At 35.1% G+C, this 51,751-nt stretch carries 47 protein-coding genes (1 of these 47 only partly in view); 28 read left to right on the top strand and 19 right to left on the bottom strand.

The genetic code is table 11. From position 1 onward, the window contains the following. Window positions 1-342: 342 nt before the first annotated feature. Both NTX22_08635 and NTX22_08630 read right to left on the bottom strand, forming a co-directional pair. Window positions 343-1,269, bottom strand: coding sequence for a hypothetical protein (locus NTX22_08635; protein ID MCX6150573.1), 927 nt, complete (start codon window positions 1,267-1,269; stop codon window positions 343-345). Between the two features lie 323 nt (window positions 1,270-1,592). Next, window positions 1,593-1,988 (bottom strand): response regulator, encoded by a 396-nt coding sequence (locus NTX22_08630; GenBank protein MCX6150572.1) that lies wholly within the window; start codon window positions 1,986-1,988, stop codon window positions 1,593-1,595. A gap of 213 nt (window positions 1,989-2,201) precedes the next feature. Here NTX22_08630 and ccsA point away from each other — a divergent pair, with 213 nt between their 5' ends. From ccsA to NTX22_08555, 15 genes are all read left to right on the top strand, one after another. Next, window positions 2,202-3,026 carry a cytochrome c biogenesis protein CcsA gene (ccsA, locus tag NTX22_08625; protein MCX6150571.1) on the top strand — a complete coding sequence of 275 codons (825 nt, stop codon included), beginning with the start codon at window positions 2,202-2,204 and terminating at the stop codon, window positions 3,024-3,026. 39 nt (window positions 3,027-3,065) lie between these two features. Beyond that, the gene (gene hemA / locus NTX22_08620) at window positions 3,066-4,346 is read left to right on the top strand and encodes a glutamyl-tRNA reductase (GenBank protein MCX6150570.1); all 1,281 of its coding nucleotides are present in this window, start codon (window positions 3,066-3,068) and stop codon (window positions 4,344-4,346) included. 10 nt (window positions 4,347-4,356) lie between these two features. Then, window positions 4,357-5,298: a hydroxymethylbilane synthase gene (gene hemC, locus NTX22_08615; protein ID MCX6150569.1), complete on the top strand. Its 942-nt coding sequence runs from the start codon at window positions 4,357-4,359 to the stop codon at window positions 5,296-5,298. Then, the gene (locus NTX22_08610) at window positions 5,295-6,719 is read left to right on the top strand and encodes a uroporphyrinogen-III synthase (protein ID MCX6150568.1); all 1,425 of its coding nucleotides are present in this window, start codon (window positions 5,295-5,297) and stop codon (window positions 6,717-6,719) included. Before hemC ends, NTX22_08610 begins: the two co-directional genes overlap by 4 nt. Window positions 6,720-6,802: 83 nt before the next feature. Continuing rightward, complete coding sequence (hemE, locus tag NTX22_08605) at window positions 6,803-7,849, top strand: uroporphyrinogen decarboxylase (protein ID MCX6150567.1); 1,047 nt, start codon at window positions 6,803-6,805, stop codon at window positions 7,847-7,849. Between the two features lie 20 nt (window positions 7,850-7,869). Further along, window positions 7,870-8,181, top strand: a complete 312-nt coding sequence (locus tag NTX22_08600) for a GxxExxY protein (protein ID MCX6150566.1) — start codon at window positions 7,870-7,872, stop codon at window positions 8,179-8,181. Window positions 8,182-8,297: 116 nt separating this feature from the next. Further along, on the top strand, window positions 8,298-9,674 hold the full coding sequence (gene hemN, locus NTX22_08595; protein MCX6150565.1) for an oxygen-independent coproporphyrinogen III oxidase: 1,377 nt from the start codon (window positions 8,298-8,300) through the stop codon (window positions 9,672-9,674). Between the two features lie 74 nt (window positions 9,675-9,748). Continuing rightward, window positions 9,749-10,708, top strand: coding sequence for a ferrochelatase (gene hemH, locus NTX22_08590; protein ID MCX6150564.1), 960 nt, complete (start codon window positions 9,749-9,751; stop codon window positions 10,706-10,708). Beyond that, a complete protein-coding gene (locus NTX22_08585; GenBank protein MCX6150563.1) occupies window positions 10,705-12,816 on the top strand; it encodes a M3 family metallopeptidase in 2,112 nt (703 codons plus the stop codon). Before hemH ends, NTX22_08585 begins: the two co-directional genes overlap by 4 nt. Window positions 12,817-12,957: 141 nt before the next feature. Next, the gene (gene hemG, locus NTX22_08580) at window positions 12,958-14,331 is read left to right on the top strand and encodes a protoporphyrinogen oxidase (GenBank protein MCX6150562.1); all 1,374 of its coding nucleotides are present in this window, start codon (window positions 12,958-12,960) and stop codon (window positions 14,329-14,331) included. A gap of 22 nt (window positions 14,332-14,353) precedes the next feature. Continuing rightward, window positions 14,354-14,737: a four helix bundle protein gene (locus NTX22_08575; GenBank protein ID MCX6150561.1), complete on the top strand. Its 384-nt coding sequence runs from the start codon at window positions 14,354-14,356 to the stop codon at window positions 14,735-14,737. 48 nt (window positions 14,738-14,785) lie between these two features. Beyond that, window positions 14,786-15,769 carry a porphobilinogen synthase gene (hemB, locus tag NTX22_08570; GenBank protein ID MCX6150560.1) on the top strand — a complete coding sequence of 328 codons (984 nt, stop codon included), beginning with the start codon at window positions 14,786-14,788 and terminating at the stop codon, window positions 15,767-15,769. Window positions 15,770-15,872: 103 nt separating this feature from the next. Next, window positions 15,873-17,186, top strand: a complete 1,314-nt coding sequence (locus NTX22_08565; GenBank protein MCX6150559.1) for an MFS transporter — start codon at window positions 15,873-15,875, stop codon at window positions 17,184-17,186. A 74-nt stretch (window positions 17,187-17,260) separates the two neighbouring features. Beyond that, entirely contained in the window at window positions 17,261-18,550 is a 1,290-nt protein-coding gene (gene hemL, locus NTX22_08560) for a glutamate-1-semialdehyde 2,1-aminomutase (GenBank protein MCX6150558.1), read from the top strand. 111 nt (window positions 18,551-18,661) lie between these two features. Next, complete coding sequence (locus tag NTX22_08555) at window positions 18,662-19,981, top strand: T9SS type A sorting domain-containing protein (protein MCX6150557.1); 1,320 nt, start codon at window positions 18,662-18,664, stop codon at window positions 19,979-19,981. 91 nt (window positions 19,982-20,072) lie between these two features. Here NTX22_08555 and NTX22_08550 read toward each other — a convergent pair whose 3' ends face one another. From NTX22_08550 to NTX22_08500, 11 genes are all read right to left on the bottom strand, one after another. Beyond that, window positions 20,073-21,554 carry a DUF2817 domain-containing protein gene (locus NTX22_08550; GenBank protein MCX6150556.1) on the bottom strand — a complete coding sequence of 494 codons (1,482 nt, stop codon included), beginning with the start codon at window positions 21,552-21,554 and terminating at the stop codon, window positions 20,073-20,075. Between the two features lie 12 nt (window positions 21,555-21,566). Further along, on the bottom strand, window positions 21,567-23,615 hold the full coding sequence (locus NTX22_08545) for a Type 1 glutamine amidotransferase-like domain-containing protein (GenBank protein MCX6150555.1): 2,049 nt from the start codon (window positions 23,613-23,615) through the stop codon (window positions 21,567-21,569). A gap of 45 nt (window positions 23,616-23,660) precedes the next feature. Beyond that, a complete protein-coding gene (locus NTX22_08540) occupies window positions 23,661-24,656 on the bottom strand; it encodes a PorV/PorQ family protein (protein MCX6150554.1) in 996 nt (331 codons plus the stop codon). Between the two features lie 102 nt (window positions 24,657-24,758). After that, a complete protein-coding gene (locus NTX22_08535; protein MCX6150553.1) occupies window positions 24,759-27,536 on the bottom strand; it encodes a hypothetical protein in 2,778 nt (925 codons plus the stop codon). A gap of 176 nt (window positions 27,537-27,712) precedes the next feature. Continuing rightward, window positions 27,713-30,187, bottom strand: coding sequence for a TonB-dependent receptor (locus NTX22_08530; protein ID MCX6150552.1), 2,475 nt, complete (start codon window positions 30,185-30,187; stop codon window positions 27,713-27,715). A 76-nt stretch (window positions 30,188-30,263) separates the two neighbouring features. Further along, a complete protein-coding gene (locus tag NTX22_08525) occupies window positions 30,264-31,121 on the bottom strand; it encodes a MurR/RpiR family transcriptional regulator (GenBank protein ID MCX6150551.1) in 858 nt (285 codons plus the stop codon). 118 nt (window positions 31,122-31,239) lie between these two features. Continuing rightward, window positions 31,240-32,352: a T9SS type A sorting domain-containing protein gene (locus NTX22_08520; GenBank protein ID MCX6150550.1), complete on the bottom strand. Its 1,113-nt coding sequence runs from the start codon at window positions 32,350-32,352 to the stop codon at window positions 31,240-31,242. Window positions 32,353-32,383: 31 nt separating this feature from the next. Continuing rightward, window positions 32,384-33,772 carry a TIGR00366 family protein gene (locus NTX22_08515; protein MCX6150549.1) on the bottom strand — a complete coding sequence of 463 codons (1,389 nt, stop codon included), beginning with the start codon at window positions 33,770-33,772 and terminating at the stop codon, window positions 32,384-32,386. Then, a complete protein-coding gene (locus tag NTX22_08510) occupies window positions 33,772-34,641 on the bottom strand; it encodes a cyanophycinase (GenBank protein MCX6150548.1) in 870 nt (289 codons plus the stop codon). The genes NTX22_08515 and NTX22_08510 overlap by 1 nt, the downstream gene beginning before the upstream one ends. Next, window positions 34,638-35,747: a M20/M25/M40 family metallo-hydrolase gene (locus NTX22_08505; GenBank protein MCX6150547.1), complete on the bottom strand. Its 1,110-nt coding sequence runs from the start codon at window positions 35,745-35,747 to the stop codon at window positions 34,638-34,640. Before NTX22_08505 ends, NTX22_08510 begins: the two co-directional genes overlap by 4 nt. Before the next feature lie 117 nt (window positions 35,748-35,864). After that, complete coding sequence (locus NTX22_08500; GenBank protein MCX6150546.1) at window positions 35,865-37,331, bottom strand: aminotransferase class I/II-fold pyridoxal phosphate-dependent enzyme; 1,467 nt, start codon at window positions 37,329-37,331, stop codon at window positions 35,865-35,867. A 159-nt stretch (window positions 37,332-37,490) separates the two neighbouring features. Here NTX22_08500 and NTX22_08495 point away from each other — a divergent pair, with 159 nt between their 5' ends. From NTX22_08495 to NTX22_08480, 4 genes are all read left to right on the top strand, one after another. Next, window positions 37,491-37,940, top strand: coding sequence for a septal ring lytic transglycosylase RlpA family protein (locus tag NTX22_08495; GenBank protein MCX6150545.1), 450 nt, complete (start codon window positions 37,491-37,493; stop codon window positions 37,938-37,940). Between the two features lie 176 nt (window positions 37,941-38,116). Then, complete coding sequence (locus tag NTX22_08490) at window positions 38,117-38,344, top strand: DUF6132 family protein (GenBank protein MCX6150544.1); 228 nt, start codon at window positions 38,117-38,119, stop codon at window positions 38,342-38,344. Beyond that, a complete protein-coding gene (locus tag NTX22_08485; protein MCX6150543.1) occupies window positions 38,322-38,537 on the top strand; it encodes a DUF1858 domain-containing protein in 216 nt (71 codons plus the stop codon). The genes NTX22_08490 and NTX22_08485 overlap by 23 nt, the downstream gene beginning before the upstream one ends. 119 nt (window positions 38,538-38,656) lie before the next feature. Then, window positions 38,657-39,304, top strand: a complete 648-nt coding sequence (locus NTX22_08480) for a redoxin domain-containing protein (GenBank protein ID MCX6150542.1) — start codon at window positions 38,657-38,659, stop codon at window positions 39,302-39,304. A 100-nt stretch (window positions 39,305-39,404) separates the two neighbouring features. On the opposite strand, the gene NTX22_08475 is transcribed toward NTX22_08480, so the two are convergent. From NTX22_08475 to NTX22_08460, 4 genes are all read right to left on the bottom strand, one after another. Next, the gene (locus NTX22_08475; GenBank protein MCX6150541.1) at window positions 39,405-39,755 is read right to left on the bottom strand and encodes a DUF971 domain-containing protein; all 351 of its coding nucleotides are present in this window, start codon (window positions 39,753-39,755) and stop codon (window positions 39,405-39,407) included. 125 nt (window positions 39,756-39,880) lie between these two features. Then, complete coding sequence (locus NTX22_08470) at window positions 39,881-40,750, bottom strand: prohibitin family protein (protein ID MCX6150540.1); 870 nt, start codon at window positions 40,748-40,750, stop codon at window positions 39,881-39,883. 132 nt (window positions 40,751-40,882) lie between these two features. After that, entirely contained in the window at window positions 40,883-42,187 is a 1,305-nt protein-coding gene (locus tag NTX22_08465; GenBank protein ID MCX6150539.1) for a thymidine phosphorylase, read from the bottom strand. Between the two features lie 260 nt (window positions 42,188-42,447). Further along, the gene (locus NTX22_08460) at window positions 42,448-43,320 is read right to left on the bottom strand and encodes a Dam family site-specific DNA-(adenine-N6)-methyltransferase (protein ID MCX6150538.1); all 873 of its coding nucleotides are present in this window, start codon (window positions 43,318-43,320) and stop codon (window positions 42,448-42,450) included. 88 nt (window positions 43,321-43,408) lie between these two features. Here NTX22_08460 and NTX22_08455 point away from each other — a divergent pair, with 88 nt between their 5' ends. From NTX22_08455 to NTX22_08415, 9 genes are all read left to right on the top strand, one after another. Further along, on the top strand, window positions 43,409-43,657 hold the full coding sequence (locus NTX22_08455; protein ID MCX6150537.1) for a helix-turn-helix transcriptional regulator: 249 nt from the start codon (window positions 43,409-43,411) through the stop codon (window positions 43,655-43,657). Further along, window positions 43,647-44,495 (top strand): hypothetical protein, encoded by an 849-nt coding sequence (locus NTX22_08450; protein ID MCX6150536.1) that lies wholly within the window; start codon window positions 43,647-43,649, stop codon window positions 44,493-44,495. Before NTX22_08455 ends, NTX22_08450 begins: the two co-directional genes overlap by 11 nt. A gap of 203 nt (window positions 44,496-44,698) precedes the next feature. Further along, a complete protein-coding gene (gene pepT, locus NTX22_08445) occupies window positions 44,699-45,949 on the top strand; it encodes a peptidase T (protein MCX6150535.1) in 1,251 nt (416 codons plus the stop codon). Window positions 45,950-46,194: 245 nt separating this feature from the next. Then, the gene (locus NTX22_08440) at window positions 46,195-47,040 is read left to right on the top strand and encodes a cation diffusion facilitator family transporter (protein MCX6150534.1); all 846 of its coding nucleotides are present in this window, start codon (window positions 46,195-46,197) and stop codon (window positions 47,038-47,040) included. Window positions 47,041-47,161: 121 nt separating this feature from the next. Beyond that, on the top strand, window positions 47,162-47,866 hold the full coding sequence (gene bla / locus NTX22_08435; GenBank protein ID MCX6150533.1) for a subclass B1 metallo-beta-lactamase: 705 nt from the start codon (window positions 47,162-47,164) through the stop codon (window positions 47,864-47,866). A 103-nt stretch (window positions 47,867-47,969) separates the two neighbouring features. After that, entirely contained in the window at window positions 47,970-48,212 is a 243-nt protein-coding gene (locus NTX22_08430) for a hypothetical protein (GenBank protein MCX6150532.1), read from the top strand. Further along, complete coding sequence (locus NTX22_08425) at window positions 48,205-48,483, top strand: type II toxin-antitoxin system RelE/ParE family toxin (protein ID MCX6150531.1); 279 nt, start codon at window positions 48,205-48,207, stop codon at window positions 48,481-48,483. The genes NTX22_08430 and NTX22_08425 overlap by 8 nt, the downstream gene beginning before the upstream one ends. Window positions 48,484-48,755: 272 nt before the next feature. Continuing rightward, the gene (locus NTX22_08420) at window positions 48,756-49,697 is read left to right on the top strand and encodes a class A beta-lactamase-related serine hydrolase (GenBank protein ID MCX6150530.1); all 942 of its coding nucleotides are present in this window, start codon (window positions 48,756-48,758) and stop codon (window positions 49,695-49,697) included. Between the two features lie 235 nt (window positions 49,698-49,932). Beyond that, window positions 49,933-50,070 (top strand): hypothetical protein, encoded by a 138-nt coding sequence (locus NTX22_08415; protein MCX6150529.1) that lies wholly within the window; start codon window positions 49,933-49,935, stop codon window positions 50,068-50,070. 437 nt (window positions 50,071-50,507) lie between these two features. Here NTX22_08415 and NTX22_08410 read toward each other — a convergent pair whose 3' ends face one another. Both NTX22_08410 and NTX22_08405 read right to left on the bottom strand, forming a co-directional pair. Then, window positions 50,508-50,957, bottom strand: a complete 450-nt coding sequence (locus tag NTX22_08410; GenBank protein MCX6150528.1) for a MarR family transcriptional regulator — start codon at window positions 50,955-50,957, stop codon at window positions 50,508-50,510. 34 nt (window positions 50,958-50,991) lie between these two features. Then, on the bottom strand, window positions 50,992-51,751 hold the 3' portion of the coding sequence (locus NTX22_08405) for a VOC family protein (GenBank protein ID MCX6150527.1). 134 nt of this gene lie beyond the right edge of the window; the window shows 760 of its 894 coding nt (coding positions 135-894); the start codon falls outside the window, past its right edge — the gene reads right to left on this strand; its stop codon occupies window positions 50,992-50,994.

The following is a 51,751-nucleotide window of genomic DNA, read 5'->3' as shown; positions in this document are numbered from 1 at the left end:
TTGGTTATCCAAACTAGATGATATTTTATATCGTATACTGTATGTGATGACTTTCTGTAATTTTCCATTGAGCGAATTTACTAAAGTCTTCGCCTAAAGGCGAGGGTTTTTGCCCGCCAATCCCAGTAAGGGACAATAAATACCAAACAGCAAATGCAAAACACCAAACGAAGATTTGAGATTTGTATAAGCGGTAGTTTTAATTTTTCTTTTTGAAAATTGGATTTTATTTGAACTTTAGGATTTGTAATTTGGTATTTTTTTGTTCGGTTCTGGTGATTAAAACAAATCCCGCCATAAAGCGGGACCTGTTTGGGGATAGGATTATGTTAAGGAAATTTTTTAGAATGTAAAAGTCACGCCAAATCTCCAGGTGTCAAGAGTCAAAGGTTCAGCGCTGTCAAAGGGCCAGTTCATTTTTTCTCTTCTTAACTGGTAAATGCCGTAGCTAACACCACTCTTTAACAACAAATTAATAATTGGTCCGGCAGCAGGAGTTTCTTCCATAATTTCTCGAACAAATAAATCTGTTGCACCAAGCCCAGCCCATTCAATTATCATACTTCCAAGGTGCTTCCAGAATAAGTGGCGTGGAAATACAAGTGTTCTTTCATATCCAGCATTAATTGAGACTAAAGGAATAGGTTGAAATCTTATCCCAGCTTCTGTAGATGTACCAAAACGGAAAGTGTCATTGAAATATTTTAAATATGCTAGATCCTTATGAATATTTAGACATTCTACTCCTTGCCAACGATCTAAATCATTTAACTTCAGTCTGGACCAAACAAATGAATTTGTAGTGTAAGGGATTATTGCGCTTCTTCCAAATTGATAACCATAACCTTCAAGCCATCCAACTCCAATCCTCCAGACGTTTCCGTCTAATTTTTTTCCGTCGATAGAAGAATTGGACAAATCTTTTGTGAAGTTTGCTAATGATAGAAATCTATGCCGGTATTTGATTATATAGCCATCATATTCTTTCATCGTGCTGTACCCCAATCTAACATCAACGGCTCCCGGCTTAATAAAATCGCTGCTTAATGATTTAATTTCTACATTTGATAATCCATAAGATGCTTCTATTGTTGGGCGTCCGTGGAATTCAAAATCCATCCATTCTGAATCTTTACTATCACTTTCAAAATTCCAATCATCGTTATCCCATGTTTCTTCCGTATTGGTGGAGTCTTCTTCCTGCGCAAAACCGGTTTTAGTAAAGCAAAGAGTTATTAAGAATAAAACGGCAAGTAAATATTTGTACATTTTTTCTCCTGTTTGTTAAAAGTCAGCTATGAAATAGGCAAACATAATACCAACAATAATTTCCATGTTTTTTTTAACTTTCAAAACTTTAGACGACAAGAAAGGCTGAATTGTTACATTTATGTATAAAATTTATCATTCTTAATTAATTGAAAACAAGTTTAAGGAGATTCTTAAAGATTTGTAAAAACACGACTGTCCAAAAAGAAGTCCAATATAGTTTTCTTTTGTAAACAGCATATGAAAAGTAATTTGCTAATTAATATTAAGTTTATTTGTAATTAGAAAGTAAATTTTTATTGGAAAAATCCTGTAAAATAGATTTAATGTACATCCGATTTTTCTTCAAGTGTTTTCACCAAACTTTCCATCAGCACATCATTCTGAACTGGTTTGGTTAGAAAAACATCAACCCCGGCATTGTAAGCATTATCTTTATCTTTTTGAAATGCATGAGCAGAAAGTCCAACGATAGGCAGGTTTTTATAATCAGGAAGCTTCCTTAATTCGCGTGTAAGCTGTAAGCCATCTTTTTTTCCACGGAGGGAAATATCCATTAAAATAATATCAAACTTTTCATTATTCAATTTCGCGTAAAATGTTTCTTCAGAGTCACAAATATGAACTTCGAATTTACGTTTTAAGAAAATCTGTAAAAATTTTTGATTCTCAAAGTCGTCTTCCACAACTAACAATTTTGGTTTTGACTGTTCTTCCATCGTTTTTTCCTCACAAAATAAATTCTCGGTGTCAATTCTCGACAAGTAATTTTCTAACACAAATTTAAGCTAATTACCATTCTACTTCAAATAGAAATTGAATTTATTTAATCAATAAATTGTTGCTACACTAAAATGACCGGTGGGTCTATGTTAGGATTGATAATCCAAGGTTGTTTCTGTAACTTTAGTAAAGTTAATTAGCAAGGGAATATGTACTCAACAGTAAAAATATTAAACATTATTCTGCCAATTTTGTACGCCACTACCTTTTCGGTTTATTTATACGACTTCTTATTAGGCACAAAACGGTTAGCAAACGCAAAAAGAATTTTCCTTTTTGCAACTTTAATCTTTCATACATTCTATTTACTAACAAGAACAATCGAGTTTAACCACCCGCCAATTACAAATGTTTTTGAAATTTTTACTATTCTGGCTTTCTCTCTCAGTTGCTCATATTTTATACTCGAGTTATTTACAGATGTTCGGGGAACCGGTTTATTTATAATTATTTTTTCGATTCTTTTTCAGCTTATCTCTTCTGTATTTATTCAGGATTTAACCGAAGTTAAAGAAGTTTTGCGCAACAGGCTGCTTGGTTTGCATGTAATAAGCGCACTTCTGGGGTATTCCGGAGTTACTATTTCTGCCGTTTATGGATTGCTTTATCTAATCCTTTATAAAAAAATAAAATTAAATAAGTTTGGATTAATCTTTGAGCGGTTACCAAGTTTGGAGATTATGGAGGAGCTTAGTTACTACGCTGCGGTAATTGGGTTTGTTCTTCTTTCGGTTGCAATTACTATTGGAATTATCTGGCTACCAACTGCGTTCCCAAACTTTACTTATCTGGATCCAAAATTGGTTGGCACTGCTCTTATTTGGTTAATGTACGGTATAGGAATAGCGAGCAAAGTTGTGGGTAAATTAAAAGGAAAGAAAGTAATTGTTTTTTCTATAGTTGGATTTTTGATCGCAATTTTTTCCACCATTTTAACAAATTTTTTGGCAAAGAGTTTTCACTCGTTTTATTAAAAAGTAGTATGGATTAGTAATCTACATTACAAAATTATTATGAATTTATTAGCAGTAAGCATAAATCATCGCACAGCACCAGTTGAATTAAGAGAAGCTCTTCATCTTAACGTGGAAGAGATAAAGGAATTTCTAAAAGAATTAAAGGGAAATCTTTTTAACGAAGGATTTATTATTTCTACCTGTAACAGAACGGAAGTTTACGGACTTCCGATTAATCCACAAACAAACTTTAAAGATTTACAGAAATTTCTAATTGAACGGAAACCCGTTGGTTCCTTAACACAAGAAAATTTCCAGAATTTTTTTTCGTGCGGTGCAGTAAATCATTTATTTAAAGTCGCTGGCGGTATTGATTCTCTTTTGGTAGGTGATAATCAAATTCTTGGGCAAGTAAAAGAATCTTTCCAGCTTTCTGAAGATTTTGACTTTGCTGGATTTTTATTAAGAAGGATTTTTGATTCGGCAATACACGTTGGCAAACGCGCTAAGACAGAAACTGAAATAAGCGATGGCGCAATAACCGTTAGTTATGCTGCCGTTCAATTAATAGAAAAGATTTTTTCGCATCTGAATAAAAAATCAGCTCTTGTAATTGGAACGGGTGAAACTGGTGAATTAGCAGCTAAACATTTACGCGATAAAGGAATCAAAAATCTTGCTGTAACAAACAGAACTTTATCCAAAGCAGAAAAACTTGCTGATGAAATTCATGCAAAGATTCTTCCATTCCAGTATTTCAGAGAGTACTTGCAGGATTATGATATTATAATTAGCGCAACAAGTTCCCCGGACTTAATGTTAAGCTACGATGATGTGCAGGCTGCAATGAAAAGAAAAAATTTTAGTGCAACAATCCTGATGGATATTGCTGTTCCCCGCGATATTGATCCACGTGTTAGATCAATCGAAAATGCTTTTTATCATGATATTGATTCTCTAAAAATAATCGTCGATCAAAACATGAAAAAGCGGCAGGGGGAAATTCCAAAAGTCCAGCAAATTATTATGGAAGAACTTGTGGCTCTTTTCGGTTGGTATAATTCTTTAGAAGTTACACCAACAATTGTTACGCTTAGGCAATTATTCGAAGATGTTCGCGCTGAAGAAGTGGAAAAACAACGGAACAGATTAAAGGAAGAAGACATTGAAAAAGTTGAAATGATTACAAAGAGAATTATTAATAAATTATTGCATCAGCCAACTATTGAATTAAAAAAGCTTTCGGAAACGGGTATAAATACACAGGAAACCGCTGCAGTTATCACTGCAATCAGAAATATTTTTGGATTGAATGGAAGTAACAATCGCGAAAAGTAAAAGGAGAAACTTGAAAACAAAAATCATCCTTGGCTCCCGTGGGAGCGAACTTGCAATGTGGCAATCGCTTTTTGTTAAAAAGGAAATAGAAAAGAAAAACAAAAATATAATTGTTGAGATAATTAACATCAGAACCACCGGTGATAAAATTCTTGATGTTGCTTTATCTAAAATTGGCGACAAGGGTTTGTTCACAAAAGAATTAGAAGTTGCTTTGTTAAATAAATCGATTGATTTTGCTGTGCACAGCCTAAAAGATCTTCAAACAGAAATTCCTCCTGGATTGAAATTATCCGCTGTAACAGAACGCCATCCGGTTGAGGATGTTCTTATTGCAAGAAAAAAAGGAGTTACGATCACCGATTTGAAAGAAGGCGCAATAGTTGCAACTGGTTCCTTAAGAAGAAGAGCACAACTTCTACATCTTCGCCCGGATATAAAAATTGTAGAGTTGAGAGGAAACGTTCCAACCAGAATAAATAAGTTTTTAGAATCGGATTGGGATGCTATAATCCTGGCGCGTGCGGGAATTGAAAGATTAGGATTGAAAAAACATATTTCTTCTATTATCTCTACAAAAGAAATTCTTCCTGCTGTTGGACAAGGAGCGCTTGGAATTGAAATTCATATAGATAATAATTTTGTAAACGAAGTTCTTCAATCTATACACCACCAGGAAACATTTATAGCAACCAAAGCTGAGCGGTCTTTATTGAAAGCCCTGAAAGGAGGTTGCCAGGTTCCGATAGGCGCATATGCGCAAGTAAAATCAAACGGACTTTATCTTGACGGATTAGTTGGTTCAATTGATGGAGTAATTACTTTTAGAAAAGAAATAAAAGGGACGAAAAAGGAACCGGAAAAATTAGGGAAGCTCCTGGCAAAAGACCTGGTAAAAGCTGGTGCCGGAAAAGTATTAAATGAAATTTATAAAACAGCCAGAGCTAAATGAATTATTCTATCAGCCAAAACTTTGATGTAAGAATGACTACTAAAAATAAAATTGAAATAAAAAAGAATGACAAGCTTGAGAGAATAATTGATGCAGCCTCAAAGCTTTTTTCAGAAAACAACTTTCATAAAGTAATGATGGGAGATGTTGCCAAATCAGCTTCAATAGCAAAAGGAACGCTTTACAACTACTTTAACTCAAAAGAAGATTTATACTTCTCAATTATGCTAATGCGTATGGAGAAATTAATTAATTCACTGAGAGAAAAAATTTCCAGAGAAACAAACGCAATTGATTCGCTCTACAATTTCATCATTCATAATTATATGTTTATGATGAAATATGACTGCTTCTTTATGATGCTCCGGCGGGATACTTTAAAAGCATCCAACAAGATTTGCAGCAAATTAAAGATTAAAACCAATGAACTACGTGAAGTACTAAACGAAATAATTGAAAACGGAAAGAAAGAAAATGTTTTTAGCCTAACCAATTCCAGCCTTGCTGTTGATACTATAATCGGCGGAATTTATGGAGCAGTTGAACGCGGAATTGAACATAAAATACCGAGAAACAAACTTAGCGGGGAAAGAGAAAATCTTTTTGAGATACTGCTGCGAAGTTTAATATCAGAAAAGTCAAAACATGTTTTACCACTAATTGGAAAGACAATTGTTACAACCGGCAGTAAATATGATTCGAATGATTCTCTCAAATTCCAAAAACTGGGTGCAAAAGTAATTACTTTCCCAACACTTGAAATTACACCGGTAGATGATTGGACTGCATTTGATTCAATCATAAAAGACTTTTCAAAAATTGATTTTATAATTTTTACATCAGCAAATTCAGTAAAATATTTTTCTGCACGATGCAAAGAGTTAGATACAACTTTAAACTTTGAAAAAATCACTACATTTGCAGTTGGAAAGAAAACTGCAAACGCCTGCGAAAAAAATAAAATTATAGTTGATATCATTCCTGAAGAATTTAGCAGTGCTGGAATTATTGATGCCTTAGCTAATCTTCGCATTAAAGATAAAAACATTTTCCTTCCAGGTTCTGAAATTGCCCGAAATGAATTACCAGAAAAGCTAAAGGAAAAAGGTGCGAACGTTATAACTGCATCAATATATAAAGTGGGAATTCCAGCAAAGGAATCCCTTGATAAAAAACTTGCTTTGTTAAAGTCTGCGGAACCGGACTTGTTTGTATTTACAAGCCCATCTACTTTCAATAATTTCCTGGATATTTTAAATATCACTGAACCTAAAAAATATTTTAATGGTTATGATATTGCGGCTATAGGTCCAACAACTAAGAGAGAAATTGAAAGACATAATGTTACGGTTAAGATTATTCCACAAGAACACACGCTGGATGGACTAGTTGATTCAATCGTGAAGTACTACACTTCATAAAATTTTTGCAGTGGTTGAATTGCGAAACAGCAATTTAACAATTAAGTGATTATATAAATTTAGATTTTTATTGGAGAAATAATTTGAAACTGAAAAACGATTTATTCCTAAGAGCCTGCAAACAAAAACCTGTTGAAAGAACACCAATATGGATTATGCGTCAGGCAGGAAGATACTTGCCCGAGTATAGAGCAATCCGGGAAAAAGCCGATTTTTTAACAATGGTTAAAACACCGGAACTTGCCGCTGAAGTTACAATTCAACCTGTGGATATTATTGGAGTTGATGCAGCAATTCTTTTTTCTGATATACTTGTTATTCCGGATGCAATGGGAATGCATTTGGAAATGCACGAAGGCAAAGGACCGGAATTCTCCTATCCAATTAGAAACGAATATGATGTTGATAAGCTGAAAGAAATTGATCCCACAAAAGATCTTAAATATGTTCTTGATGCTGTTGCGTTAACCAAAAAGGAATTAAATGATCGCGTTCCTTTGATTGGTTTCAGCGGCTCCCCCTGGACACTTATGACCTATATGGTTGAAGGAAAAGGATCGAAGAATTTTTCTTTTGTTAAGCAATTAATTTATAATAATCCGGAATTAGCGCATACAATTTTGGAAAAACTTTCCGTTGCTGTTGCAGATTATCTTTCAGCAAAAATTGAAGCCGGTGTTAATGCTGTTCAGATTTTCGATACCTGGGGTGGGATTCTTTCTCAAACCGATTTCGAAGAGTTTTCTCTTCAATATATTTCCAGAGTGATAGACAACATTAAACGAAAGAACGAGCCGGTGATAGTTTTTGCAAAGGGAGTTCATTATAAATTAAGTAAGCTGGCAAAATGTGGTGCTGATGTTTTAGGTTTGGATTGGACGATGGATTTAGATAAAACAAGAACTGCTATTGGTGAAAAGGTTTCACTACAAGGAAACCTTGATCCCTGCGTTCTTTATGCCCCGGAAGATAAAATAAAGGAAGAAGTAATCAGAATACTCGAATCGTATGGCAAAGGAAGCGGGCATATTTTTAATTTAGGTCATGGCCTTCTTCCAGACACTGATCCAGAAAAAGTAAAAGCGTTAGTTGGATTTGTAAAAGAAGAAAGCAAAATCTTTCACCACTGAGACACAAAGACACAGAGTAAATGAAGAAGGAACAAATTAATAGACTTAGCGGAATTATTCTTGATTGCGCAATTGAAGTTCACAGGAATTTAGGTCCTGGTTTATTGGAAAGTGTTTATGAAGTTTGTTTGTGTAAGGAGCTTACTCAAAGAGGTTTACATTTTAACAGACAATTATTTTTACCTGTAAATTATAAAGGGGAACTGCTGGATGCTGATTATAGAATAGACATCCTTGTTGAAGATGAAATTATTATAGAAATAAAATCTGCCGAAGTTTTATTACCGGTATATGAAGCTCAATTATTAACTTACTTACGCTTAGCGGATTAAAGATTAGGATTATTGATCAACTTTAATGTACCAAAATTAGTTGAAGGTTTTAAAAGAATGATAAACGGATATTTTGATTAACTCTGTGTCTCTGTGTTGAAGAAAGGAATAATTTTATGTTTAATATTGATTTAGAAAAAATAAGAAAGTACGATCGCCCTGGTCCAAGATACACAAGCTATCCTACTGCTCCGCAGTTTAATGAAACATTTAAGCATGAGCAGTATCTTGATGAGATTGTAAAAACAAATTATGGAGAAAATCTTCCAGATATTTCTCTTTACTATCATCTTCCTTACTGCGATACTCTCTGCTATTTCTGCGGCTGCAATATGATTATTACCCGTAACCGCGACAGAGTTAGTGAATATATAAATTACCTGAAGAAAGAAATTGATATGGTGCGAACCTACATTCTGGCAGATAGGAAAGTTGCACAACTGCATTGGGGCGGTGGAACACCAACTCACTTAAATCCGGATGAAATAACAGAATTAATAACATATATAAATCAAAATTTTGAGTTCTCTAAAAATGCTGAAGAAGGATGCGAGATAGATCCACGCGGATTAACAAGAGACCACCTGGCTGCATTGCGTAATGGTGGCTTTAATAGAATAAGTATGGGCGTTCAGGATTTTAATGATAAAGTTCAAAAAGCAACCAACAGAATCCAGCCCGAAGATATTACCCGGCAAACTGTACAATGGGTTAGAGAGCTTGGATTCCAAAGTATAAATCTCGATTTAATTTATGGATTACCTTTTCAATCAGTTTCTACATTTGCAGAAACGGTGGATAAGATAATTAATATTTCACCAGACAGAATTGCCGTTTTTAATTATGCGCATGTTCCGTGGATGAAGAAACATATGGCACTTATTCATCCGGAAGATTTACCTGTCCCCGAAGAGAAACTTCAAATTTTGAAAATGACAATTGAAAAACTTACTTCCGCGGGTTACGTTTTTATTGGAATGGATCATTTTGCAAAACCAGAAGATGAATTAGCAATCGCATTGCGCGAGAAAAAACTTTACAGAAATTTTCAGGGTTATAGCACGCACGCCGGTGCCGATCTTTACGCCTTGGGAATAACTGCAATCAGTCAGCTTCAAAGAATATACTCACAGAATTACAAAACAGAAAAAGAGTATTATAGTGCGTTAGATAAGGAAACTTTTCCAATTGCAAAAGGATATAACCTAAATGATGATGATGTACTCCGACGATATGTGATAATGAAAATTATGTGCGACTTTGAACTGAACATAAAAAAGATAGAAACTGAATTCGGAATAAATTTTAAAGAATATTTTGGCTGGGGATTAAACAATCTAAAAGAAATGATTGATGACGAACTTATCTCCGTAAACGATAATGAAATAAAAGTAACCGAAATGGGACGACTTTTAATCCGTAACATAGCAATGAACTTTGATGGTTACATGGAAAGAAAAGAAGATACTGCAAAGTATTCCAGAACAGTTTAAACTCTGTGACTTAGTGCCTCGGTGGTGAAAGAACTTTACCACTAAGGCACAGAGACACAAAGGGAAAAATATTTATGACAAAAACCGCGATTGTATTATTCAACTTAGGAGGACCAGATTCTCTTGAAGCAGTGGAGCCCTTCCTTGCCAACCTTTTTAGCGACCGAGATATATTCAAACTTCCTTTTCAAAATTCACTTGCAAAATTTATTGCTAAAAAAAGAGCGCCAAAAGTAATTGAAGAATATAGGAAGATTGGTGGCAGTTCTCCAATTGGCTGCTGGACAGAGTTGCAACAGAGAATGCTTGAAGAGAATTTACGAAACAAAAATTTTAATGTTGATGTTTTCGTAGCGATGCGTTACTGGCATCCTCTAACCAGCGCCACCGCTGAGAAAATTGAAAAGGGAAATTATGACAAAATAATTCTGTTACCGCTCTACCCGCATTTCTCAGTTTCAACAACGGGCTCTTCTTTTAACGAATGGAAGAGGTGTTACAAAGGAGATCAATCGAAATTAATTTACATAGATAATTATTTTGATAACGAAACTTACTGCAAGGCTATAAATCAAAGAATTGATGAAACACTTCTTAAATTTCCGGAGGAAGTAAGGAAGGAAGTTCAATTGGTTTTCAGCGCGCATGGAACACCGGTTAGTTATGTTAAAAAAGGAGATCCATACAGCCACCACATAAAGAAAACCGTTGAACTGGTAATGAAGCAAAGAAATAATTCTCACGAATATCACGAATGCTTTCAAAGTAAAGTTGGTCCGGTTAAATGGCTTACCCCGGCAACTGATACAATGATTAAAGAACTTGCAGCAAAAGGGAAAAAACATTTATTGATCATCCCGATCAGTTTCGTTTCCGATCACGTAGAAACATCATTTGAATTAGACATTGAATACCGACACGTTGCTGATAAAGCTGGCATTGAGGATTATATTGTTATGACTGGATTGAACGATTCTGAAATCTTTATAGTGGCATTAACTGAATTAATCACAAATAAATTGGATTCAAAATGAAAACCTTGTTTTACCTTTTGGTATTAGTTGTCATAATTAGTCCTCTAAGTTATTCAAATGATGAGAAGAACATGAACAATCCTTTCTTAAAGGAATGGAAAACTCCGTTTCAGACTCCACCTTTTAATGAGATTAAGGAAGAGCATTATTTACCTGCTTTCGAAGAAGGAATGAAAGAGCAGAAGAACGAGGTTGATCAATTACTGAACAGCACCGAAAAACCTACTTTTGAAAACACAATTGACGCGATGGAAAAAAGCGGCGCACTTCTTACAAGAGTAAGCAATGTGTTTTTCAATCTTCTTTCATCAAACACAAATGATGAAATGCAGAAGATAGCACAAACCGTTACGCCAATGTTATCAAAACACAGAGACGACATCAATCTGAATGAAAAACTTTTCGAACGGTTAAAATCAATTTATGGAGAAAAGGATAAGTTAAATCTTACTACCGAACAAAATACTTTGCTGGAAGAATACTATTCCGGCTTTGTAAGAAACGGTGCAAATCTTAATCCCGAAGAAAAAGATAAACTTAGAAAAATAAATGAGGAGCTTTCTCTTCTATCGCTTAAGTTCGGTGATAATATTTTAAAGGAAACCAATTCCATTGGTTTAGTAATCGATAATAAAGAAGATCTTGTTGGATTGCCTGATGCCGTTGTGCAAGCTGCACTGGATATGGGAAAGACAAAAGGACAGGAGGGCAAATGGATTTTCAATCTCCAAAAGCCAAGCTTTATTCCTTTTTTGCAATACTCGCCTAAAAGAGAATTGAGAGAAAAACTTTTTAAAGCTTATCTCAGCCGCGGAAACAACAACAATGATTTTGACAATAAAAAGGTTCTTTCAAGAATAGCTTCTGTGCGTGTGGATAGAGCAAATTTGCTTGGATATAAAACTCACGCTGATTATGTGCTTGAAAAAAGTATGGCTAAGAATCCCGAAACCGTTTACAAATTTTTAAATGATCTCTGGAAACCAGCATTGAAAAGATCTTCGGCAGAAGTGGCTGATATGCAAACAATCATTGATAAGGAAAACGGAAAATTTAAATTGGCTGCATGGGATTGGTGGTATTATGCCGAGAAAGTTAAAAAGGAAAAATATAATCTGGATGAAGAAATGCTTCGCCCTTATTTCAAATTAGAAAATGTTATTGATGGTGTTTTTGGTGTAGCAACTAAATTATACGGAATTCAGTTTGTTGAGCGGAAAGACATTCCGGTTTATCATCCTGATGTTAGAGTGTTTGAAGTTAAGGAAGCAAATGGAAAACATATAGCAATTCTTTATACTGATTATTTTCCACGCGATAGTAAAAGAAGCGGTGCCTGGATGAGTAACTTTAGAGATCAGTCTAATATCGATGGAAAATTTATTGACCCAATTATTTGTAACAATGGAAATTTCTCCAAACCAACTTCGGATAAACCTTCGCTGCTTAGTATTGATGAAGTAAATACTTTATTCCACGAATTTGGTCATGCCATTCATGGAATGTTTGGTAACACCGTTTATCCGAGCCTTTCAGGCACATCCGTTGTACGAGATTTTGTTGAGCTTCCTTCGCAGATAATGGAAAACTGGGCAATGGAACCGGAAGTGCTTAAAATGTACGCGAAGCATTACAAAACCGGTGAACCAATGCCAGATGAATTAATTAAGAAGATAGAAAACTCTTCACTCTTCAATCAAGGATTTGAATCCGTTGAATATCTTGCCGCTTCAATACTCGATCTGGACTGGCACACTTTAACTACTGATGAAGAAAAAGATGCAGTAAAATTTGAGAAAGAATCTTTAAACAAAATTGGATTGCTTCCGGAAATAGAATCCCGGTACCAGAGTACAAACTTCCAGCATGTTTTTGCCGGAGGATATTCCGCTGGTTATTATAGTTACATTTGGGCAGCAGTACTTGATGCAGATGCATTCCAGGCATTTAAAGAGAAAGGGAATTTGTTTGATAGAGAACTGGCAAATTCTTTTAGAAAAAATATTTTAGAAAAAGGCGGGAGTGAAGAACCAATGGTTCTGTATAAAAAATTCAGAGGAAGAGAACCCAAGGTTGATGCACTTTTAACAAAACGCGGATTAAATTAGTCATTTGTTCCTTCGGAAAGTTATTTATAGTTATTTGTTTTTTATTAAAAATGAAACACACTCGACAACTTAATGACACGAATTAGATGACAGATTTGCTGACTGATTAGTTAAATCAAAATTGATTCTTACTAAAAAAATATGAGCAAAAAAATAATAATATTTGGCGCTGGAATTTCCGGTTTAGCAGCCGCTTACTGGCTTCATAAAGATGGTTATGATGTAACTGTTCTTGATAAAAATTCTGAAGCCGGCGGGGCAATGATTAGCCGCGAGGAGAATGGCTACCTGGTTGATTACGGACCAAACAGCGGATTGGAAACAACTCCGCTAATCCGCCAGATTGTTGATGCTGTTGGTCTTTCAGATGAAATAATTTATGCAAATGAGGAAGGAAATAAGCGATACATTTTAAGGGAGGATGTACTTCATCCGCTCCCAATGAATCCACCAGCTTTTCTTAAATCAAGATTATTTTCTACAAAGGCAAAACTTAGATTGTTTGCAGAACCATTCATTGGCAGATCAGAAGATGGTTATTACCAAAGCATTTCTCAATTTGTAAAAAGAAGATTGGGACAGGAGTTTTTAGATTACGCGATCAATCCATTTGTAGCTGGCGTATATGCCGGTAACCCTGATGAGTTAAGTGTTAAATCGGCATTCCCAAAATTGTACCGGCTTGAGGAAGTTTACGGTGGTTTAATAAAAGGAATGATCAAAGGGGCAAAAGAAAGAAAAGAGAGAGCAGAACAATCAAAACAAAACGCCAGGATGTTTTCATTCAAAAGTGGAATGCAGGTTCTTCCATTGGCAATTGCAAAAAAGCTTGATGGAAAAGTTTTTCTGAATGCATCAATAACAAAATTAGAAAAACTGGAAAAAGGTTACGGTGTTTCTTATCTGCAAAATGGCGAAAACAAAAATATAAACGCCGACATAATTGTTTCAGCTATTCCGTCTCACATTGCCGGTCCCCTTTTTGAAAATATGGACGGAACTCTGTCAAATCATCTTAAGGCAGTTTATTATCCGCCTGTAATGGTTTTGTTTCTTGGTTATAAAAAAGAAGATGTTGGACAAGCTTTGGACGGATTTGGATTTTTAATTCCACAGAAAGAAAAAAAAGCGTACCTTGGCGCCATCTGGAGTTCAGTGATATTTCCTAATCGGTCTGTTAATGGAAATGCCTGCTTTACTATTTTTGTTGGCGGAGCTCGTTCACCAGAATTGTTTGATCTGCAAAAAGATATTTTGATTGGACAAGTACTGGATGAGTTTCAATCAATAATGCGGATTAAAGAGAAGCCGATTTTTATAACTGACAGAATGTGGGAGAAGGCAATTCCACAGTACAATATCGGTTACATTGAACATGAAAAATATTTTGATCAGTTTGAAAAAGCCAATCCCGGTATTATTCTAAGTGGAAATTACCGCGGCGGAATTTCTGTCGGAGATTGCGTAAAGAATTCTGAAGTGGTTTACAATAAAGTAAAAAACTTATTAACTTAGAACGAAGAGTGTAGAGTGAAGAATGGCAAAAGTTTTTGAACCAACAATTATTTATGGAAGTGTACTCAAAAATAAATCTTTTACGTTTTCAGTACGAGTGGTAAAATTATATAAAATATTATTACAAAGGGATAAAGATTACGATCCGATATTTAAACAATTATTGAGATGCGGAACTTCGATAGGCGCAAATGTTTCTGAAGCACATAGCGCAGCATCGAGAAAAGACTTTATAAATAAATTACTTATTTCACTTAAAGAAGCACGGGAAACGGAATTTTGGTTGACATTGTTAAATGAATCCAAAATTATTAATTCAAAAGAATATAAAAGCTTAAATAATGATTGTGATGAACTGGAAAGAATATTGACAAGCAGCATCAAAACTGCAAAAAGTAATGTTTAATTCTACACTCTACGTTCTTCACTCTACACTAACATCCTTGGAGGTAAAATGGCTACTTATCCCACAACGCGATTACGAAGATTGCGTTACAACCCAATCATCCGCGATATGGTTAGAGAAACACAGCTTGGTAAAAAAGATTTAATTTATCCTCTCTTTGTTGTACATGGAGAAAAAATCAAGAATGAAATCAAATCAATGCCGGGTGTTTTTCAAATGTCTGTAGATGTACTCGTTGAAGAGTGCAAAGAAATATCTGCTCTTGGTATTCCGGCGATAATTCTTTTTGGAATTCCTGAACACAAAGACGAAATAGGTTCAGAGGCTTATGATTCGAATGGAATAATCCAACAAGCAACAAGAGCGATTAAAGCAAACGTAAAAAATTTAGTTGTTATTACTGATGTGTGTTTATGCGAATATACTTCACACGGTCACTGCGGATTGCTTGATGGCGAAGAAGTTATAAATGATGAAACCGTTTCGCTTCTTGCGAAAGAAGCAATTTCCCATGCAGAGGCTGGTGCAGATATTATCGCTCCGTCCGATATGATGGATGGAAGAGTTGCAGCAATCAGAAAAGCGCTTGACTACAAGGGTTTTACAAAACTCCCGATTTTGAGCTACGCAGCTAAGTATGCTTCCGGTTATTACGGTCCATTCCGCGATGCAGCAGAATCAACACCGGCATTTGGAGATAGACGCTCTCATCAAATGGATGTGGCAAATGCAGATGAAGCTTTACGCGAAGTTGAATCCGACATTGAGGAAGGCGCCGATATTGTTATGGTTAAACCTGCTGGAGCATACCTGGATATTATTTGGCGTGTTAAGGAAAAATTTGGATTGCCAACTGCAGCTTACCAGGTAAGCGGTGAATATTCGATGATTAAAGCTGCATCAAAACTTGGCTGGATTGATGAACAAAGAATAATGCTGGAATCTTTAACTGCAATTAAACGCGCTGGCGCGGATATGATATTAACTTACTTTGCAAAAGATGTTGCAAAGTATTTAAACAATCTTGCTTGATCATGATCTTAATCCTGATCTGGAGAGGAATTTAATTTCATTACTGATTTATTGAATGGCTATAATTTCAATATTTTTTTAACAGATTGCTATTTTGTAATTTATGAGCAACGGTAATCCCGAAGAGGAAATAATCACTCCTTTATCACCTACAGTAAAAAATGGGAGGTTCAAGAATTTCTCTTCCAGGCTCAAAGGTAAGGTTAGCTGGAAACAAACTTTTGCTGCACTAAAATATCGCAACTACAGATTGTGGTTTTGGGGACAAATGGTTTCCCTGTTCGGGTCGTGGATGCAATCTACTGCACAAGGTTTTTTTGTTTATGAGCTTACACATTCCCCGGCATTCCTGGGATACGTTGGTTTTGCTGCGGGAGTTCCGGCATGGCTCTTTACATTTTATGCAGGTGTAATTGCTGATAGATTTTCCAGGCGACGAGTATTAATTATTACTCAAACTGTAATGATGATACTCGCTTTTATTTTAGCCTTTTTAACATTTACCAAACTGGTGGTTCCATGGCACATCATTCTACTTGCGTTTGGACTTGGTATTGCAAACGCATTCGATGCTCCATCACGGCAGGCTTTTGCAACTGAACTTGTAGAACGTAAAGATTTAGTTAATGCAATTGCCATGAACTCAACGATGTTCAATAGTGCCACCGCTGTAGGTCCCGCAGTAGCGGGAATAACATATGCACTGTTCGGTCCCGCGTGGTGTTTTACAATAAACGGTATTTCATTTTTAGCAGTGATATTTAGCTTGTGGCAGATGAAACTTAAACCATATCAACCAAGGCAAAATCAAAAATCCATCCTTTATGAATTGAGAGAAGGATTCAGATACTTAAGAACTCAAAAAATGATCTTAACAATCATTTCCATAATGGCGATGACGAGTGTTTTCGGAATGGGATTGGTAACATTATTTCCTGCCTGGGCTGTAAAGATATTGCATGGTGATTCAACTACAAATGGATTTCTTCAATCTGCCCGAGGCGTTGGGGCTGTCCTGGCTGCTTTGTTGGTTGCTTCAATAAGTCATTTTAAAATAAAAGGAAAACTCTTAACGTATGGATTGGTCTCGCTACCCATATTGCTTTTATTGTTCTCATTTAACCGGTCGCTATTTTTATCGCTTTTGCTTTTAGTAGGAATTGGCGGGGCATTAATTCTTCTTTTTAATTTATCAAATGGAACAATTCAAACTTTGGTATCGGAAGAATTCCGCGGAAGGATTATGTCGATCTACGCATTCAGCTTTTTTGCATTTATGCCGGTTGGTGCCTTACTTATCGGCACCGAGGCAGAACATTTTGGATCGCCAATGGCAATTTTAATTAATGCAGTAGTTTTAACTGCGTTTGTTATTTTTATTAATATTCGTTTTCCTCAACTAAGGAAAGTGGAGTAGAAATTATTTCATCCAATACAAAGTTGTGGAATGATTAGAACAAAAATAAATTTTAAATGATTCTCGGAGTTTAAATGAACATACAGAACAGCGAAAGAATTTTTGAAGAAGCTAAAAAATATATTCCGGGCGGAGTTAATTCCCCGGTAAGGGCATTTAAGTCAGTCGGAGGAAATCCAATCTTTATTAAAAAGGGAGCGGGTTCAAAATTCTGGGATGTTGATGGTAACGAATATATCGATTACATCGGAAGCTGGGGACCACATCTTTTCGGACACAATCCGGACTTCATAAAAACAGCTTTGCTGGAAGCAATTGAAAACGGTACAAGCTTTGGTGCGCCCACAGAGCTTGAAGTTAAAATGGCAAAGCTGATTAATGAACTTGTTCCATCGATGGAAATGGTGCGGATGGTAAACAGTGGAACTGAAGCAACAATGAGCGCAGTTCGTTCAGCCCGCGGTTACACAGGAAAAGAAAAATTTATTAAGTTCGAAGGTTGCTATCACGGACACGCAGATTACTTTTTAATTAAAGCTGGTTCGGGGGCATTAACTTTTGGAGTTCCTACAAGTCCCGGTGTTACAAAAGGAAATGCTGCTGATACTTTGATTGCCGATTACAATAATATTGAATCAATTAAAAAGCTGGTTCAATCGAATAAGAATGAAATAGCGGCGGTAATTATTGAACCGGTTGCCGGCAATATGGGCGTTGTAAAAATCAATGAACAATTTTTAAAAGAATTAAAAGAAATTTGCGAAGAAGAAAAAATTGTTTTGATCTTTGACGAAGTAATGACTGGCTTCCGTGTGGCAAAAGGTGGGGCGCAGGAAATCCTTGGAGTAAAACCTGATCTTTCCACTTTCGGAAAAATCATCGGCGGGGGCTTACCTGTTGGCGCATTCGGCGGTAAAAGAGAAATTATGGAAATGATTTCTCCAAGCGGACCTATTTACCAGGCTGGAACATTAAGCGGCAATCCGCTCGCGATGTCTGCAGGTTATGCCGCTCTAACTTATATAAAAAATCATCCGGAGATTTACAATCTGCTTGAAGAGAAATCAAAATTTCTTGAAGATGGTTTTAAAGAAAATATGAAATCGCTCGGAAAGAAATTTGCATTTAACCGTGTTGGTTCAATGATGACGCTCTTCTTTACCGAACAGGAAGTTGTTGATTTCAAATCCGCCGTTTCCTCAGATACAATCCTGTACGGGAAATTTTTCCACGAAATGTTAAAGCGAGGCATCTACGTTGCACCGGCACAGTTCGAAGCAATGTTTGTTTCAACGGCTCACTCGCAAAAAGATTTGGAGAAAACTGTGAAGGCACAGTATGAAGCGATGAAGGAAATTTTATAGGTTGAGGTAAGAGGCTTGATTAAGTAGAGCAATTATTATAATTTCGGTCAGGAAGAATATACTTATCGGATTTATAAACATTCCTTTAGATTTTTTAGGGAGAAAAATATAATGAAAGGAAAAGCATGTGTGTATTTAATAATCTGTTTTTTAATCTGCGGAAGTTTTTTACATCCCCAAGAAACAATAAAGTTTCCTAATTCACTTAGTAAATCTTCAAATCAATTTTTAAATCCGCCAGGGCGTTGGATAGATATTTCCCAAACAAAAAACTCCCAACGAAAAAATGAAACAGACTATTCTTTAGACAGTATTTATATAATCTATTTGGGTGGGTCATTAGGTAAAGTAGAATACCTATATGATAACCAGGGGAAATTGTCATCTTATATTTATTCATATTGGGATGGGGACAAATGGACTACATTTTGGAGAAATTCTAATACGTACAACTTCGCAGGAAAAATTCAAACTATTTTGCAGGAGCGTCTAAATTATGATAAATGGAAATCCTTAATGAGAGAAAATTATAGTTATGACTCGCTTAGCAGAGAATCTAATTACTTTGTTGAGCTCTGGGGTTTTGAGCAATGGAATAATTGGTTTAGATATAGCATAAGATATGATTCCATGGGGAATCCAATAGAACAAATAAATGAAGACTGGATAGATACTTCCTGGAATTATTCCTCCAAAGTTACAACAACCTATTATGAAAACGGAAATAAAGCTTCAGATTTATTTGAACTCTGGAATGATAATAAATGGGTGATTGACAAAGAGCGAGTATTTGAATATGACTATCAATGGAATTTAATTAGTATTGTAGTAAACCAATGGGACGGAAGTCAATGGATTAATTTTGCTAAGAACTCCATTCATTATGATAATAATATGACTGAACAACTTGTTGAAGTTTGGCAAAATTCCGAGTGGGCAAATGATTCCAGAATTCTTAATGAATATGATGAAAACAATTATCCCATTATAATTAATTTTGAAACATGGAATAATAACCATTGGATTTCTGCTAATGGACCACTTGTTCTTAAAAATCCGGATGATACCAGGATTGGTTTTCTCTCTAATGAAATTTCTTTCTTTTATAGTCCGCTTACAGGTATAACAAATGAGAGAAATAATTCCCTATCCGAATATAAACTTTCTCAAAACTTTCCCAATCCATTCAATCCAACTACAAAAATTCGTTATCAAATTCTTACCGCGGGATTAATTACTCTAAAAGTTTTTGATATGCTTGGCAAAGCAGTGGCAACGTTGGTAAATGAATATAAGACTGCTGGAAGCTATGAAGTAGAGTTCAACATAAGTAGCGACGAGGTAACCTCGCCCCTACCAAGCGGTGTATATTTTTACCAGCTTAGAGCTGGAGATTATGCTGAGACCAGGAAATTAATTTTGATGAAATAATTGAAAAACCTTGAAGGTTCTCAAAAACCTTGAATGTTCTCAGAAAACCTTCAAGGTTATACGGAAATGCAGTCGAGGTAATGTAGCGTACTTACTTTTTAACAACTCGTAAAATCGGATAGCTCTTTCCTATTTCCAACAAGTACTTATAAATTTTGTATTGAACTATTCCCAACGTTGATTGTGGTTCTAATCCTAAAACAAGCATATTGGAATGGAGCTGTCTTGTTGGAACAAAGTAATAATCATCCGGATTATTTATATCGGCTGTTTTCTTTTCAACTTTGGGATACAGAAGACTATCTTCCTCCACAACATCAAAATCTATTTTTACAATTCTGTATTCTTCAATATTATAAAAAGTCTCAGCAATAAAATTTTCGTATTTAAGATCGTGGAGTTTCAACAACCTGGTTAAGTTAGAGTCGGCTTTTGGAATCAAATAACCAATCGGTTTTTCAACTTCTAAAAGTATTTTATCAACGGGATGATATTCCTTTACAGTAACAATTGTATCCTTTCCTGTACGTACTGAGCGGAGTGGAAGTGCAAGCAATTCATCACCTTTTACATGTTCAACACGTATGGCTATTTTCTCTCCCGGTTTGGAATTCAATAGTTTTTCTCTTCCGCTCTCCACCATATTTATAATTCTATCTTTATCATTATAAACAAACTCCAGCAATGCTTTCATCGCGGCGCATTGCCCTTCAGCCCGATGCTTAATATTATCAATGGAATCTTTTCCGTTTTTGCCTTCAAATATCACCGAGAAAGAATTTAAAATACCCAGACTCTGCCTTCCATCATTTATATCGTATGTGCTCAAGCGAATTCTTTCCTTTTCCGGTGGACCACCGGGAATATATTCAAATGAAGTAAAACCATTTTTATTTAAAGATTCTTTAATAAAAGGAAGGAAGGTTTTTCTTGTATAGTTTTTTATTACTAAAGATACATTTGGATTTGTAATACTTCCAATTTGTTCATCATGGTTTTTAATGTAACCGTATTCTAACCAGTCTTTGCTGTAAGGATAATATTCATGAACATCCGCAGTAACTTCCGGAAGATATTGATTGAAAAGTTTATGTAATGCTTGTGTCTCTGGTTCGGTTAGTATTAAATGATTTCTGTTCAAATCCATTCCGTGTGAATTCCTACGTTCATCTCTTTCACTTCCGTCAGGATTCATCTGTGGAATAAGTATTAAATCAATTTTTTTAAAAAGATGATTTAATTTCCCTCCCGCTATTTCTTTAAGCAGCATTAGAGATCCTTCCTTTCCAGAATGCTCATTACCGTGCTGTTGTGCAAATATTAAAACTTTTATTTTTGTTTTATCTATCCCAAACTCAGTGGTGGAGATTTTTACAGCAGGAATATTCCTTCCTTCAATTGTCCGCCCTATTATTTCAAACTTAATGAGTGAATTTTGAGCAGCAGCTTCTTTTACAAAACCAATTATTTCTTCATTAGAAGAAAGCTTTGTGTAGTTCGATTTCTCAAGCGGAGTTTGAATCTCCTGCGCTTGGCAGTTTAAAAAAAGTAAAAGTGCAATTAAATATTTCATAATCAATTAGCTTTATTTTAAAAAAATCATTTTTTTAATTTGAGAAAAACTTCCGGCTGTAAGTTTGTAAAAATAAACTCCGCTTGATAGTTCTTTGCCATCAAAGTCCAGTGTATGAAAGCCAGCCGCATCATATTGATTTCTCAAAATGTAAATCCTTTCACCGAGTAAATTGAATAACTCAATTAATACTTTTGAATCAGTTGGAAGCGTATAACTTATTTTTGTTGAGTTGTTGAATGGATTTGGAAAATTGTTATTCAGAATAAACGGACCCTGTTTTTCATTATCCTCCTTAACAACGCTTGTGATAAATAACTCACCATTATCAAGGATGTAGACACAGCGTTCATTTGAAATCGTGTATCTAAGATTATTCATTGCTACAACCTGGCGTGGTTTGTAGCCGCTGCCTGCTACATATTTTGAGGAATCTACATAAGTAGTGTTTTTTGCGCTAACACAAATAAATGGAAGTTCAAAAGAGTGATTGGTTCTGCAAAAACCACTTAAAAGATTAACATAATTTCCATCACTAAGGTAAATGCCAACTTGCTTTCTGTTTCTCATCATTCCATACAGCAAAGAAGATGATCTGTTTTCGTAATAGTCTGAATCGTCAAAAAGAAGCGGTTGAAATATCAGATCGCCAAACAAATTTAGGCCATTCTTAATCGTCATTTGACCATGATAAGATGATAAATAATTGTCATCAGTATTATCGATATAGTACTCACCAGCTAATTTTCCGGTATTACCAATGAAATACCAGAATGATCCTTGGGTAATAATTTTTTGGTGAAGATGATAACCCATTATTGTGGTTGTATCAATCAATACCTGGAATGCGGATGGTGAAGTGCCAAGGAAAACATATAAATCAGCGTTTAATATTTTTTCTACGCTTACATTATAATTTGCTGTGCGGGCAGAAACCTCCAGCGTATCATATACTGTAAAACCATTTTGTGCGAAAAAATTAAATAGCGGCGTTATACCTGATGAGCTTTTAGGATCATAGAACAACAGTGTTTTCTTTGGTCCATAGATAAATAATAAATGGTTGAAACCATTTGCCAAATTCAATTGCAAATCATTTGTTCCGGTTAACCACATTATTTGCTTGGGCAATTGTATTGCCCTGGATGAATCAACCGCTTTTGCTGAAGGAGGAATTTCTTCAACTTCCATTTTCTTTAAATCATAACTCCATCCTTCAACAAGCTGGTGGGACTTTAGATTGTTTACAGTGTTACCGCTAAAACGGGTTGCTTCATCAATTTGAAAAATAGAAACCGCTCCGCTTCCCATTACCTCACCAATTCCATTTTTATCGATACAGAAAGCTGTCATATCATCAACTCCAATCCCCAAAACATCTCTTTGCTTTTGGTGCAGGTTGATGAGGAATGCAATTAATCTTCCAAATCTTCCGCGCTCTATAAAGTGCGTATCAAAAAGTACATTGGGAACCAAATCGATGAAGTTATCTTCCAGATCAATTTTACTGCTGAAAGGATTAGCCAAACATTCTTTAGAATCGACTGAGCCATATTTTGCGGAAAATCCAAAATCGCCAAGTACTGCGGCTCCTGCGCTGGTTCCTGCAATTACTCCTCCGTTTTGAAAAACATATTTTATTGCGGTTTCTGTTTTTGTTCCTTTCCATAAGCGGACGTAATCATATTGATCTCCGCCGCGCAGGAAGATTGCTTTTGCAGTAATTAGTTCATCATAAGTGGATTGTAAATCTGCCGAAGTGCGGGAAGAGATTTTCTTGTTGTAAACTTCTTTAGCACCAAGAAATTTGAAGTAATCTGGCAGCCAGGTTGTTGCATCATCAACACCAAGGATAATTATTTTTCCGCTATCCGACTTTTCAACTATCCAGCCATACGGTTTGTCGCTCCAATCATTATAATCTTCTGAACCTCCGCCCACAGCACAAATGTAACCCTGTGGAAAATTTGACTGACTTAAACAAAGAAGAAAAATAAAATATTTTGTGGTCTTAGAAATTTTTGAAAAAACTCCGAACAACGAATTTATTTTCTTTGGCAAGCGGAGTGCATTATTTATAATTTGATTATCCAAATTGACAAAAAACTAAAATTCTATGCCGAGAGATATTCTGTGAACATCCGGCAGCAAATCATAAAGTGAGTAACCATAGTCAAAGCTAATCCTGGTACCACCAAAAGGAAGATTGGTACCGGCGCCAAATGCAAAATCTTCATCGTCATAATTATATTTATATCCGCCTCTGATAAACAAGCGATCAAAAAAGGAAAACTCTGCACCAACATGCACCCGTTCTTTATTATCATTTGGATGAACCGCATCAATGCCCAACCGGGCTTTAACAAATTCGGTTGTAAAAACATCCATTCCAATTCCAACTTCAAAATTTAAAGGAAGCGGATAAGTATCGGTAACAAGTCTTGCTGGAGTTAACCGGTTTAATGGAACACCACTACTTTTATCATAAGTAATATTTAAATCTGGTCCATCAAATTGCATTTCAGGACCAAAGTTTGTCATACTCATAGCAATTGTCAGGTTTTGAAAATCGAGACGGTATTGTGTACCAACATCGAAAGCAATCCCCTCTGCAGTTTCATTCCATATCCTTTGGTAAATATACTTTGCAGAAACACCTACAGAAAAACGATCAGTTAATTTGCGTGCGTAAGTTAATCCAATCGCCATGTCCTGCGCATCAAAAAATCTTCCGGTACCATTGGGATTTAGTTCATCCGTTACTTCCATTTTATCCATACTGAACACAACAAGACTTGCAGCTAATGTTCCAACATCTTCCAGGTTATGAACAAAGGAAACCGCATTAAAATCAAACATATTGAACCAGCGTTGATATGAAAAATGTGCAGCACTACCGGTTATCTTTGCTATACCAGCTGGGTTCCAAAAAACTGCGGATGCATCATCAGCTAAACCGATGTAAGCGCCACCAAGTGCGGTGGCTTTTGCACCCACAGGTATTTGTAGAAACTGTGCTCCCGATGTTCCGAGATTTGGATTTTGTGCAAAGCCGACAGTTGAAATAAAAAGAATTAATATTATGGTTGTATAATTCTTCATCTTAAAATTCCCAAATAAATTTCTTTCTCATGCTAATTATCTTGATCCACTAATTTGTCCTTTCCTTTTCAAAGCGAAAAGTATGGATTGTATAAAGCCCGGTTACTTTATCACTGCAAACCGGCTTAAGTATTCCGTGTCTTTTGTTTTAACTAAGTAAACATAAATTCCAGGGGCTATTTCTCTTCCACCTTCCGTGCGCAAATCCCAGTTCTCTGTTCCATTTATTGAGTTATGATTTATTGTCTTTACCAAATCTGCGTCGATTGTAAAAATGTGAATAGTACACTCGTTGGGCAGATTAATAAACTGAAGTTGGCGCAGTGGTTCTCTTCTTAATTCTCCATATTCAGGTTCATATAAAGAAGAAACAACGTAAGGATTGGGAACCACTTTTATATTTGAAATATTTTGAACGATTGCATTGTTGTTAATTGATGAACCGATCACCTTAAATTTAAATGCATCCTGCAGCGTTGGTAATTTGGGCACAATTGATTGAACAGAAAATATGTTTCCTGGTGATGGTGGAGTGTTTGCCGGGAAATCAACCTTGCCTTGCAGCCCATTAAACACAAAGTAATCACCGGTATAAACTTTATCAAATCGTTTTAATGTATCCTGATTTGATTTTCTGATCAGCAGACTTATATAATTCTTCCCTTCATTATCAACTCCGATTTTATCAACAGAAACAAGGTATGTTTCATTCTGCAAGGTAGTAGAATCTGCTACAGAAAATAAAATATCAAATTTATCTGTTCCGCCAACTCTTGAAACACTTTTGATTACTTCCGGAGGAATCACTTTAAAAATTACTCCATCTTTAGTTGATTGCAATTGTTTAATGGAAAATGGTCTTGGGGAAATTACAGTATCAACATTATTCCTTATCCCGTAAATTGAAAAAGCAACTTTAAAAAGATCACCGGCTTTGGGTAAGGAATCTGCCGGCGCATTTGCAGGCGGACCAAAAAGTTTCATTTCTACCGGACGCTTACCGCCCGTTCCGGAAATAATTGTATATGAAGACCCGCTTTTATAACTATGTGGATCCGGACTTATGTTTTCTCCTGTTGAGTAATCTATTAGATGAAATGAGCTTTTATTGATGAACTCAATTCCATATGTGTTAATAACTGTTTTAGATGAATCATTCACAATCATCCTGGCGGTAATTTTCTTTTCACCTTTTTCCTGGCGCTGCGAATAAGTAAAGCCAAACTTATATTCATTATCTTTCAGCGAATCATTATCAGCAGGCTGGGTTTCAAAAATATAATTTGAAGTTCCTTTTCCAGATTGTTCTACCTGTCCAGTGGAAACCGGAGTTCTACCCAATGCAGAAGAAGTCGGAATTACCGAAGCAATATTGATTGCATCAGTTGTATTTCCTTTTGGTGATTCAAGACTTGCAACCGAAGAATCGCCGCGATCGTATGCAGTTATACTATACCAGTATTCAAATCCGTTTTCGGCGGTTGTATCCATATAGCTATATTGAATGCCGGCATCAAAACCAATTTTGTCTGCAACATCGTAATCTTTTAGCAACTCCCAGTTTACACCTTTATCCAAACTTCTATACAACCGGTAGCCCTCAAAATCATATTGCCCAGAAAATTTATCTTTAGAATATTCTGCCTTATCGTCCCAGTAAAGAGTAACTCTTCCATCACCGGCAAATGCGCTAAGCTTTGGAGTTACTGGCGGTTTGCTTATTTCAAAATCAAATTTAAAAATATTAAACGCCTGATCTACATATTTTGATATTTCATTGTAATCCCAGCCGGCGGCAATTACAGTGTAAAAAACCAAAGTGTCTCCAACATTCAGTAAGTACGGACCGGAAGCAACATTAGCCGCAATGTCTAATCCCTTTACCGGAATTACTGAAGGATCATCAAAATGAATATCCTGCGCTGAACCAAGATGAAAAAACTTAGAGCGGTAACTTGAATTATATAAACTTTGTGTGCTTGCCATAATTCCATATTGAACTGAATCTATATCTGTGTCATCATCGTAAAGATTGTAGTGCATATCGGTAACACCAAGTTCTTTTCCATTTACAGTTGGCGTTTTTAGGAATGCAACCCCCATGTAACCAGTTTTACCACCGGGCCATTCAGCAGAAATTCCATCATCAAAGAAATAAAGAAAGTTTCTTGATTTATCGAAACCGATTTTGTCATCTGAATATTCCGGAACTCCGCCGCTGACATTTCCAACATCAATATCTGTGTAATAGTTAAAGTAAACACTATCAAGATTTTCTTTCCCTTTGTTTATAACTTCAAATTTGTAGAAGATTAGATTTTTAGCAAAGCCAACACCGTAAGTATATCCAGTCTGCGCAACAACAATTCCCAATACTTTTCTTGAATTATTACTGTCGCTGTAAACACAATAACTATCCTGATCCGATTTGATGATAGGTTTGCCATCTTTATCCTTTATTGGCCAACCTGATGGAGGCCATGTTTTAGGATTATCGCTTATTGCAATCTGAGAAATTTGTTTGTTAATATATCCGCCAACTGCTTCCCATTCTTCATTTGTTGTATATCTCCCCTGGATAACATTACCTGGTACACCAACCATCGGATTGATGCGGTATATGTAATGCATCCCGCTGTTAATCGGAAATTCACCGGAAGGACCCTGGGTTATTCTGCGCGGATAAAGTTTTCCACGGTTCTCAAAATATAATCCAATGTTGCTTGCATTGTGCGCTCCACCAGCACGGTCGCTTATATCCGTTACTTTTTCCAGGTAACCATCTTTCTTTTCCTTGGCTATTTCCTTAACCCCATCCTGCGGAAAATAGCAAACAGTAATTGCTAAAATGAATAATAAGATTAAAAAAGATTTCTTCATTTCTATGCTCATAATTTTTTTATCATCTTAAATTTATTTCAAATGTCTAATCCTTTCATATACTTCACAAGAATGAACTTCGGTTCTTCATTTTTCATTCTTCACTCTACACTCTACATTCTACATTCTACATTCTACATTCTTTGTTCACTCTTTCATCATACTACTTCAAATTCCTAGAACCTCATCCCCATACCAAGTCGTATACTTCGCGGCGGTCCATAGTTGGATGGATCGCGCTGATATTCTATAGATCGGGCGCCAACCAAGGTATATTCCGGATCTCCTGTATCGGTATAAACATAAAGTACATTTTGGTGATTAGTAAGATTTAAGATCTCGGCAAAAACTCTCAACTTCAAATTACCGGGTAAAATTATTTCTTTGCCAATTTCAAGATCAATAGAATAAGTAGCCGGCATACGTAAAGAATTCCGCACTACAAATCCAACATCTCTGCCAGAAGGCGTATAAGGATAACCGGAGCCAGCTCTAAAAATCACACTTAAATCCATATCCTCAAATATCGGCTTACCAAAAACAATTGGACCTTCCTCTGCCGGAATAGTAAATGTTGCAGATGCATTAACCACATGTGTTTTATCAAAATCTAAATAATAAAGCAGCGTTGATTCCGATGTGCCTGGATATTGTTCCGTCTCGGAGGACGCACTTCCTTTTGCAACCGAGTAAGTGTAAGTCAATCCTCCAGAAAAATATTTATCCGGACGAATATCTAAGTTAAGCTCAAAACCTTTCGAGTTAGCATAATCCTCATTCACATAAAGTGTGTAGCCAATGTATCTTCCTTCAACATAAGGGAAAAGATATGTAGTACCGATTAAGCCGGTAATATCTCTGTAGTGTGCAACCAGACTCATAGCAATTCTTTCAGAGAACTGATGCGAAATTCCGACCTCATAAGAAACGGTTCTTTCGGCGTCTAAATTTGGCGTACCAAAAATTGGTTCGCGAACACTTATTTTATATTCTTTATTTTCAAACAGGCGGTTGTAATTTGGGTTCTGGAAAAAATAGCCGTATGAAAAATGAAGTTTGGTTCTATCCGAAATTGGATGAGCAATTCCAATGCGCGGACTTATCTGAGAGCGCGATTTTACTTTTAATAATGAATTTGGATCGAGCGGGTTTTGCCGGAAACTTACATTCGAATTCATATAATCGTAACGTAGTCCAAGATTTATTATCAAATAAGAAAGCTCAATTTTATCCTGAATATAACCTGCGGCTTCGAATGGTTTATCGGTAAAATAATTATCGATATACTGAAGGCGTAAAGGTCGTCTTACACCATCAATGTTATAAAGACTTAACCTATGCTTCTTGTATTGCAGTCCAGCTTTAATTTCGTTAATGCTACCAAGCTGCCAGGTAAGATCGAGTTTAGAATCAATAGTTACAGTGCGGCTGTCTGTTATACTTGATGAATTAGCTTTCGAATAAAAATCCCTGTGTGGTCTTCCATCCTCAAATGTTTCTATATATTCAAAATCTGTTTCTGGAATATAGTTGGAGGTATCGTGATCGAATCCGCGGTAATATCCCTGGTTAAAATATGATACCCGCAGATCATAGAAGAAATTGCTGGCAATTGTATGAGTAAGTGTAAGCATTCCCTGGTAACTATCAGTTTCGTTTTTAGACCATCTCTCCGGAATGTATTTATAGTCGTGAGAATATTCCTGACTTCTGCCCACGCTGCCGCGGTTGGATAAAGTTATTTTAACAGATGGAATAAAGGTGAATGAAAGTTTCCCAACCATGGTTATATCTTTATTATAACCAAACGGCAGATAACTTCCCTGTTTGTTCTGTTCACCCGAAATGAAAAATTTTATATCTTTACTAAAGAGTGGTCCACCGAATGAACCATTGATTCTTAATTCATGAAGTTTAGAATATTCTTTAACTCCAAATTCGCTGGATCGTATTTCAATCTTACCAAAAAACTTGTCGCTGCCTTCGCGGGTTACAATATTAACAACACCGCTAAGAGCGTTTCCATACTCGGCGTTAAACGTTCCGCTTAAAAGACTCATCTCTTGAATTGCATCATTATTTATTTGAGTTGCTAATCCGCCAAGCAAAGGATCCTGCACATACATTCCATCAACCATATAAGCAACTTCATTCGATCTTCCGCCTCTGATATGAAGATTGCTGCCGCTTCCAACAACCCCTGCCTGCATTGAAAGTAATTCAGTAAAACTGGCTACTGGTAAAGATTCTATTTCATCGCGGGTCATTACAGAAACTGTGCTGGTAATATCTTTTTGAATCAATGGGGTTTTTGCGGTTACAATAACTTCAGCAACTTCAAGTGCGGTAGATTTTAGTGAAACGGAAAGATTTGTTGTTTGGTCTACTACAATTTTTACGTTTTGTGTAACAACAGAACCATAACCAATCGAGCTGACTTTTATATTGTAAGAACCAGGCGGAACATTCAGTACAACATAGTTTCCATTTAAGTCTGTGGATGCACCCAAATTTGTACCCTCAAGAATTATGTTTGCACCAACGAGAGGTTCGCCGGTAGCTTCATCCGTAATTATACCGATTACCTTGCCCGTAGTTCCGGCAAAGACTATGTATGGAATACTGATTAAAAGAAATAAAATTCTTTTCATTTACAATCTCCAGGAACAAATTAAATTTTTTATTTTAACTACTGCCTCGGATAAATTTCCGAAGTACTTGAAAACATTAATCAATTGTATTGCTCTGAATTTCCTGAATCTTATTCATCTCCTTCAACATCTTTTTAGCTTTGAGTTTGTTCTTAACGGCGCATTCTGTTGCAATAGCATTTATCATAACGGAAATAGCAGCAAATGAATTTGTGAATAACATATTCTCGCTTTTAACTACCAGGTTAACATTTGAATAAAAAGTGATAGGTGAAGAATGCCGGTTTGTAATTGCCATAACTTTAATCTTTCTTTCAGCAGCAAACTTTGCAGCTTCAATTGTTTCTTTAGAGTAAGGGGGGAATGATAGTGCAATGATCAGATCTTTCTTATCAAGAAATAAAATCTGTTCCAGAAAATTTGCCGAATCAAAAACAAAAGCACGAGCATCAACAGCAACCTGGTTAAGTTGGTATGCAAGAATTTCTGAAAGTAAATATGATATCCCCAATCCAAATGTGTAAACTCTGTTAGAGGAAAGTATCAGTTCAACCGCTTTATGAAAATTTTCTCTTTCATTTAACGCAAGTGTTTCGTTTATATTAGAAATATCCTGATTTGCGACTTCGGTTAAAACATCTTCATTGAATTTACCTTTATCCAGTAACGGAAAAATTTCTTTTTTCTGAAGATGGTTTTGCAGCGTTGTTGCAATTTCGCGTTGAAGCTCTGTGTAACCTGAAAAACCAACCCGTTGCGTAAATCTAATAATTGATGCTACACTGGTATTGGTAGCCTTCGCTACATCATGAATTGTTAAGAAAGGAATCTTATCGAAATTTTCAATAAAGAAGTTGGCAATGTGCTTATGATTAGCCGAGAGACTTTCGTAATGAAGCTGTATTCTTTCTTTTATATGTTTATATCGTACCATAACCAACTTTAATATTGCAGAGATGGGGTGCTTTCATCTCTGCGTTTTGAATTATAAATCAAACCACATAAACGAGGTTGATTCTACCGAAAACATTTTTAATCATAATTAAGTATTTTCATTTAACCAGCAGCATCTTTTTACTTGATGAAAAGCTGCCGGCATTCAAGGTGTAAAAATAAATTCCACTTGTAAGGTTATCAGCAGTAAAATTATAAGTATAATTCCCGGCATCAAATTCGGAATTAATCAAAGTTGAAATTTCCTGCCCAAGCGAATTGAATATTTTAAGAACTACATTTTGACTTACAGGCAAACTGAAAGAAATTTTTGTGCTCGGATTAAATGGATTAGGATAATTCTGTTTTAAAGAAAAACCTGTTGGCATTTTAGAATCATCTTTAGAAACGCTTGTAAGTGTTGCAAATTTATTTTCTGCTGCCGTCATTGCGGTTTCCATCTCGGCTCTGGTTTCTCCGGCTGTAATGGCTAAATAAACTGTAGCAGAGTCACCGCTTAAAATATCAACTGGTGCTGTTGCCATAATTCCAATTCCACCATCTCCGCCAGTAGAAAAAGAAGTGTCTTTTTTGGTATATGTTAACCAGGAAAATATTGCAGTATCTCCCAGCTCATATCCATCGTACCAATCAACCGCTCTAAATGAAACTACTTCTGGTTTAAGGAATTTGAAGCCAACATATTTAGTATTAAAAACTTCGGCAATGTTTTTTGAATTTAAAAAATTAAGTGTTTCGTTTCCATAAACGCCATCAATTTGGGCGATGAACTCTAATCCAATAATAGATCTTTGAGTTGTTGCTTCCTGGTTAATAGCTGTCATCTTTACTAAAAGAAACGCTTCATTATTCCAGCCATAAACATACATTTTTTCAAGAAAGTCCGGTGGTGCACCAGAATATGTATTATCGTACGATCCATATATTTCATAGTCGCTTAGCTTTGGTAAAGTTATAACTTTAGAGGAATCGTGTGCTTCAGCGTCGTTCTTGTAATCAAAGACTTTATCCGCCGCAACACCTATCAACCAAGATGAGCGATCAATCTGACGAAGATTATCAATAGCAGGGAAATGCACTCTAAGTCGCCCATATTCATTTACCTGAACAGCAATTTTTCCGGTTTCAAATTCTACCTGGGGGAAAGAATACGAAGAAACGAAAAGAAGAACGAGCATGGTTAATAATGCTTTCTGTACCAACTTTTTCATTTTACCTCCAATTTATTTTATTGAACAAAATCTAATATCTAAAGAAAAACGGTGGAATAATTAATAACAAGGCAAGAATTAAAAAAAATATTTGAATCGGTAACATCCATTTAAACCATTTATCCCAAGAAATACCAGCTAATCCTAAAACACCCATTGTAACACCGGATGTAGGTAAAATTGGATTTATCCATCCTTCACCAAATTGAAAGGCAAGCACAGCAACAAATCGTGGAATTCCAAGTACATCTGCAAGCGGAGACATTACCGGCATGGTTAAAGCCGCCTGACCGGAACCGGAATGAACAAAGAAATTTATAATTCCCTGCGTAACAAACATAGATTGCGCCGCAACAACCGGGTGAAAATTTGAAATGACATTTGCCATTCCGAACAACATCGTATCTATTATCTTTGCATCTGTTGCTACCACAAGCATTGCACGTGCGCAGGCAATAATCAATGCCACACCGACCATATCTTTAGCTCCCTCTTTGAAGCTTTCTGTAATCTCGTTCAATTTCAGTTTGCCAATTAATCCTGCAATAATTCCAAGCGCAAAAAATAATGCGGCAATTTCTACAATGAACCAATTGTATTCCAATATTCCTATCACCATAACAACCAGGGCAGCAGCAAATGCAAGTAGTACATACTTTTGCGATTTTGTAAATTCTGTTTTTGAATTGTTATCCAGATGAAAAGAGTGTTTTCTTTGTTTATCAATTTCGTAAACTAAACTTTTCTCAGGTTTCTTTTTAATCTTAGAAGCATAGATCATAACAAATGTTATCATAGATGTTGTACTTATTATCCAGATAATAATCCGGTACCAAAGTGCTGTATCGTAAGGAAGTTCAGAAATTTTTAAAGCAATTCCTAAAGTAAATGGATTTAATGTTGCACCGGCAAATCCCGCGGCAGCACCAAGAAATGGAATTGCGGTACCAACAATCGAATCGTAACCAAGCGAGAGTGCAAGTGGAATGAAAATTAAAACAAAAGGCATCGTTTCTTCGCACATTCCGAATGTTGAACCACCGATAGAAAATAAAACCATCGTTGCTGGAATAAAATATTTTTGAAGATGTGGTTTATCAGCCAAAGTTTCAGCCACCCGTTGTAATGCTGAAGTAACGGCTCCTGTTCTTTGAATTATCATGAACGAACCGCCGATTACAAAAAGAAATACTATAATTTCCGAAGCGCTGACAAATCCTTTTATTGGTGCCTGTAATACAGCGCCCAATCCCTGCGGTTCACTCTGGATATAGGTAAAGGAATTAGGAACAACAATATTCCGGTTATCTTTAATTTCTCTTTTATATTCACCACCGGGAATTACCCACGTCATAATAGCAACTAACACAACAATAGCATAAATCATTACAAGTGTGTTAAAGCTGAAATTCTTTTTCATTAATTTTCCGAAATAACACTTTTAGTTTTTAAATTAAATCGATCACCAGATTTTAGAAGATGCATTTTTATTTCTGAAGCTGAAAGATTTCCGTTTTTATCGGTAGTAATTTTATTTGCTTCAGTTGCATCATAAACCATTACAGTATTTTCACCAAGCACATCAAAAGTATTGTCCGGATTAACAATAACAGCTGTAGATTCATCTATTCCTATTCCAAGCAAATTGGGATTTTCTAATACAACTGTAATTAACCGGTTGAGTCTCTTTCGCGTTATAAAATGTTGGTCTACAATAACATTTTTAAAAAAGCCAAAACCTTCGGTTACTTTAACATTACCCTTCTTAATCATTTTAAAAATGTTTGAAGTATCTTTGTTGATCAACTCATCACCGGTAATCATTACTTTGCTCATAATTGCCGCACCGGCGCTTGTTCCGCCTATTACTCCACCTTCATTATAAATCTTTTTTATCTTATCGAGTATTTTTGTACCAAGTAGCGCCGCGGTCAGATTTGCCTGATCACCACCGGAAAAAAATACTCCTTTTACATTATCCAATTTTTTTAGGTTGCTATCAGCATCTGCATTTTGCTTATTGCAATTAATAAAACTGATATTTGAACAGCCATAACTCTTTAACTCTTTTAATTGATATAACGCAGTCTCAACCGGTTCCGAGCTTGCCATCGGGAAAATTACAACTCCGGCATCATTTCCTCCAGCAAGTTCAATGAACTTTCGCATTAAATATTCATCCCTGTTGCCGCCGCCAATAATTACCAGATGTCCTTTCTCCTGGGCAAAAGAACTTAGAGCAATAATAAAAAGAAATATTACAGTGAAAAGTGTTTTTAGGTTTTTCATTTTTTCATTAACTCTAAAGCTATTTCAGATGATTTTTGTAAGTCTTCTAATAAAATAAATTCGTCATTTGAGTGTGGATTTTCTGCACCAATACCAAGATTAACACACGCAATACTTTTCTCATTTAAGGAATTTGCATCGCTGCCACCCCAGGAAATTTGTGGCTTTGGTTCCAATCCAACTTTAGAAATAGTTTCCGAAATCTTCCGGAAAATATCGCTTTCAGGATTAATCCGGTAAGGCTTGAAATCCCACCAATATTTAAAATCGATTTTACCACCAACTTCATCTGCTTTGTTTTCGAATTTTCTTTTTATTTCTTCAAGCTTATTAATTATTTTATCCGGAATCATCGAGCGAACTTCACCTTCAATTTCTGTTAATTCGGGCACTACGTTAACAGCAGTACCTCCTTTAATAATTCCTATGTTTGCAGTAGTATCTTTATCTATCCTGCCAAACTCAAGTTCAGAAATTGCATTGCTTGTAATCTTTATTGAGTCAATCCCTTTCTCCGGTGCAATACCGGAGTGCGCAGCTTTACCAATGATTTTTAATTTAAACCCGGCAGCACCGCAAGACTCGCAAATAAAATTTCCCGGACGCATGTGAGAATCGAAAACAAATCCCATTTGTATAGTGTCTTCGAATAAAATATTTCTTGAGCCTGCCAGAGTTGTTTCTTCTTGTGTGGTGAAAGCAATTGTAAAATCTTTTAAGGGAATTTTATTTTTTATTCCTCTTTCAATTGCATAAAGGATAGCAGCAATGCCAGCTCTATTATCAACCCCAAGAACGGTGGTACCATCCGATGTGATTTTTCCATTTCCAATTTGCGGTTTTACATTTAAGGTTGAACGAGCGGTATCCATATGCGAAATTAAAGCAAAGTTACCACCGTTACCTAGTTTGCACAAAAGGTTTCCAGAGTTACCACCAGATAATACTGCTGAATTATCAATAATTGGATTTAGTTTGAGTCTCCGTAAAAATGAAACTATGAAATCAGTTACCGGTTTTTCCGAGCCTGATAAGGCTTCAATCTTTATTAAATCACAAAAAATTTCTATAAGTCGTTCATCTGCCATCGTAATAATTTTTCCCAATATGAATAATTCTGGAATTCCTGTTACGGAAATACAAAAATTATATTTCAGAGTCAAGTAAAAACTTTATTCTTTTCACCGTTGTTTCTAAAAAGTTTTAAGAAGAAAGAAGGTTTGTTAGTTTTTTTCCAGTTCTTTAATCAGCTCTTCTACGTAATAGAAATTATTTAAGCTGTTCCAGTGCTTTATAAAAACTGTTCTTAGCGATGTAAAGTCTTCCTGCTTCTCGTTGGAATGCGTTGGTAAAACTATTTTGGCTAGCGGTGCAGATGTTACAAATTTTGAAATAATAAATGGCGGACTGGCTGATTCTACAGAAAGTTTATCATATAGTTTAAGAGTAAGTTTGTTCGCTTCAGAAATATTTCTGTTAACAGATTCCTTATAAAAACAATTAATGTCTAAGTCCGGATAATTAAGATTTCTTAACGATTTACTTTCTGACAACAATCTATAGAACTTTTTTGAGGCGGATAAGGAATAATTTATTAGTTTTCCTATCCCGGTTCTATTCGGTGGTAAAACCTTGTAAGTTAAATAGCAGGCAGCCGCCATTGCCCCGGGGCGTGATCCTTCGAGGCTGAACATCCCAATGTTGGGTTTATCTAACTTATGGTAAGTGTAAGGTGCTGTATTTAGAACAACCGCTCTTAACTTTTCATCCCTGTACATTACTGCACCTGCACCATATGATATTAATCCGTGCTTGTGTGGATCTATTGTAATTGAATCTGCTTTACTCATATTTAATAACTGCCGGTAAACAAATTCACTTAAATTCATTGTATCAGAAAAAGATACTTGTTTGAAGTCTTCATCAAGAATTACCGATCTAACAAATCCTCCGTATGCCGCATCAATGTGAAGATGAAAATTATATTTATTTTTTAACTCAAGTATTGATTCAATATCATCAACGCTGCCAGTTCCTGTTGAACCAAGATTTGCCATTACAAACATTGCCGGATTATTTTTAAGCTTTTCTTCAAGAACATTTAAATCCATTCTGAAATTTTTATCAACAGGAACTTCCTCAAAATTGTTTATCCTAAGAATCTTGCAAATCCTCTTCCAGGAATAGTGGGATACTTCCGAAAAATAAACTGCGCCTTCGGGGTAAAAATCTCTTGCCACCCAAAGAGCTTCTAAATTTGCTAATGAACCGCCACTTGTTAAATGTCCCCATCCATTTTCAAATCCAATAAATTTTAAAAGTAACTCAACAACTTCCATTTCCATTTCTGTTGTAACTGGTCCACCTTCATAAGCATGATTATTAGGATTAGACAACATAAAAGATAAATATCCAAGTATTGTTGGCAAAGAAGGATCCTTAACCATCTGTGCAATATACCGTGGGTGAAAGTATGGTAAATTTCCATCGCTCCTTAACAAAAATTTTTCCAGTTCTTCTTCTAATTTTGAATTTTCTAAAATTTCTTTTGGATAAATTTCTGGATCGGTAGGGAAAAAGGATTTCCTCCACTCGGCTTGGTGGTCTAAAACCCGGTTTACCAACTTCTTTAACAGATTTAAGTTCTCGGCTTTCGGACCAAGGTAGTTTATAAACAATTCATCATTCATTTAATTCTCTTTTTAACTTTTCACAAATTTGCTGGTAAAGTTAATTATTGCCGCAATCAAAATCGAGCCGTTAAAAATTATTAAACCAGGAGCGATGGAAAATTCCACTTGATTTCTTCTTACAAAATTTTGCTTTATATTGACAAAAATTCTTTTAAAATGAAATCACATTTTTACAATATTATCTTATTATTTGGTTTCCTGTTTATTTCCTGTAGTTCTTCTACACGATTTTCTAATGAAAAATCGGAATGGCAATCTAAACATCAATTGCATAAACGATCAGATTTTATTACGCCATCCAAAACAACCACAGGTACAGCTTCTTATTATGGTAAAAAATTTAATGGTAAGAAAACAGCCAGTGGTGAAATGTACAATATGTTTGATTTATCAGCATCTCATAAAACCTATCCGCTTGGAACCAAAGTGCGGATAACTAATTTGAAGAATTATAAATCGATTGTTTTAATAATAAATGATAGAATGCCAGCAAGAAATAACCGAATGATTGATCTTTCTTACGGAGCAGCAAAAGAATTGGATATGCTCAAATCTGGATTGGCTGAAGTGAAAATAGAAGTATTGGAATGGGGAAAGAAAAAATAGAACTACAATAGACTAACCGGGATTCTTCGAATAAATTATTCAACTGTGCTTTTATATTGATATTTATTTCATCCCATAGAATTTGTTGGCTGGTGTATAAAAGTTAAAGAAAGATAAGCATAGATGATGAATCTTTTAATAAATAGCACCATCTTATTCTACAAAGAGGATAAAAATTGTTTCTAAATGATAAAATAAAATATTTTGCAAAAAGATTTTTACCCATTTTAGGTGGAGCATCACTTGGATTTGCTTATTACTATTTTATCGGATGCAAATCCGGCTCCTGTCCAATAAAAAGCAATCCCTACTATTCAACATTTTATGGCGCTGCGGTTGGTTTGATATTCGCTCTACCAGGAAAGAAAAAAAATGACACCGATGGAAACAATTCAAATAAATAAAAATATTCTTATAGAAGATCTTATAGAGATTTTACCAGAAGCAGTAACTTATTTGATGGAACATGGGATACGCTGCCTGCGATGCGGTGAACCAGCTTGGGGAACACTGGAAGATTCCGCAAAAGAAAAGGGCTTTGATGATGAAAAGATTAACAAGTTTGTGAAGGAATTAAACCAGTTAAAGAAAGAATAAACTATTAATTGAACAACGACATTTATTGTATTCAATTCTACCTGCTTTACTGAGTTTAATTCGTTATAAAAATTCTTTATTTTAACAAGCAAATAATTGAAAAGAGAAAGGAAAAATTAATGAACCCAAAGAACGCAAAACCAAAAGAAAGAAAAATCGGGACACAAAAGGTTGAAAAAAAACCGTTAATAGATCCACGTTATAAAAACCTTATTTATACAGTAGGATTCATTGCAGTAATATTGGTTTTCTTTATAGTAAACAATTCTCAAAGCGAACCGGAACAAGGACCATATCCGCCCAACTATAACCCGGCAACTCAATCCGTAGCAAATCCTTTTGAAGGAAAGATGGCTCCGGATTTTGAGCTTAAAACATGCGATGGAAAGAAACTTAAACTTTCTGATTTCAAAGGCAAAGTTATTCTACTCGATTTTTGGGCAACCTGGTGCGCCCCATGTAGAAGAGGCATTCCCGACTTAGTTGCTTTGAAGAATGAATATAAAAATAAAGGATTAGAAATTATCGGTGTTTCTTTAGATCAGGATAACACAATTGCTAATGTTCTTCCTTTTATAAAGGAATTTAAAATAAACTATCCGGTTGTTTATTATAATATGGATATTATCCAGAATTATGGCGGGATTGAATCCATTCCAACATCATTTATAATTAATAAAGATGGAAAAGTTGTTAAATCTTATATCGGATTAACTGAGAAAGCTATTTATAATAAAGAGATTAAGAAACTTTTAGCAACATCATAACCGAACTTCTAAAAGCAAAAAAGGAACACCGAATTGTGAAGTAAAGACTTCATCGTTCGGTGTTTTTTATTCTACTTCGTTATTCAAATTATTACTGAATTCAATCTTCGTGTTCAAAATCCTCATGCAGGTTACTCTTCACGTTTAAATATTCTCCCCAGCGATAAAGCAGATCCCAGGAATAAATTCCGTAATCGTATCCGTCTTTCCATTTGATGTTAACTGCGTACTCGCCAACCAAGTCAAGTTTTGCAACTTCATATTTACCGGGTAAATCGGGTCCCTTTTTTAATGGTTCATATTGTTTCCATAAGATTGTTTCGCCTTTATTGCCGGCATCTGGTGATTCATCACGTAAAAATTTTAATGGAAACGAATGAACTTTTCCATTTCCCCAAGTGATGGTAATTGACTCTATTCCATTAAGTTTTATTTGCGTTGGTGATATCATAATTATATTAAATATTTATTCTTGATTAATGAATCTCAAACAAGAAATGCTGAACTTCAAAAGAATGATTCAGCCTTCAAGATTCTCACGAAGTGATGCCTACGGCACTTGTCCAATTTTAAAAATTAATTGTTTCCTAAAATCAACGGCAGCCCACTCTTTCCGGATCCTATAACAACGATTTTGGAATTGGGAGAATTTGCAAGTTTTTCTGTCGCTTCAATTCCTTTCCATTTAAGCAGCTGTTCGCTAATTCCTTTAGAAACAATATCCTGAAAATCTGCAATACCTTTTGCTTCAATTCTCTTTCGATCAGCTTCCTGAGATTCTTTCTTTAAAATAAATTCCATTCGCTGGCTTTCCTGTTCTGCTTTTAATTTTTCTTCAATCGAAGCTGTTAGTCCCGCAGGCAATATTACCTGACGTAAAGGTGCTGACTCAATTGTAATTCCTCTCGGTTCCACCAACCTAGATAATTCTTTTTCCATTTCTTTGCCAATCAAATCTCTTTCAGCCGTATATAAAGCTTTCGCCTCATAGCGTGCGGTAATGCCTCTTACAACAGAACGAAACTGTGGAATTAAAATTATGTCGTTATAATTTTCTCCAACAGTTTTATAAATGCGCGAAGCATTATCCGGATTAAGGTGATAAAGCAAACTAATTTCAAGCTGAACGTTCATACCTTCTTTGGATGGGACGTTCATTGTTTCTTTCAGTTCCTGAGTTTTGATTGTAAACTTAACAATATTGGCAAGTGGATTTACAATATTTACACCTGCTTTAAGCGTATTATCGCTAACAGTTCCAAGAAAATCAACTACACCAACCGAACCCGCCGGGATAACAGTGAACAACTGAATAAATGCAATAAATATTGCTACGATGCTTCCGATTTTTGCAAAAGTTGCTTCCGAGTTACTAAGTCGTTTTTTTGCGTTTAGATAAACCAAAAAGGCAACAACAGCAGCTAATAATGAAATTATAAACACCATCTTTATTTCTCCTAATCTATTTACCGTTAATTTTAATTTCACATTGAAAAATAAAAACGCAATTTAGTTTTAATTGATTTAGTTTGTAAAAATCCTTTTCTAATTTGCAAAATATAATTCCATAGAAAGGAATCAAACTATCACATCATGAATAAGATTGTGTTTCTCCGGTTTTTCATCTGAAAAAGAAATGATTGAATATAATCTTTTCTTTAGTTCATTAACAACTCTTTCCTTATCGGTATGTAATTCAGCAATAACATCGCCGGGTTTTACTTTATCACCAATTTTTAAATTAAAGATTATACCGGCTTTGGGATCGATCTTATCTTCTTTTGTTAACCTTCCAGCGCCAAGCTCAAGGGAAATCATTCCGAGCTGGTAATTATCAATCTTGGAGAAATAGCCATCTTCTTTTGATAAAACTTTTTCAATGATTTTTGACTTAGGATATTCTTCTGGATTATTAACCAGGTTTACATCGCCACCTTGTAGTTCTACAATCTTAACAAATTTATCAAACGCTTTACCACTTTTAATCATCTCCCTGGAAATTTCTATTCCTTCATCAAGAAACTGTGCTTTACCGCTTAAACAGATCATTGCACCGGAAAGATTTAATGTAACTTCCAGAAGATCACTAACATTTTCTCCCTGCAATACTTTAATTGATTCATAAACTTCCAGCCAATTACCTATATAATTTCCAAGCGGCTCATTCATATCCGTTACAAAACTTATAACTTTTTTCCCAAACATCTTTGCAGTTTCCATCAGTGAGATAGCGAGTTTTTGTGAATCATGCAATTCTTTCATAAAAGCACCGCTGCCGGTTTTTACATCAAGCACTAATCCATCAATTCCTTCTGCTAATTTTTTGCTCATTATACTTGCTGTTATTAGCGGTATCGATTCAACAGTTGCGGTAACATCTCTTAATGCGTAAATAAGTTTATCGGCGGGAGCAATATCTTTTGTTTGCCCAATTAAAACAGCACCGCAATTTTTTAGAACTGCTTTATATTTTGCCAAACTTAGATTTGTACTAAAACCCGGGATAGCTTCCAATTTATCCAGCGTGCCACCAGTGTGCCCCAATCCTCTTCCGGAAATCATCGGAACCGTTAAACCTGCTGCGGCAACAATTGGTGCAAGAATTAGTGACGTCTTATCGCCAACACCACCGGTAGAATGCTTGTCTACTTTAAATCCTGCAATTGCATTTAAGTCAATCACCTTTCCGCTGTAAAGCATGGCTTTTGTAAGAGAAGCGGTTTCTTCCTTGTTCATTCCTTTAAAATAAATTGCCATCAGCAGGGCAGAAAACTGATAATCGGGAATTTTATTGGAAGTATAAGATGAAATAAGAAAATTGATTTCTTCCTGGTTTAATGCTGCTCCATTTCGTTTTTTGCGGATTAGTTCTACTGTGTTCATATTTATTAGTCGATGGCTTTTTATAAAGCAAATATAGTTGAAGTGCAAAAGAATAACGAATCAAAACTAAACAATATTTTTTAGGTTACTTGATTATTTTTCTTCTGGAATGCATGTATTAATCTATCTTTAACGTTCGTAGTTTACATTGACTTTCAGATGCGGCGTGCCAGTCTGTTCAAAAACCCTTATAGAAAGGTTCATTTTTTAAGTGAGAATAGGGTGTAGAACTTAGAATAATTACAATTATTGTTGGGAAATTAGTATGTAAGTAGAAGACGGTCAGATACATCCTCCCTTTCCAAGGTTTGACCAATAAGTTGAAATCTTCTTAACATTGACCTACCACAATCGATAAAGATTTCGTTTTGAAAAAGATCATCGGGAATTGGCAAATTACAAAGTAAACTTCCTGACTTTTTCTTGCCATCAATGCTCAATGCAACTTTAACACCCTTTATCTTTGCCTTTTCGATCTCAGTCAACAATTCTTCTAATTTAAAATCTTGCGCACCGTAAAGAATTGATTGGCTATGAGAATATGGCGGATCGCAATAAATTAAATCATCAAATCTTGCTTGTGCAAATGCTTCCTTGTAATCACAGTTAGCAAAGTCTACATTTTTAACTCTATTACTCCATTCAGTCACACGTTTTGCAAAACTCTCGCTGGGAATAGGATTATGGATACCACATGGAGTCGACATATAACCATCTGCTTTTCTAAATCGAACGATTCCACCATAGCAAGCACGGCTTAGATAAAGAAAGTCCGGTCCATTTGGTTGCTTATTGTATGATGCTTTAATAGCCTCGTAAACTTCTTCTTTCGCTTCCTTCCCTATTCGTTTTCTTCTTTCAGCATACCATCCAATTAATGTTTTCGGATCCTTTTTTAACATCATCCAAATTTCCATCAAGGGCTTGAAGGTATCTGATCCAAGACCACTATGTGGTACTATAGTAGCCAATATTGCCCCACTTCCAAGAAAAGGTTCAAAATATCTTCCATAATCAGTCGGAAAATATTTCGTTATTTCAACTGCAAATTTTTGTTTATTTCCGATCCACTTTAAAAGTTGAGCTTTTGGAGGATAATAACTTATATATTTGTTTTCAAGAGTTAGCTGCATGCTTCCTATGTTCTTTAAAATAAATATAAGTAAACAAATGCCATTATCCTAATTTGGGATATACTATTATAGGATATAGTTTTCGATCATGAAAAAAACATTAAATAGCAAAGAACACAAAATTCTACTTGAACAGCTTTATCAACAACGAATTGCTTCTGGATTGCGTCAACAAGATCTAGCGATAAAATTAAAAGTACCACAGTCTTTTATCAGTAAAATAGAAAGTGGCGAAAGACGCCTTGATATTATTGAATTAAGGGCAATATGCAAATATCTTAATACAAATCTATTAGAATTTATAACCGTATTGGAAATGAAACTTAATGAAACCTGAAATTAAATTTCTAAATCAACCACTTGAATTCTGGGCTAATATAAAACTCATTGGTCAGAAAATTGGTTATACTGAAAAAGGAACAACAAAAGTAAAAATACCAAAATTTGAAAATATACAGATCATTTATAAATCACTTGGGCTTGATAGTAGTAAAATATTTAATAATGAAATTCTCACACCATTTGGTGACTTACTGATTGAGTATTTTCAACATCGTGCAAAAATTCTTAATGATATTGTTGAACCAAACTTAATGGATAAAAATGAAGCAAAAATGCTTTTTAATAAACTAAAAAAAGAATTGAAACCCCAATGTCCAATTCCTATGAATAAACAATCAGGAAAGAAAAGAACTCCTGCGTTTTTTACCGGGATAATAAATATGCTTATTGAAGCAAATTCCAAGGGTTATCATTGTAACTATGCTCCAATGGAATTGACAGCATTCACCCAAAATAATTTCCCAATAAGAATTTTATCACGTAGAATTGATGGTTGTTTTCCAGATGTTATTAATCCTATTGCTTTATGGGAGATAAAAGAATATTACTATACAACAACTTTTGGTAGTAGAATTGCTGACGGGATATATGAGACACTTTTGGATGGATATGAGCTTACCGAAACTCGGGATTTCCTTAATAAAAATATTAATCATTACTTAATGGTTGACGCATATGATACCTGGTGGAAGCAAGGTAAATCTTATCTCTGCAGGATTTGTGATATGCTTCATATGGGCTTTTTAACTGAAGCATTATTCGGGAAAGAAGTAGTTGATCGTATTCCGCAACTTGTTAAAGAATGGGTGAAAGAACTCGATAAGAAAAATTGATTGATCTAAATCTATTCAAATACTTAGTAACTTCATCCATCCTCATATAATTTAAACTCGAGAACATAAAAAACTTATCCGTGGTTAAGTATTTAAAATAAGCTTAATGTTTATCATATTTTTCATCTTTATTGCATATCAGGCACCTTTTCAATATTATTTGTTATGAAAAATCAATCTACAATAAAAATTTAGAGGCTGATATGTTAGATCCAAATTATAAGTTTACGTGTGTTGATAGATTTCTGAAATATGTAAAATATGATACTCAATCAGATGAAGAATCAACTACTTTCCCCAGCTCAGAAAAGCAACTTATACTTTCTAAAGATTTAGTTAAAGAATTAAAAGAAGTTGGATTAGAAGATGCGCACTTGGATGAACACGGTTATGTAATTGCAACGGTGCCATCAAATACAAATAAAAATGTTCCGGTTATTGGTTTCATCTCGCATGTGGATACTTCTCCTGCTGTTAGTGGTGCAAATGTAAATCCAATTATCCTTAAAAATTACCAGGGTGGAGATATTGTTCTTCCCAAAGATCCGACACAAGTAATTGAGGTAGAAAAAAATCCCGAATTAAAAAACATGATTGGATTCGACATCATTACAACGGATGGAACAACACTACTTGGCGCTGATAATAAAGCCGGCGTTGCAGAAATTGTTGATGCGGTAAATTACATGATTAAGCATCCCGAAGTTAAACACGGAACAATTAAAATTTGCTTTACTCCTGATGAAGAAGTTGGCAGGGGAACAGAAAAGTTTAATGTTGAAAAGTTTGGAGCAAAGTATGCGTATACCGTTGATGGATCATCTCGTGGAGAAATTGAATCGGAAACTTTCAGCGCTGATGGAGTAGTAGTTAAATTTATTGGTAAAAATATTCACCCGGGATACGCTAAAGGAAAAATGGTAAACGCAATCAAGATAGCTGCAAAGTTTGTAGAAAGTTTACCCAAAGACAGGCTATCTCCGGAAACCACGGAAAAACGCGAAGGATATGTTCACGCAACAAATATAAATGGAAATGAAGAATTAGCGATAGTAAAGTTTATAATAAGAGATTTTATTACGGAAAAACTTGGGGAGTACGAAGAGTTTCTCCGGGATCTGGCTCATAAAGCTTTGGCAGAATTTCCCGGTGCAAAAATAGAATTTACAATAAACGAACAATACCGGAATATGAAATACATTTTGGATGAACATCCGCAGGTTGCAGAATGCGCAATTGAAGCAAGTAAAAGATTGAACTTTGAACCAATACTTTCACCAATACGCGGAGGAACGGATGGCTCGCGTCTTTCGTATATGGGTTTGCCAACGCCCAACATTTTTGCAGGTGAACACAGCTTTCATTCTCAACTTGAATGGATTGCAGTACAGGATATGCAAATGGCAGTACATAACATCATTACTATTTGCCAGGTTTGGGAAGAAAGAGCTTAAGAAATTATTTTGTGAAGTTGAATGAAAAACTCTTAATCATAATCTAATTTCTTAATCTTACTCATTATTAAAAACTTAAAGCAGATTAAGATTACGATTAAGAGCAATATTTAAAACAATCTTTTTCTTCTATTTAAGTATTGATTACCGTTGATACCCACCTTGATTTGTTCTGGCTGGGATGATGGAAGAAAAAAATTTTGATTTCAAAGAGGTTCACTGATAATTATTTTTGAATTAAAAATATGCCGGTAAAAAAAGCTGTTAACAGAGCACTTGGATTAAATGTATTTCTTTTTCTACTTAAAATTACAGTGGGAATTATTTCTAATTCCATAACAATGATTTCCGAAGCAGGAAATTCCTTTACCGATATTATTTCTTCAATTGCCATAAAAATAAGTGTTAAAATCTCATCACAAAAACCTGATGAAAAACATCAGTTCGGACATAATGCAGCCCAACCAATTGCAACATTTATTGTTGCTGTTCTTGCCGGTGTTTTGGGCTTGAACATCGTGCAAGAATCGATCAAGCGTATAATTACTCCACCAAATGTAAGAGTAAGCATCTGGGTTTACCTTGTCTTAGCAATCACCATTATCACCAAAATTTTAATGAACAGATATCAGAGCTATATCGGCAAAAAATACTACAGCCCCGCGGTCCGCGCCCAGGCTGTTGATAGCATAAACGATGTTCTTGCTTCTTCACTTGCATTATTTGGAATTATTGGTGTTCAATTTGGTTATCCAAGAATTGATGGAGTTGGAGGATTGCTGGTGGCATTTTTCATCTTTCGATCCGGTTATGAAATAGCCAGAGAGAATATCGATTACTTAATGCACAAAGCTGCTGATAAAAAATTGATTGTAGAAATTGCCAACCGTGCCTTAAAGGTAAAAGGTGTGGAAGGATTTAATGATTTGCGCTCTCATTATGTCGGTGATAAATTTCATGTAGAGATTCATATTGAGGTAAATAAATCGGCAACTACATTTGAGTCTCATAATATTGGAAAGCAAGTTCAAAATGCAATTGAATCTTTGGCAGAAGTACAAAAGGTTTTTGTCCATATTGATCCGGTATAGAGAACAATGAGTTGAAGATATTTGTTAAATCTATGATTTAAAAAATTGTGGGGAATAAAAAGCTCGTACAAAATTAAACCTAATTGTCACGATAAATCAGTGGCAAAAATTTGGAATTAAAATGAAAAAATTGATCGTGACATTGTTCCTTATAAATGTTTGTTTATTTGCTGCAGATAAAGTTGAACTCCGTAAAATCAACGACTCTGTTTGGATTCATACAACTTACAAGCTTTATAACGGTTACCCTACACCTTCCAACGGATTAGTAGTTGTAACCGCTTTAGGTTTGGTTTTAATCGATACACCCTGGGATAACCCTCAAACTGAAGAGTTGATAAAAATCTGCAAAGAAAAATTTAACAAATATTTTGTGCTTGCAATTATTACACATTGCCACGAAGACAGGATTGGCGGAATAAGTTCTCTTAAGAAAAATAATATTCGGGTTATTAGTTCCGCTCTAACAGCAAAGTTAGCAAAAGAAAAAGGTTATGAAACGCCTTATGCATTTACGAAAAGCGATACCCTGCTTGTAGTTGATAAAACTATATTTGAACTCTATTACCCTGGGGCTGCCCACACAATCGATAATATTGTTGTTTGGCTTCCGAATTTTAAATTGCTTTTTGGCGGATGCATGTTTAAATCCGAAATGTCTGAGAGCCTTGGCAATATTGCCGATGCTGATGTAAAGGAATGGTCTAAATCAATTAAAAATGTTGTTGATAAGTTCCCTGATATTAAAGCTGTAATACCAGGACATGGCAAATGGGGAGGAAGAAATTTAATTCTTCATACATTGGCGTTATTAAAAAGAATATAATTGAACTGTTATTCCTTTTACCACAAAAATGATATTGAATATTTCGATGGATATGAATACATTAGAACGCAAAGAAACGATAAACATTCATTGAGGTTATTTTATGTCCAAAACAATTACTCTTCGATTAAGCGAAGAAAATTATAAAGTCTTTAGAAAGTTAGCAGATAGAGATAATAGACCTATTTCTAATTTTATTGAAACAGCCGTCAAAAGATTCATCGAGCATAATGTATTCGTAGATGAATTCGAAATGGAAGAAATACGCAGTAATTCAGAACTGAATAAAAGTCTGAAGAGAGGTTTGGCTGATGTGAAATCAAAAAGGGGGCGATTTGTTGAGTAATTATCAAATCTTTGAAACCGACGAATTTCTTAAGAAGATTAAAAAAATCACAAATCGGGATCAAATCTTCATTGAAAGGAAACTTCTTCAATATATTTATCCTCAGTTAAAAGAAGAACCCCACTATGGTAACAATATCAAAAAATTGATGGACTACAAACCTGAAACTTGGCGCTATAGAATTGGAAAATATAGATTGTTTTATGTAATCGATGAGAATGAAAAAACTGTTTATATTCTATCAATAGATTTGAGAAAAGACGCTTACTAAATCTTTTGTTAAAACTAATATACAAGGTAAATCCCGCCGCACAACACGGACAGCGTTTTCAGTGCTGCTTTTTTGTAATTATTTAGTTTCGTTTTCATTGCTTAGTTTCTCATTAAAGTTGTTTGTTCTATAAAATATTTTTTTAATTAAAAGTTGTTGCTTCCATTCGGCATTTTTGTTCTTGGCTGTCGGTTAGCGGCAGCACCATTAGATTACGATTACGTTAATTAAATACTTGAACTTAAAGAATAATTTTGTCAGGAGAATTACAAATGAAGATTAGAATTCTTATTCTTTTGAATGTTTTTTTGCTTGCACAAATTTGCCCGCAGGCAATAAAGATCCCGGAATACTATTCAATCGATAATTCACTAAGCGATTCACTTAACAAAATAGTTTCTTCACTTAATCTGGATAAAACCTTTGACGTTGGTGAGGATGGAACGGAACAAATCTCTCTTGCTGTTATTGATTTAAATAATGGTACGGCAAAACTTGGTGGCGTTAATATGGATAATTTTATTTATCCAGCCAGTGTTTATAAAATGTATGTTGCGGCTCAAATTCTTTCTCAGGTGTTCGGAAACGAATATTCGCTTTATGCAAAACATATTGTAAAAAATTATAATGCAGTAGATGGAGCAAAAGAAATTTTAGGCGATCCGCGCCCGTTGTTAAAAGGAAATGATACGGTTACCATCAATTATCTTCTTGATTTAATGATCACCCGCAGCGATAACTCAGCAGCAAATTGCTTAATCGATGTTGCAACTCGTCCTAGAATAAACAAAATGATGCATGAACTAAATTGGCAGGGAAGTGAAGTTACCCGAAAATTCCTTAAGCGAAAATTTGAAGATGCCGGTTATGATACTATCCGCAGCACAGTAACTTGTGCTCTTCATGCCGCAGATTTTATGTACAGAGTTTTTTCCAACCAAATGATAAATCCTTGGGTTAGCCAGCAATTAAAATGTTTGCTTGGCAGACAGCTTGATAAATCAAAAATAGCAGCCGGACTACCGAAAGAAGCTATGTACTACCATAAAACGGGTTGGTATTCTTTCTGGACAAATGATGTTGGACTTGTTGATGATGGAAAAATAAAGTATATCATTTCCTGTTTTATTCCTTTGAAAGAAGAGCAAGCTCTTCCAAAGATGAAAGAAATATCACAAAAAATTTATCAGCTTATAAAATTTAGGAATCCCTGAAACCCAATTTTTATCCAAAAAATTTTCCACCTAATTTCTACTTAGTGCTGGTGTTGAACAGAAAACACTATTGTATTTAATCTGGAAATCCGATGTATTAGTTAAAGTATTATTAAACTTTAAACTCGGAAACTTTTTTACATTATTATACTGTTGATTAATATGAGGGCAAGAGCAGTTTATGATTTTAACAATGGGTTTTTTGATTTTATGTTATGAATGAAAGGATATGAAAATGATTTACCTGGGTATTTATGTTGCCGTCTTTATCGTTTGGATGGCAATTGAGCTGTTGGTTGCACCACGTGGCTTTGAAGATGATTCAGGATTTCATTACGGAGCTCCTGAAAAACAGGATTTAAGCAAACAATAATTTTCTATCATTCCATAAATTATTATTTGCTTCATTCACATAATGTAAAAAAAGGAGCGGAAGAAAAATTCCAAATACAAAAACTTTTTTAGAAATTGGTGTTTGTTTGGAATTTGCTTTTGTTATTTGAAATTTCTATAACTTATACACTTGCTACTTATAGTGAGTTACTTCAAATATCCGCATAGTATTGGTTCCTCCGGATTCACTTTAACATGCCCTTAAACAAACTTCCAAATAAATCGATAATATAGATAAACAAACCTTTGAGGGCGTATGTTATATTTAATTGGCTTTTTTTGCGTTTTTGCACTTTGGATGTTGATAGAATTACTAGTTGCACCAAAGGGATATGAAGATGAGCGAGGATTTCACTTCGGTTCCCCACGAGAACAAGTCAAAACTATTAAAAGTTGAATTAAGACATTCTAAGAATTTCATCCTCTTAATTTATCCAATAGGCAGTTAAGAGTAATTGCTTCGTCAATATTCAAGTTTGACATAAACTTATCCAGTTCATCATTTTTATCATCTAGTCTTGCAAGCAAATCTAAGCCGTGTTGTGTTATCCAAACATCAACCATTCTTCTGTCTTTTTCACAAATATGCCGCTCAACAAATCCTTTTGTACGAAGTTTTTCAACAATTCTTGATACATCCGGCATTTTGTCTATCATTCTTTCCTTCAACAATTTTACTGTTGCCGGCTCGGGGTGCTGTCCCCTTAATATTCGTAATATATTATATTGTTGAGGAGTAATGTTAAAAGGTTTTAATATTTTTGTATGAAATTCATATGCCCAATTGAAAGTATAAAAAACATTTACCGCAGCCTTGTGGTAAACATTCCTGAAATTTTTCTGTGAGATTTCTTCTTCTAGTTTCATATTTGTTAAAAAGATTATTGCGTTATTTAAAAAATCATTTAAAGGAATTTATTGCTTGAATCATAATCTTAATTCCATCAAAATCATATGTGCAAATTGTTTTTCCATCAGCAGGAAAATCGAATTCTTTAATTCTAAAACTATTCTGTGTTAAACGATCCGCCAAAACATTAACCGTTTCATCATCAGGAACAACAATAGAAAAAGATTTAAGTCCGATAGAGTTTTCATTGTTTGGTTTTGCTCCACTACTCGTCCAGGTATTCAATCCAATATGATGATGATAGTTACCGGCAGCTACAAACAAGGCGCCCGGATAGCTGCTTTGTGTTATTTTAAAACCAAGGATTTCATTATAAAATCGTTTTCCTTTTTCCAGATCTGATACTCGTAAATGGATATGCCCTATAATTGTGTCCGGATGAATTACAGTCAAGTTAGAATCTTTGCCTTCTAATTCTTTTAAAAGATTTTCTAGATCAAGCTGTTCAGTTACCATTTCAATATTATCTTCTTTTCTTCCCCCTACATTTTCCGGAAGATCTGAATAGAGTTCTATTCCATTTCCATCCGGGTCGGCAAGGTAGATTGCTTCACTAACACCATGGTTTGCAAATCCATTAAATTTATATTCCAATTTACTTATATGAACAAACATTTTTGCTAATTCAAATCGGTTAGGCACTTTTATGGCAATATGATAAAGTCCAACGCTTGCCTTTTTTTGAACCAACGCAAGTTTGTTTTCCCTTAAAATTATTATTGGTTGTTTCTTTGCAGAAGCATACAAAAGG

It is taken from the genome of Ignavibacteriales bacterium (assembly GCA_026390815.1).
Taxonomy (GTDB): domain Bacteria; phylum Bacteroidota; class Ignavibacteria; order Ignavibacteriales; family SURF-24; genus JAPLFH01.
The sequence above is the reverse complement of the archived record's forward strand: the minus strand, read 5'-3'. Positions and strand labels throughout refer to the sequence as shown.

Coding starts and splice junctions, on each gene's coding strand:
- NTX22_08635 (MCX6150573.1), bottom strand. CDS start 1,269: ATGTACAAATATTTACTTGCCGTTTTATTCTTAATAACTCTTTGCTTT.
- NTX22_08630 (MCX6150572.1), bottom strand. CDS start 1,988: ATGGAAGAACAGTCAAAACCAAAATTGTTAGTTGTGGAAGACGACTTT.
- ccsA (MCX6150571.1), top strand. CDS start 2,202: ATGTACTCAACAGTAAAAATATTAAACATTATTCTGCCAATTTTGTAC.
- hemA (MCX6150570.1), top strand. CDS start 3,066: ATGAATTTATTAGCAGTAAGCATAAATCATCGCACAGCACCAGTTGAA.
- NTX22_08610 (MCX6150568.1), top strand. CDS start 5,295: ATGAATTATTCTATCAGCCAAAACTTTGATGTAAGAATGACTACTAAA.
- NTX22_08600 (MCX6150566.1), top strand. CDS start 7,870: ATGAAGAAGGAACAAATTAATAGACTTAGCGGAATTATTCTTGATTGC.
- hemN (MCX6150565.1), top strand. CDS start 8,298: ATGTTTAATATTGATTTAGAAAAAATAAGAAAGTACGATCGCCCTGGT.
- hemH (MCX6150564.1), top strand. CDS start 9,749: ATGACAAAAACCGCGATTGTATTATTCAACTTAGGAGGACCAGATTCT.
- NTX22_08585 (MCX6150563.1), top strand. CDS start 10,705: ATGAAAACCTTGTTTTACCTTTTGGTATTAGTTGTCATAATTAGTCCT.
- hemG (MCX6150562.1), top strand. CDS start 12,958: ATGAGCAAAAAAATAATAATATTTGGCGCTGGAATTTCCGGTTTAGCA.
- NTX22_08575 (MCX6150561.1), top strand. CDS start 14,354: ATGGCAAAAGTTTTTGAACCAACAATTATTTATGGAAGTGTACTCAAA.
- hemB (MCX6150560.1), top strand. CDS start 14,786: ATGGCTACTTATCCCACAACGCGATTACGAAGATTGCGTTACAACCCA.
- NTX22_08565 (MCX6150559.1), top strand. CDS start 15,873: ATGAGCAACGGTAATCCCGAAGAGGAAATAATCACTCCTTTATCACCT.
- hemL (MCX6150558.1), top strand. CDS start 17,261: ATGAACATACAGAACAGCGAAAGAATTTTTGAAGAAGCTAAAAAATAT.
- NTX22_08555 (MCX6150557.1), top strand. CDS start 18,662: ATGAAAGGAAAAGCATGTGTGTATTTAATAATCTGTTTTTTAATCTGC.
- NTX22_08550 (MCX6150556.1), bottom strand. CDS start 21,554: ATGAAATATTTAATTGCACTTTTACTTTTTTTAAACTGCCAAGCGCAG.
- NTX22_08540 (MCX6150554.1), bottom strand. CDS start 24,656: ATGAAGAATTATACAACCATAATATTAATTCTTTTTATTTCAACTGTC.
- NTX22_08535 (MCX6150553.1), bottom strand. CDS start 27,536: ATGAAGAAATCTTTTTTAATCTTATTATTCATTTTAGCAATTACTGTT.
- NTX22_08530 (MCX6150552.1), bottom strand. CDS start 30,187: ATGAAAAGAATTTTATTTCTTTTAATCAGTATTCCATACATAGTCTTT.
- NTX22_08525 (MCX6150551.1), bottom strand. CDS start 31,121: ATGGTACGATATAAACATATAAAAGAAAGAATACAGCTTCATTACGAA.
- NTX22_08520 (MCX6150550.1), bottom strand. CDS start 32,352: ATGAAAAAGTTGGTACAGAAAGCATTATTAACCATGCTCGTTCTTCTT.
- NTX22_08515 (MCX6150549.1), bottom strand. CDS start 33,772: ATGAAAAAGAATTTCAGCTTTAACACACTTGTAATGATTTATGCTATT.
- NTX22_08510 (MCX6150548.1), bottom strand. CDS start 34,641: ATGAAAAACCTAAAAACACTTTTCACTGTAATATTTCTTTTTATTATT.
- NTX22_08500 (MCX6150546.1), bottom strand. CDS start 37,331: ATGAATGATGAATTGTTTATAAACTACCTTGGTCCGAAAGCCGAGAAC.
- NTX22_08495 (MCX6150545.1), top strand. CDS start 37,491: ATGAAATCACATTTTTACAATATTATCTTATTATTTGGTTTCCTGTTT.
- NTX22_08485 (MCX6150543.1), top strand. CDS start 38,322: ATGGAAACAATTCAAATAAATAAAAATATTCTTATAGAAGATCTTATA.
- NTX22_08480 (MCX6150542.1), top strand. CDS start 38,657: ATGAACCCAAAGAACGCAAAACCAAAAGAAAGAAAAATCGGGACACAA.
- NTX22_08475 (MCX6150541.1), bottom strand. CDS start 39,755: ATGATATCACCAACGCAAATAAAACTTAATGGAATAGAGTCAATTACC.
- NTX22_08470 (MCX6150540.1), bottom strand. CDS start 40,750: ATGGTGTTTATAATTTCATTATTAGCTGCTGTTGTTGCCTTTTTGGTT.
- NTX22_08465 (MCX6150539.1), bottom strand. CDS start 42,187: ATGAACACAGTAGAACTAATCCGCAAAAAACGAAATGGAGCAGCATTA.
- NTX22_08460 (MCX6150538.1), bottom strand. CDS start 43,320: ATGCAGCTAACTCTTGAAAACAAATATATAAGTTATTATCCTCCAAAA.
- NTX22_08455 (MCX6150537.1), top strand. CDS start 43,409: ATGAAAAAAACATTAAATAGCAAAGAACACAAAATTCTACTTGAACAG.
- NTX22_08450 (MCX6150536.1), top strand. CDS start 43,647: ATGAAACCTGAAATTAAATTTCTAAATCAACCACTTGAATTCTGGGCT.
- pepT (MCX6150535.1), top strand. CDS start 44,699: ATGTTAGATCCAAATTATAAGTTTACGTGTGTTGATAGATTTCTGAAA.
- NTX22_08440 (MCX6150534.1), top strand. CDS start 46,195: ATGCCGGTAAAAAAAGCTGTTAACAGAGCACTTGGATTAAATGTATTT.
- bla (MCX6150533.1), top strand. CDS start 47,162: ATGAAAAAATTGATCGTGACATTGTTCCTTATAAATGTTTGTTTATTT.
- NTX22_08430 (MCX6150532.1), top strand. CDS start 47,970: ATGTCCAAAACAATTACTCTTCGATTAAGCGAAGAAAATTATAAAGTC.
- NTX22_08420 (MCX6150530.1), top strand. CDS start 48,756: ATGAAGATTAGAATTCTTATTCTTTTGAATGTTTTTTTGCTTGCACAA.
- NTX22_08415 (MCX6150529.1), top strand. CDS start 49,933: ATGATTTACCTGGGTATTTATGTTGCCGTCTTTATCGTTTGGATGGCA.
- NTX22_08410 (MCX6150528.1), bottom strand. CDS start 50,957: ATGAAACTAGAAGAAGAAATCTCACAGAAAAATTTCAGGAATGTTTAC.